Raw genomic sequence first — 57,671 nt, forward strand, 5'->3', positions numbered from 1 at the left:
CGCTGAACCACCCACGCGCGGTGCGTTCGACCCGGGTGACGGGATGACCGGAGCGCCGTCTCCACGCCCACCGCCGCAACCGGGCCGACTGCACGACGCGTTGAGCAGTCCCGCCGTGCGGCAGGGCCCGGAACTCAGGCGTCGCGTCCCGGCGGGTCGGCCTGCGCCTCGTCGGCCTGCCTCCGGGCGCGCCCGGCCTCGTACCGCCGTACGCGCTCGGCCAGCGGCAGTGGCGTGTCCTTGGGGCCGGTGGTGGGCCCACCGGCCATCCGGGCGCACACGCCCGCGCAGGCCAGCACGGACCCCTCGGTTCCGTGCGAGACCGACACCGCGTCCGCGCTCGGCGTGGTTCGGTAGTCGGCACCGCAGATGACGCAGGTCAGGCCGTGGAGCGTCTCTTCCGTCGGCGCCGGACGGCCGCCGCGGTGGCTGGAGATGGAGGATTGCGAATACATCGGTCCTACGTCCTCGGGAGCCGATGGGCCCCGGACTTGCCGTTCTCCGAGAGCGACACCGAAAGGGACGACGGCGTGCGGGATACGCCCGGCACTGCCACCGTACTCCGGTATGCCCGAGGTCCTGGTCCCCGCAGCCGTCAGTCGTGCGGCACGACCGCCACCGGGGCGCGGGCGTGGTGCAGCACGGCGTGGGTGACCGGCCCGAGACGTCGCACCCGCTCGCCGTGCCTGCGGCGTCCCACCACGACGAGGTCGGCGCTCCCGCTGTGCGACAGCAGTACCCCGGAGGCCGAGCCGATCTCGACCTGCTCGGCGACTTCCACCTGCGGATACTTGACCCGCCACGGCTTGAGGGTGTCCGCCAGAAGTCCCTTGTTGAGCTCCGCCAGACCGTTCGCCTCCTCGGCCAGATACAACGCGCCAGGGCTCCAGGCGAGGGCTGTCGGGACGCTCCACGCGTGCACGACGCGCAGCGTTGCTCCCCGTTCCGCCGCGACGGTGAACGCGAATCCGAGGACCGCGTCACCGTCGTTTCCGAGATCCTGGACGCCGATCACCACTTCGGGGGGCTGCGCCGCCCCGTCACCACCGGGTTCCCTGACCATGACGACCGGTCCGGAGGCCTGCCGCAGCACCTGCAGCGAGACCGATCCCACCAGATGTCCGGCGAATGCGCCGTAACCGCGTGAACCCAGTACCAGCATCTCGGCGCGTGCGACCTCGGTGACGAGGGTGGGTACCGGGTCCTGCGCCAGCAGTTCGGTGGTGACGTCCAGGTGCGGGTGCTGCTTGGCGACACGGGCCTTGGCCTCGTCGAGTACGTTGCGTACCCAGCGCTCCTCTGCCGGGCGGTCCCCGACGTACCCCACGTCGGTGGCGCGCCACACCCAGGCGTGCACCAGCCGAAGGCTCGCGCCCCGGCGCGTCGCCTCCTGTGCCGCCCAGTCCGCGGCTGCCAGGGCATGATCGGTTCCATCCAGCCCTGCGGTGATGGTGCCTGACATGTCGCCTCCCGGTGCTGCCGCTGAACCTGATGTCTCAGCGGACTTACTGACGTGGTGTGGTGAAGCCTTGCAAGCCGGGGTCCGCCGGTACCGGGGCCGACCGGTCCACCGCCCCGGGCCGATGGTCCCCCGTCGGATCAGGCCCTGTCCGGGCGGGACGCGTCGGCCGCCGCGCGGGATGTGTCACGGACCCTCGCCAGGTGGCCTTCCGTACGTGCCGCGGCGAAGGCGACAAGGCCGGCCCCTGCGGCGATACCGAGGTCCGGCCAGGACGGGGACGAGGTGCCCAGCAGGCTCGCGAGTAGGGGTACGTAGGCGGCGGCGACGCCCAGGGCGGCCGCGGTCAGCACGGCGGCCGGAAGGGAGAGGTTGCGGCGGGTGAACACCCGCTCGCGCAGCCCCAGTGCCACTCCGAGCTGGGCGGCCAGCAGTGCCAGGAACAGCACCGTCTGCCAGGGGCCGCCGGTGTGCCGCAGCCACAGGCCGGCACCGAGGCACATGGCCGTGACGAGAATCGACAGCCGCAGGACGCGCTGCCACAGGCCGTCACCGAGTACGTGCCGGCGCGGCCGGCGGGGCGGGCGGCGCATCGCGTCGGGGGATGCCGGTTCGGCTCCCATGGCCACCCCCGTCAGGCCGTGTGTGAGGAGGTTGATCCAGAGGATCTGTCCGGCGCGCAGGGGCAGCGCGAGACCGATCAGCGGGCCGAGGAGCATGATCAGGATCTCTGCCGCGCCGCCTGCCAGGGCGTAGAGCAGGAAACGGCGGATGTTGGCGTAGACCCGGCGCCCTTCTTCCACGGCCGCGACGACTGACGTCAGTTCGTCGTCGGCGAGGACCAGGTCGGCGGCCTGCCGGGCGACTTCGGTGCCCCTGCGGCCCATGGCGACGCCGATGTCCGCCTGGCGCAGGGCGGGGCCGTCGTTGACGCCGTCGCCGGTCATGGCGGTGACCTCGCCCCTGGCCTGCCACGCTTCGACGATGTCCAGCTTCTGCTGGGGCGTGGCGCGGGCGAAGACCCGGACCCGGGTGAGGTCGGAGACCTTCCCCGCCGCCAGTTCCTGCCCGGTGACCACCAGGCCCTGCCGCTCTGCCTCGGCGGCGTCCAGGATGCCGACGCGTACCGCGATCGCGCGGGCGGTCGCCGGGTGGTCCCCGGTGATGAGAACGGAGGTGATGCCCGCGCCGCGGCAGGCTCGCACCGTCGCCCCGGCCGCTTCCTTGGGCGGGTCGCTGATGGCCGCGAGTCCCAGCAGCCGCAAGCCGCTCTCGCTCGTCGCCACGGGGTCCGGCACGGCGGCGCGGGTCCCCGCCGCGACCGCCAGGACGCGGTACCCCTCGGCGGACAGGGAGGCCGCCTCCTCACGCGCGGTGCGCACCACGCCGGGTTCCTCGTCGAGGACGGACGGCTCCAGCACCGCCTCCGGGGCGCCCTTGAGGTAGACGCCAATCGTCCCTTCCGGTGTGCCGTGCAGCGTGGTCATGCGCTTGCGGAGGCTGTCGAAGGGAATCTCGCCGACCCGGGGCCGGGTGGGGACGAGGTCCTCCCGGGCGCAGCCGGCCTTTGCGGCGCCGGCCAGCAGGGCGGCTTCGGTCGGGTCGCCGAGTGCGGCCCACGGGACGGCGGGCCCGGTGGGCGGGACGAGCGAGGCGTCGTTGCACAACGCGCCTGCGACCAGGACTTCCCGTACTGCGTCGGACAGAGCGGGGGCGGGCGGAAGGCCGGCCTCCAGGAAGTGACCCACCGGCTCGTACCCGGCTCCGGAGACGGTGACGGAGCCGTGCGGGGTCCAGACCCTTTCGAGGAGCATGCGGCCCTCGGTGAGGGTTCCGGTCTTGTCGGTGGCGAGGACGGTGACCGAACCGAGGGTCTCGACGGCCGAGAGGCGGCGCACCACCGCATTGCGGGAGGCCATCCGCCGTGCGCCCAGGGCCAGCCCGAGCGTCACCACGGCCGGCAGAGACTCGGGGACGGCCGCGACGACAAGGCTGATCGCGGTGACGGCCATGAGTTCCAGCGCCTGGCCGCGCAGCAGCCCCAGGGCCAGCACCAGGAGGCACAGCCCGACGGTGACAAGGGCGAGTACCCTGCCGAGTCCGGCCAGGCGCTTCTGCAGGGGGGTCAGTTGCTGCCTGGGGTGCAGCGAGGCGGCGATGACGCCCAGGGCGCTGTGCGCCCCGGTCGCGGTGACGGTGGCCACGGCCCGGCCGCGCACCACCACGGTCCCGGCCCGCAGCTGCGCGGATTCCGGGTCCTCGCTCCGGGCGTCCTTGTCCACCGGTACGGATTCGCCAGTCAGGGTCGATTCGTCGACCAGGAGTGCGGCGGCCTGCACAAGGATGGCGTCGGCCGGCACGATGTCGCCCTCGCCGAGCGTCAGGGCGTCGCCCGGCACGACCTCGGCGGATGCGACTTCCTGCTCCGCGCCGTCCCGAAGGACCCGCGCGGTCGGCGCCGTCATGGCGGAGAGTGCCGCGACCGCGTTGTCGGCCCGGACCTCCTGCACCACCCCGACGGTGGTGTTGAACAGGACGACCACACCGATGATGACCGCGTCGGCGTAGTCCGCGGTGACGATGGTCAGTGCGACCGCGACGAGCAGGACGATGATCAGCGGGTCCCGGAGCTGTGCGAGCACCCGGGACCGCAGGGAGACGGCGGGTGGCGGGGCGAGTGCGTTGCGCCCGTACGCGGACAGCAGGTGGGCGGCCTGTTCGCTGCTCAGGCCCTTCTCACGGGTGGGGTCGGGACGAGGGTCGGACGTCAGCGGCATGAGAGCTCCGGCTGTTCGGGTCCGGCGTCACGGGTTCGGCTTTCGTGACACGGGCAGGTGGCGGGCTCCGTGACGTGAGGCGGTGTGCGCCGAGTGACCCGGTCGCGGCGCGCAGCCCACGCCGCGACCGGTCGCCCGCACGACGCCGTCCTCCCGCTCCGGGGGTCAGTTGGTCCAGGTCCAGTCGCCGACCTCGGGGAGATCGGTGCCGTGTGCGCGGATCCAGGCGTGGTGGCGCAGTCGTACGTCCGCCATTTCCTGGCGCACCGCAGCGGCCCGGACGGCGAGGCCGGGGACACGGTCGATGACGTCCATGACCAGCCGGTAGCGGTCGAGGTCGTTGCGCACCACCATGTCGAAGGGCGTGGTCGTGGTGCCCTCCTCCTTGTACCCGCGCACGTGCAGATTCGCGTGTCCGGTGCGTCGGTAGGTGAGGCGGTGGATCAGCCACGGGTAGCCGTGGTAGGCGAAGACGACGGGCCTGTCCGGGGTGAACAGGGCGTCGTATTCCGCGCCGGACATGCCGTGCGGGTGCTCCTCGTCCGGCAGCAGACGTGCCAGGTCGACCACGTTGACGACCCGGACGGCGAGCTCGGGAAGACGGCGCCGCAGGAGCTGGGCGGCGGCCATGACTTCCAGGGTGGGCACGTCCCCGGCGCACCCGAGGACGACGTCGGGTTCCCCCCGGGGGTTCTCGCTGCCGGCCCAGTCCCAGATCCCCGCGCCGCGGGCGCAGTGGCCACGGGCCTCTTCGAGTGTCAGCCAGTCGAAGCACGGTTGCTTGCCCGCCACCACCACGTTGACGCGGTCACGGGAGCGCAGCACGTGGTCCGCCACGGCCAGCAGGGTGTTGGCGTCCGGCGGCAGGTAGACCCGTACGACCTCGGGCGACTTGTTGAGGACGTGGTCGATGAAACCGGGGTCCTGGTGGGAGAAGCCGTTGCTGTCCTGGCGCCAGACGTGCGACGTGAGCAGATAGTTGAGGGAGGCGATGGGTCGCCGCCAGGGCAGCCGGCGGGAGGTGCGCAGCCACTTGATGTGCTGGTTGACCATGGAGTCGATGATGTGGACGAACGCTTCGTAACAGGAGAAGAGTCCGTGCCTGCCGGTGAGGAGGTAGCCCTCCAGCCAGCCCTGGCAGGTGTGTTCGGAGAGGATCTCCATCACCCGGCCGTGCGGGTCCAGGTGTTCGTCGGTGTTCCGGGTCTGCGCCTGCCAGGCCTTGCCGGTCGCCCCGTACACTGCCTGCAGCCGGTTGGAGGCGGTCTCGTCAGGTCCCACGAGCCGGAAGTCGCGGCGCTGCGCGGTGTTCTCCATGACCCCTTCGACGAGGTCGCCCAGGACGCGGGTGGGCTCGTGCAGGGTGGCGCCGGGCTTGTCGACGGCGACGGCGTACCGCTCCAGCGGCGGAATCGGCAGGTCGCGGACGAGCAGGCCGCCGTTGGCGTGCGGGCTGGCGCCGAGCCGGCGCGTTCCGTCGGGTACGCATTCCAGTACGGCCCGGCACGGCCGTCCGGCTTCGTCGAAGAGTTCCTCGGGCCGGTAGGAACGTAGCCACCGCTCCAACTGGCGCAGGTGGTCCGGGTTCTCGCGTACGGCGGTCAGGGGAACCTGATGGGCGCGCCACGTTCCCTCGACGGGCACTCCGTCAACCTCGGCGGGCCCCGTCCAGCCCTTGGGCGTACGGAGCACGATCATCGGCCAGCGCACGCGCCCGGTCACGCCCTCGTCGCGGGCCCGCCGCTGCGCCGTCCCGATCCGGTCGAGTGCGGTGTCCATCGCGTGCGCCATGGCGCTGTGCACCCGCAGCGGGTTGTCGCCCTCGACGTGCAGGGGCTCATGGCCCACCCCTCGCAGGAAGGCGTCGAGTTCCTCCCTGGGCAGACGGGCGAGCACGGTCGGGTTGGCGATCTTGTAACCGTTGAGGTGCAGGATCGGCAGGACGGCCCCGTCGTGGACCGGGTCGAGGAACTTGTTGGAGTGCCACGACGCCGCCAGAGGGCCGGTCTCGGCCTCCCCGTCGCCGATCACGCACCCGACCAGCAGGTCCGGGTTGTCCAGGGCCGCGCCGTAGGCGTGGGACAGGGAGTAACCCAGCTCACCCCCCTCGTGGATCGAACCGGGCGTCTCCGGTGCCACGTGGCTGGGGACGCCACCCGGGAAGGAGAACTGCCGGAAGAGCCGGGCCATGCCGTCCTCGTCCCGGGGCACGTCCGGATAGGTCTCGGAGTACGTGCCTTCCAGCCAGGAGTTCGCCAGGACGGCAGGTCCGCCGTGGCCCGGCCCCCAGACACAGACGGTGTCCTGCCCGCGCTCACGGGCCACCCGGTTGAGGTGGGTGTGGACCAGGTTCAGGCCGGGCGAGGTTCCCCAGTGCCCCAGCAGCCGGGGTTTGATGTGCTCGGGCAGCAGCGGCTCCTTGAGGAGCGGGTTGGACATCAGGTAGATCTGGCCGACCGCCAGGTAGTTCGCGGCGCGCCAGTGCGCGTCCAGTGACGCGAGGGCGGCGCCGTCGAGGTAGTGGTCGTGCTCCCGGACAAGAGTGGACATGTCTCGCTCCTTGTCTGATGCCGGGCCGGCCGAATCGTCCTGCCCGCCGAGCCGGTGTCCGAAGTCGCCGGACGGCGACGGCCGCCGCTGCGCCAAAGCGGTCTTCCGGCCGCGGTGACCGCCGGGGCGGCGTCGGGGTGTTCCTCATCCTCGTCGCCACGGCGAGCACGCGGGGAGGGCCGTTCGGCCCCACGCAGGTGCCGGGCGGCCTCTCTTACGTCACTGCTGCCGGTGTGAGGCTCGGGTGAACGAGTCGTGGCCCCGATCCGTGAGAACCGCACCCAGCAGGAGGCGAGCACCATGCTCCGACCCGTCATCGCCGGCATCGACGGATCCCCCGAGAGCCTCGCCGCCGCCGGCTGGGCTGCGCGGGAGGCGCAGCGCCGTGGTGTGGCGCTGCGCCTCGTCCACGCCTGGGCGCGGCCCCCAGCACTCTCCGCCGCCCTCCCCTCGACGGCAGGCCAACGCCACTGGGCACAGCGCATCCTGCGCGAGGCCCATGACCATCTCGGCGCGCTGTATCCGCAGTTACCCGTCGAGGAGGCACAGAGCGAGGGGCCCGCGCCGGCCGTACTGCTCGGGGCGTCCCGCGACGCGGGGCTCCTCGTCCTCGGATCGCGCGGTCTCAGCGGTTCCACCGGCTATCTGGCGGGATCGGCGGCACTGCATCTCACCGTGCGGTCGACCACACCGGTCGTCCTGGTGCGTGCGGGTGAACACGCCGATGACGCACATCTGTTGAACGCCGAGGGGCGCAGCTCGACGGCTACGCCGTACCGCGACATAGTCCTCGGGGTCGACCTGGCACACCCCTGCGACGAGGCTGTCGAGTTCGCTTTCGCGTCGGCCTGGTCGCGAGGGGCCGCCCTGCGGGTCCTCCACGGATACCGTCGACCGCCGATCTCGGCGACGGGGCCAGGTGCCGCGGACGGCACCGAGGTGATGGCGCAGCACGAGTCGGCTCTCGACGCCCTGGTGCAACCATGGCGCAGGAAGTATCCGCAGACAACGGTGACGACGGCGGTTCGCCGGGGCCGTGCCCAGAGCCTGTTGCTGCACGCCGCGTCGGGGGCGGGGCTTCTGGTCCTCGGCCGGGGCGACGGGCTCGGTCCCGGCCCCCGCACCTGGCCGGTGATCCACGCGGCCGTGCACCACGCCCGCTGTCCGACGGCCGTGGTGCCGCACGCCTGAGCCCACGGTCCGCTCTCCGGCCGAACGGCCGGGGGTCGCGCGCCGGACAGGGACCTTCGGCGTGTTCCCGGGGACCGGCCGGGCCTCTCACGGCGCCAGGCACACCGGCCAGTCTGGACGGAGCACACGCATCTCGCGTGGCACGAGCAAGGGTGAGAAGACCATGACGCTGCACCAGAATCCGCGACGGCTCACGGGCCTGCGCCCCTCTGCCACCCCCCGGCCCACGGCGGGGCAGGCGGCCGCAGGCGGAACGGCCGCTCATGACGGCGCGAGCACGTCCGCCCGCGCCTTGGCACGTACCGCCGCGGTGCTCCGCCTCCTCACCGCGTTCACCTTCTTGTGGGCGTTCGTCGACAAGATCTTCGGTCTGGGGTACGCGACGGGGGCCGGCAGAGGCTGGACCGAGGGTGGCTCCCCGACGAGGGGCTTCCTCAGCGGCGTCTCGTCCGGACCGATGGAGAGCACCTTCCACACCTGGGCCGGCGCCGCGTGGGCGGACTGGGCCTTCATGCTGGGTCTGCTGGGCATCGGCGCGGCGCTGGCGAGCGGTGTCGCCCTCCGGCTCGCGGCACTCGCGGGCACAGCCATGATGACGCTGATGTGGGTGGCGGAGTGGCCGCCGGCCCGCCATCTGTCCGACGGCTCGCCCAGCATGTCGACGAACCCGTTCATCGACTATCACGTGCTGTACGCCGTCGTCCTCGTCTTGCTCGCCGTGGCACAGGCCGGGCGCACCTGGGGCCTGGGGGCCGCATGGGCACGCCTGCCCCTCGTGGACCGCAACCGCCTGCTGCGCTGAGCCCGGCGGCGCCTCGCCGACCGGGCCGGCTCAGGAAAGGGCCGCAGGACGGGTGTTGCGCCCCACGCGCCCGACCACGGGAACACGCCACACCAGAAGTGTCCCGCCGTCGTCCGGCGAGGACAGCTCCAGCGTACCGGCGCAGCGTTCGGCACGGTCCGACAGGTTTCGCAGGCCACTGCGGCGGCCGCCCCCGCCGATCCCGACCCCGTTGTCGGTGACGGTGAGGACAACCTCTCGGCCGTCGGTCTGCAGGATCACGTCCACCCGGGTCGCGTGCGCGTGGCGGGCGATGTTCGCCAGGCTCTCCCCCAGAACGGCCACGACGTGATCGGCGACGAACCGGGAAACCTGGGTGTCGAGCAGCCCCTCCTCGCGCAGGCTGGGAGAGAAACCCAATCCCGCGGCCGCCTCCGCGACGGCCCGCACCGTACGGGCACGCAGGCTCTCCCCCGTTCCGGCCGCGTGCGAACGGAGGCCGAAGATCGTGGAACGGATGATCTTGATGGTTTCGTCCAGGTCGTCGACCGCTCGCTCCACCCGTTCCGACGCCTCCGGGTGATCGATGAAGCGCCCGGCGCTCTGCAGCGTCATCCCCGTGGCGAACAGCCGCTGGATCGCCAGGTCATGGAGGTCGCGGGCGATACGGTCACGTTCCTCCAGAAGTGCGATCTGCTCGACATCGCTGCGGCGTTCCGCGAGTTCCATGGCCACGGCGGCCGTGCCGGCGAAGCCCAGCACGGGCCGGGTCTCCTCGGGGGCGAACGGCGTCCGCCCCGGGGCGCGGACGAGCAGCAGAACGCCGCGTACGCCGGCTCCGGTACCGATGGGCACTGCTACGGAGGGACCCAGTCCGGTCGGTCCGTCCGGCTCTCCCCCGAACGGGGGAACATCCATCTCCTCGCTGGTGACCGGGACCGCACGGGTGAACGCCGCGCCGATCAGTCCGCCGGTCATGGCCGGTCGCCGGCCCCGGCAGGTGTCGGCCTCCTGTCCACTGGCCAGTTCCACGACGAAGGAGTCCCGGTCGGCCGTGGGCAATGCCACCACGACCAGGTCGGCGCCGGCTATCTCCCGCGCACGGTCGGCGACCAGAGCCAGCACGGCGCCGCGCGGGCTGCCGGACAGAAGGCTGTGTGTGACCTCGGCCGTCGCCTGGAGCCACCATTCGCGCTGCTGGGACCTCTCGTACTGGCGGGCGTTGTCGATGGCCACCCCCGCCGCGACGGCGAGGGTGATCAGGGTCGACTCGTCCTCGGCGTCGAAGTCGGCACCGCCCAGCTTCTCGGTGAGGTAGAGATTGCCGTACACCTGGCCCCGTATCCGGATCGGTACGCCGAGGAAGCTGTTCATCGGGGGGTGGCCGGCGGGAAATCCGCGCGAGGACGCGTGCTCCGAGAGTTTCGCCAGCCGCAGAGGCTCGGGGTGCGCGATCAGCTCGCCGAGGATGCCGTGGCCGGACGGCAACGAGCCGATCACTGCGGCGTCCGCGTCGTCCGTGCCGACGGTAAGGAACTGGACCAGCTTCTCGCGGTCGGGTCCGATGACGCCGAGGGCCCCGTACCGGGCGTGCACCAGCGTCGTCGCCGCCTTCACCACGTGCCGCAGGACGTGTTCCAGGTCCAGGTCCCTGCCGACGGACATCACCACTTCCATCAAGTCCTGGATCCGTCCCCGGGTGCTCTGCGACGCGTCCAGCCGATGCTGGAGGAGCGCAAGCCGCTCTGCGTCCTGACTCTGCTCGCCCTGCGGGCCGCCGTCCTGGGTACGCGTCACCGGTAGTTCTCCTCGGGCCACGACGGAAGACGCACCGTCAGGAGTACGAATGCCCCGGCGCCGTGCGGCGATGCCCCGCCCTCAGGACGGGGAGGCTGACAGGTCCACCGGCTCGCGATCCCGCCGCGGCTACCGCTGTCCGGGCCGGCGCTCGCCGTGGCGCACCTCGCCGTCCGCCGCACGGGGCACCTGTGCGGCGATGACCGCTGCCTGCACCCGCCGTTCCACGCCGAGCTTGGCCAGCAGGCGGGAGATGTGGTTCTTGATCGTCTTCTCGGCGAGGTAGAGCCGGCTGCCGATCTCACGGTTGGTCAGTCCTTCACCTATCAGGGCGAGTACGTCACGCTCGCGGTCCGTCAGACCGTGCAGAGCGTCCGTTTCCGGCTCCTCGCGGTCTCCCCACCGTAGGCGTGACATCAGGCGCGCGGCAGCGGTGGGATCGAGCATGGAACGGCCGGAGCCCACCGTGCGCACCGCGGCGACGAGGTCGCCGCCCTGGATGAGCTTGAGCACGTATCCGGATGCGCCGGCCATGACCGCGTCGAGCAGGGCTTCCTCCTCGTCGAAGGACGTCAGCATCAGACAGGCGATCTCGGGCATGCGCGAGCGCAGTTCCCGGCACACGTCCACGCCGTTGCCGTCGGGAAGCCGTACGTCGAGCACGGCGACGTCCGGGCGCAGGGCCGCAACCCGCGTCAGTGCCTGCTCCGCCGTCCCCGCCTCGCCGACGACGGTGATGTCGGGTTCGTCCCCGAGAAGATCGCGTACACCGCGTCGGACCACTTCGTGATCGTCGAGGAGGAAGACCCGGATCGGATTCTCAGGGCCGCGTGGAACGCTGTCCGGCATGGACCGCTCCTCAGAGCTGCTGTCGGTCGCGCAGGCGGCGAGGACAGTGGCCCCCGCCCACCCAAGGATGCCGCATCGCCCGTGCTGCCGACGACCGGTCTGCGCCGCACAACCGGCCGGGGCAGGCCCGTCCGGCCCATGACCTCCGCGCTCACCGTCGGCCGACGGGCGGGCCCCGGCCCTCAGCGACCGGAGGCAGGCCTCCACGGCGCGGCGGAACACCGTGGTACCGGGGCCCTGTCTGCTTCTCCAGAGACGGGGCCCCGGCCGCGCCCTCTACTCCTGGCGGGTGGGGACCTCGGTCTGGGCACCCTGGAGCACCGAGTGCGCACCGGGCACGGCGGGCCAGTACGAGACGGGGCCGCCCTGCGGCGGAACCACAATCAGGGGGCAGGCGGCCTGATGCACGAGAACGTGACTCACCGAGCCGACGAACATGCCGCGAAAGCCTCCGAGGCCGCGTGAACCGACCACCAGGCACCGGGCGTGCGCGGCAGTGCGTGCGAGAGCCCGGGCCACGTGTCCGTACTCCACCTGGTAGTCGACCTCCACCTGGGGGTACTTCTCGGCGCAGCCCGCTGTCGCGTCCGAGAGCTCGGCCCGGGTCCGGTTCTCCACGTCGTCCCCCTCGACGCCCGCCAGCCGTCCGGAGGGTTGGTGGCGTACCGCAACTGCCTTCAGGCGTGCACCGGACAGCGCCGCCTCCTCGAAGGCGAACATCATCGCCTCCTGCGCGTTGGCCGAACCGTCGACGCCGACCACGACCACCGGCGAAGCGGCAGCCGAGAGCTGGGGCTGACGTGCCACCACCACCGGACACCCCGCGTGCGCGGTCAGGGTGACTCCCAGCGGGGAGACCACCAGCAACTGCTCGACCATGTTCAGCGGCTTCGCCCCGACGACCAGCAGAGCGGCCTCCGCCCCCTGCTGGACCAGCACGCGAGCCCGCGGACCGTCCGCGGTACGCGCCACGATCTCCAGGCCCGGATACTGCCGGTGCACGTGGTCCGCCACTTCGCGCAGCAACAACTCGCCGCTGGTACGGAAATGACCGCTCCAGGAGTGCTCGCAGTGCGCGTCCCGTGCTCGGGGCTCTGCTCCCGGAGGCCATTCCAGTGCGTGCACCAGGCGCAGGGGCAGACCTCTCAGTACCGCCTCCTGTGCGGCCCAGGCAACACCGATGACGCTCGCCTCGGAGCGGCTCACACCGACGACAACGGGCTTGGGGCCGAGGCCACCGGACACGGAAACGCTCGACATGGTGGGACTCGCCTTCAGTTGGCCGCGCCTTCCTACCGGTCACGCCCAGCCTGCGCACCCCGCACTTTGCGGCGTAGGGCCGACCGGGGCACCGCGAGGGGGCCACAGGTCCCTCGCCGCGGCCGGGTTCCCTCCCACGCGGGCGAGTTCCGCCCCGGGACGGGACGGTGGAAGGCCGGGATGAGCATGTCGAGGACCACTCGTGGCCGCAGTTCCCCCTCGCCGCCGAGGTCGAACCTGCGGTGCACAACGGTCGGTGCGGCGCGGCCGGTGCGGTCGCAGAAGTGCAGGCCGTGCGCGGCCGTCGAGGGGGCGTGCTGCGCGAGCCGGCGGCTGAGCAGCGTGCGGCGCGGCCCGGCCGCCCGGCAGTCATCGGGTCAAGGGCGGCCAGGAACGCGTCCCTGGACCATGCCGAGCAGTGTTCCGCCGCCCGGATCACGCGGCGACCTCCTTCGACCACGGGTGGCAGGCGGCATCGCACTGCGGGCCCCGCACCGCGTCGGCCCGCCGCTGGGCAGGCGGGTCCTGATCACGGGGGCCACGGGCTGCACCGGTCACTTCGCCGTACAGCCGGCCGGGCAGGGCGGCGCGCACGTGATCGCCTCCACCGGCAGCCCGGTGGCGTTCGGGGACATCTACATCTACATCTACATCGGCACCGACATCGCCAGGGGCGTCGGCATCTGCATCGGCGTGAACCGGCCATGAACGTCCGCGCGCTGGATACAGTGAGGGAGTGAGCGGCGAACGGGAGTACCGCGTCGACGAGTTGGCCCGGGAGGCCGGCGTCAAGGTGCGCAATCTGCGCTACTACCAGGAACGCGGCCTGCTCCCCCCGCCCCGGCGCGAGGGGCGGATCGGCTGGTACTCCGGGGAGCACCTCGCCCGGCTCCGTCTGATCGCCGACCTGCTGGCCCGCGGCTACGTCGTCAACACCATCGCCGAACTGCTGGAGGCCCAGGACAGCGGCGTCGGGGTGCCGGGCCTGCTGGGCCTGGAGGCCGTGATGACGCAAGGGTGGCCGCAGGAGGAGCCGGTCACCCTCACCGCCGCCGAACTGGTCTCCCTGTACGGCGACGAGGCGACCGGGGAGAACATCGCGCGGGCCGTGGAACTCGGCTACCTGACCGTCGAGGGCGACTCCTTCGTCCATGTCAGCCGCCGTCTGCTGGACGCGTCCGAGGCGCTGGTCCGGGTGGGTGTGCCGCTGGCCAAGGTGCTGGAGGAGGGGGCCGCGGTGCAGCGCCGCACCGCGGAACTCGCGGACCGGTTCGTCACCCTGGTGCAGGACCACGTCATCGGGCATCCCTCGCCCCGGCCGCTCTCCGCGGCCGAGGCCCAGCGCATCGCGGATGCCATCGAGGTACTGCGCCCGATGGCTGGCGACGTGGTGGCCGCGGAGTTCGCGCGGGTGATGGCGCGCCGGGTGCGCGAGGAGTTCGGCGAGCTGCTGCACCGTACGCAGAGCTGACGAACCTCAGGACCCGGTTCCGCCACCCGCCGCCCCGCGGAAAGCTGTCCAAAACACGTCGCCCCCCACGACCTTGCCAACGCCCATTGGCACGCTTAATCTCCTGTCAACTCGCCGGTAACAAAGGGGAGTTGATCGTGCTCCGACTCGACCGCGCACCCGCGGCACCGTTGTTGCGCCCGTGCCGACGACGTGCTCCCACCGCAGCGAGGTGACTCGCTCCCCCGAGAGGACATGGCAGATGAAGGACTTGGGCGAGAGACCCGAAGGAACCGGCGGACCCGTCAGGGGCCGGGTGAGCTGGCGGCGGTTCGCCGCGCTGGCGCTCCCCGGCTGTGCTGCCACCGCCGCGCTCGGACTGGCACTCGCGGACGGCGCCCTCGCCGCCTCGTTCGCGGTCTCCGGCCAGCAGTTCAAGGTGTCGGCGGACAGTCTCAAGGGCGAGGGCTTCGCCCAGTACGGCAGCGTGGACACCAACGCCCGCGGTGAACTGCTGCCGGTCGCCGTGACCGCGATCAAGACCGCCGAGCTGAAGAACCTCTGCCAGTCCGTGGTCACCACACTCCCGATCGTCGGCGACATCTCGCTGAACCTCACGGCGGGCGGGAAGGGCACCCCGGTCCAGGCCAAGGACCTCTTCGTGGACGCCACCCAGCTCTCCGGCAACGCCGAGTTCGACAACATCGAGATCGGCCGGGACGCCTCCACCCTCGACAAGGGCCCCGAGAGCGCCCAGGGGATGCAGGACCTGTTCGCCCAGCAGGCCGACACCGTGGCGATCACCAACCTCCAGCAGACCGCGTGGGCGACCAACGCGGCCACCTTCAAGCTCTCCGGACTGTCCATGAAGATCTCGAAGGGCAAGAAGGAATGCTTCTGAGGTGGCGGGAGTGGCGCCGGGCCCGCCCCTTCTGGGGCGGCCTGCTGACCGTTCTCGCCGGGGCCGAGATCTGCGTCATCCCGCTGGCACCGCTCAAGGTGATGCTCCAGCAGGGCATCGCCGGCATCCCGTCCGTCCTCATGGGCCTGCTGATGATCGTCCTCGGTCTCTCCGCCTGGTTCGCACCGCACTACCGGAGCCTGGCCGGCTTCGTGACCGTCATGATCGCGGTCGCGGCGCTGGTCATGTCCAACCTGGGCGGCTTCCTGATCGGCACGCTCCTCGGTGTCGTCGGCGGCTCGGCGATCTTCGCCTGGAAGCCGGTACGCGCACCGCGGACGGCCGGACCTGACGACGACCCCGCCCCGGGCCCCGGTCCCGACCCGTCGGCGGACCGCGGCCCGGAGGCCGGGGCCCCGCCGGGACCGATCCCCGACGGCCCCCGTACGACTCTCCTCACCGCACCAGCGAACGCACCGGAATCCGCACCCGCCCGTACCACCCCCACCGAAGGGAAACGGCAATGAGGTTCCAGTTCACCGCACGTGCCCGCAGCACCCGTACCGTGCTCGCGGCGGCCACCGCACTGGCCGCCACGACGGGGCTCGCCCTCACCGGCTCCGGCGCCCAGGCAGCCGTCGGCCCGACCGCCGGGCCGACGACCGTCTCCCCCGCCGGGGCCGCCTACCGGGCCGCCCTGACGGGGAAGGCCACCTTCAAGGCCGGCTCCGTGACCGTCACCTGTACGGTCTCCACCGCGACCGGAAGCGTCCCGGCCGCCCCCGGGAACCACAACGCCGCCGGCCCGGTGTCCTCACCCATGGGGGCGCCGTCGTTCTCCTCGTGCACCTCCAGCATGCCGGGGGTGACCCCGACCGTCACGACCAGCGGCGCCTGGGCCATCTCCATGCAGAACGGCGCCCCCGTCACGGCGTCCCTCACCGTGCCGACCGCGGGCTTCGTCCTCACCACGAGCGGCCTGGCGTCCTGCACGATCACATCGGCGCCGACCGGTCCCGCGAGCATCAACGGCACCTGGACCAACGGAGCGACCCCGAAACTGTCCGTGGTCAACGCCTCGGTCCCGATCAGCTCCACGGGGAGCTTCGGCTGCCCCACCAGTGCCACCAGCTCCACCGTCAACATGGCCTACAACGTCACGAACACGACCACCCCGAGCTCACCGATCACCGTCGGTCCGTGACCCACCGGGTGCGGGCGGACATCCGAGGATGCACCCCGCGCCCAAGTACGGCAGGACAGCAGCAATACGCGCCGGCCGGAGCCCGACGGCTGTCCTGCGGGAGCGCTCCCGCAGGACAGCCGTCGGGCCGCTGCCACGCCCCACGGCCGACGCCGCGGCCCGTCGGCCGCTACGGCGCGGACGGGGCCGTGCCCACCCACGCGGCGCGCAGCGCCTTCTTGTCCACCTTGCCGACCTTCGTCGTCGGCAGCCGGTCGAGGAGGACCGTACGCCGGGGCGTGTACAGCTCGCCGAGCTCGGCGGTCACCGAGGCGCCCACCTCCTCCGGGTCCACCTCGGTGCCCTCGGCGGTCGCCAGGAAGATCTGCACGGCCTCCCCGTACTCCTCGTCCGGGACGCCCAGCGCCGCCGCGTTGCGCACACCGGGCAACGTGAGCAGGAAGTCCTCCAGCACCCGGGAGTAAACGTTGTCACTGGTGCTGCCGGTGACGATGATGTCCTTGGCCCGGTCGACGAGATAGAGGTACCCCTCAGCGTCGAGGTAGCCCATGTCGCCGGTGCGCAGCCAGCCGTCGTGCAGCGCGTCGGCGGTGCGCTCCGGGTCCTGGTAGTAGCCGAGCATCACCGTGTTGCCCCGGACGCACACCTCGCCGACCTGCCTCGCGGGCAGTGCCTGCGTGCTGCCCTCGCTGCGGATCTCGATCTCGGTGTCCGCTATCACGCGGCCGCAGCTGCGCCAGACTTCGGGGCGCCTGGCCCCCGCCGTGGCAAGGTCCTCCGCACCGAAGACGGTGATGCCGAGCGCCTCCGACTGGCCGTAGCCCTGGCTGACCACGGGCCCGAACACCTCGACCGCCTGCTGCAGCCGGGTGGGCGAGGAGGCAGCGCCGCCGACCGCGATCCGCCGCAGCGCGGGAAGGGCGCCCGGCTCGCATTGCGGGTGGTCGAGCAGCGCGTACAGCATCGGCGGGACGAACATGGTGGCGGTGATCCGCTCCTCGCGCAGCACCTCCAGCGCCGCCCCCGCCTCGAACTCGGGCAGCACGACGAGGGTGGCCCCGGTCACCAGTGCCTGGATCGTCGTGAGGTGGCCGCTGCCGTGTGTGAGGAGTGTGGAGGCGAGCACCCGCTGGGCGCCCTGGTCGGGGGCCGAGAAGATCGCCGGCCGGGAGTCCTCCGGGGACCCCTTCATCAGGCCCACCAGCGCGTCGTAGAGCCGGTGGCTGTGCGCGGCGAGCTTGGGCCGGCCCAGGGTGCCTCCGGTGTAGAGGACGGTGACGGCCTCGTCCGCCCGCGGTGCGGGCACGTCGCCGGGGCGCTCGGACGGGCACTCGTCCGCCAGCGCCAGCAGGTCCGCGCACGGCTGCTCGCAGGGCCCGAGGCTGAGCAGGACGGGGGCGTGGACGCTGCGGCTTGCCGCGTCGGCGGCCCGCTGAGCGAAGAGCGGGTCGGTGACCACGGCGCGCGCGGCGGACTGCTCGACCAGTGCGGCGAGCTCGCCGGGTCCCGGTTCGGGGGGCAGGAACACGACACGGCAGCCGATGAGGTGGACGGCGAGCTGCGCCAGGACCGATTCCACCCGGTTGGCCAGGAACAGTCCCACGCCGTCGCCGGGGGCGAGGCCCTGCGCGCGCAGTGCGTGCCCCAGCTGGAACAGCCGGCGCCTGGCCTGCCCGCGGGTCAGCCGCAGCGTGCCCTGGACGAGCGCTTCGGCGTCCTCACCCTGGTGCCAGTGCTCCAGGACGTGGTCGAGGTAGGTGCGTGGCGAGTCCGCCGTCCGGGCTGCGTCCGGTTCCGGCACCCGTGCTCGCGCCGGTACTGCCGTCGGTTCTGAATTCTGAGCGTTAGTGATCATGAACTTATGCAAACATGCCGCCGTGGGGCGACGATCGCACAGGGGGCTGATCCGGCCATCGGCGGGCGGAGTACCATACGCCTTCCGGAAAAGAGCCGGGCCGGGGTGTCCGCCGGGCCGGCCGACGGGCGAGTCGGTGGCCGCCGATCAGGTTCCCGCCCGGGAACGACCGCATGTCTTCCGGCCCGAGGGCCTTCCCGGGTTCTCTGTCAGGCCCGGCCATCGGCACGGCGACGGCCCCGACCCCGACCACTGACTGCTCCGGTGCGCGGATGCGCACGGGCAGGGGTCGGGGTCAGGGCCGAACAGCTGGTGGTGCCGGGCGAACCCGTCCTCCGTACGTCCCTCCACGAGTTCCGCGAAGGACGTGGGGCCGTGAGGATGCGCGGCCTAGAAATAGTGCTTACGTCCACCGACCTGACGCCCGGCGGCGCCGAGGATCCACAGGATCGCACCGACCACGATGAGGATTCCACCCACGGTGGTCAGCAGCGAGACACCCACCAGCAGGCCGATGATGAGGAGGATGAGGCCGAGAATAATCATGGCGATTCCGATCTTCGAGTCTTCGGTACGGATGACGTGCTGCAGAGAGCCAGCAGCACGTGATGTCCGCCGCGGGGCCCTGACCAGGTGGCTTCCGGCCCGAGCTCTCTCTTGCGAAAAGACGTGTGCCCCGCATTCCGGCGCCAATGCACCGGTAGATCGTCAGACATAAAATCTGTGTCAGGACAGACCCCGCCGCCCCTTCCGCGCCCACGATGGCACCCTTGCTGTCAGCAGCGTGCGACGAGAGGACGTCCCTGGTGACCGACCCCGAGAAGCAGACAGTGATACGGGCAGATTCCGGCGCCCCTGGTGGGGAGGAACTGCTCGCCGGACTCCAGGTGGATGTGGAGCGGCCCGAGCAGCCGGTCCTGCTGAGCGGTGAGGGTGAGCCGCTGCGGACCTGGCAGGAGAACTACCCGTACGACGAGAAGTTGCGGCGGGTCCCCTACGAGCGCCAGAAGCGGATCCTGCAGATCGAGCTGCTCAAGCTGCAACGGTGGGTGCGCGAGACGGGGCAGCGCGTCGTGGTGGTGTGCGAGGGACGGGACGCGGCGGGCAAGGGCGGCACCATCAAGCGCTTCACCGAGCGGCTCAACCCGCGTGGCGCGCGGGTCGTGGCGCTGGACAAGCCGACCGACCGGGAGTCCGGCCAGTGGTACTTCCAGCGTTATGTCCCGCACCTTCCGGCGGCCGGGGAGATCGTCTTCTTCGACAGGTCCTGGTACAACCGCGCCGGTGTGGAGCGGGTGATGGGCTTCTGCACGCCCGCGGAGTACACCCACTTCTACGCCCAGGCCCCGGAGTTCGAAAGGCTGCTCGTCGACGACGGGGTGGTGCTGGTCAAGTTCTGGTTCTCCGTGTCGCGCGGTGAGCAGCGCACCCGCTTCGCCATCCGTCAGGTCGACCCCGTACGGCAGTGGAAGCTCTCCCCGACCGACCTTGCCTCTCTCGACCTGTGGGACGCCTACACCGCGGCCAAGGTCGACATGTTCCGTGCCACCGACACCCCGCACGCCCCGTGGACGGTGGTGAAGAACAACGACAAGCGGCGGGGACGGCTCGAAGCCATGCGCCACCTGCTGCTGCGCTGCGACTACACGTCCAAGGACAAGGAGGCGGTGGGCGCGGCGGACCCGCTGGTCATCGGCGCCGCCAACACCCTCCTGGAGACGGGCGAGGAGTCCACCGCCCTCTCCCCCACCCCGCTGCTGCCGCACGGCGACGGACCTGGCCGGCATCCGCGGGACACCGACTGAACAGGCGCTGACCGCAGCCGACCGGCGCCGGTGGGGGCGCGGGCCGGCACGGAACACGGACGCGCCCCCGCACCGAGTGGTGCGGGGGCGCGTCCATGCGGACCGCGGTGCTGCTCGGCGGGCGCGTCAGGCTTCGGACTTCAGGCCCCTGCCGACGCACGCCATTCGGCGATGTAGTCGTCGAAGATGGCGCGCAGGTGGTGGCCGATCTGGAGGTAGTCGAGGTCGTCCAGGTTGGCGAGTGAGGCCCGCACCGACCACTCGGGTCCGTCGAAGCCGCCGCCGTTGAGGAGGACGACGGAGGTCTGCTCGGCGAGGCGGAACAGCGGGTCGACCGGCTCGTAGTTCTGCAGGAGGAAGTCGGCGAACTCCTTGCCCTGGACGCGCTCGGCCTCGGCGAGCAGGTCGAGTTCGATGTAGTACGCCGCCCTCTTCGGGTCCTCGGCGATCTTCATCTGGGCGCCTTCGAGGAGGAGTTGCAGGCGTCGCTGCACGATGGCGCGGATGCGCTCCTTGTACGCCTGGCCCTCCTCCAGCATGTCGAAGAGGGAGAACATCACCATCATGACCTGCTGCGGCAGGGAGAGCCCGGCGGTGTGGTTGAGGGCGACCTGGCGGGAGTCGGCGACGAGCCGGTCGATGAACCGGATCTTCTCGGGCTCCAGGGTGAGGGTCCCGTACCGCTTGTTGAGGCGGTCCTTCTGCTCCTGCGGCTGCGCGGCGATCATCGCGTCGATGACGTTGTCGTCGTGCAGCGCGATGACTCCCAGGCGCCAGCCGGTGGCGCCGTAGTGCTTGGAGTACGAGTAGACGAGCAGGGTGTTGCGGGGCAGGTCGGCGGCGACGGAGCGGAAGCCCTCGACGAAGGTGCCGTACACGTCGTCGGTGACGATGATCAGGTTCGGGTTGGGGCCCGCGACGATGTCCTTGATCTGGTCGGTGACCCGCTGGGAGAGCGCGAGGGACGGCGGGTTGCTCGGGTTGACCAGGCAGACCATCTTGACCGAGGGGTCCTCCAGCTTGGCGACCTCCTCGGTGGGGTAGCGCCACTCGCGGACCCCGTTCTCGGCGAACATGCTCGCCTCGACACGGACGACGTCGAAGTCGTAGGTGTCGAGTTCGGGGATCTCCAGGTACGGGGTGAACTCCGGGACCATCAGGGCGATCCGGTCGCCCTTCTTGAGGACGCCGTTCTTCATCAGCGAGTCGAAGGTGTAGCACATCGCGGCCGTGCCGCCCTCGGTGGCGAAGATGCTGAGGTTGTCCGCCGGGGGTTTCTTGTCGAACATCTCGTCCTGGAGGTACCCGCGGACGATCTGCTCGGTGTGCGTGAGGATGCGGTCGGGGCTGGGGTAGTTGTCCCCGATCATGGAGTCGGTCATCTCGTGGACGAACGCGTCCCGGTCGAAGCCGAAACGCTTCACCGCCAGGTCGAAGCTCGCCTGCAGCATCTCGATGCCGGGCAGGTCCGGGTGCGTACGGACGAACCTGTCGAAGCGCTCGGCCGAGCCCTGCAACTCGGGCATGCCGCCCAGGTTGTCGGCCGTCCACACCCGGCGCGACTCGGCGAGGGCGAAGTAGCCGAGCGCGTAGTACGCCTCGCGGGGTCCGGTGGCGACCCAGTTGGGGTTGCCGCGGCCCGCGTTGAGCATGGTGCGGGCGGCCTTGCCCTTCTGGCCGGGCTTGTCCGCCTGCTCGGCTTCCGCGAGCTTGATGAACTCGGCCTTCAGCTCGAAGGGGCTGAGGGAGGAGAGCCGCTTCATCTTCTCGCGGCTGTAAGTGGACTTGGGCACGGCGCAACTCCTGGGGTTCGGGTGGTGGCGTCAGTGGGGGGTGTCAGTGATGGAGGAGGACGACGACCGCGCCCCAGATCGTCAGCAGCACGTTTCCGATGGCGTACGGGACGGTGTAGCCGAGGGTCGGGATCTGGGACTTGGCGTTCTCGTTGAGGGCGCCGATCGCCGCGGTGGTGGTCTGTCCGCCGGCCAGGACGCCCATCAGGATGGGGAAGCGGATCTTCTGCACGTAGTGGCCGAAGAAGAAACCGACGAGGAGCGGGATGACGGTGATGACCGCCCCGAAGACCAGGAGTCCCCAGCCGGCGGTGGACAGCCCACTGGTGAAGCTGGGGCCCGCGTTGATGCCGACGATCGCCACGAACATGCACAGTCCGAGCGTGTCCATCAGCCACTGCGCACCCGGCGGCACATTGCCGAAGGTGGGGTACTTGCCCCGCAGATAGCCGAAGACCAGGCCCATGATGAGCCCGCCGCCCGAGGTGGACAGGGAGATCGGCACCCCGCCCAGGGTGAGCGCGGGGATGCCGATGCACCCGCCGAGGAACACCCCCAGGCCCACCCAGACCATGTCGGTGGCGAAGCTGGTGGAGACCTTCTTGCCGATCGCCCTGGCCGCCGGGTCGACGAGCCGCTTGGGTCCGGTCAGGATCAGCGTGTCGCCGCGCTCCAGCTGGGTGGAGAGCCGGTAGGGGAACTCCGTGCCGGAGCGGTAGAGCTTGTCGACGTACACCCCGACCATGAACGGCTCGCGCCGCAGGTCGGCGATGCTCTTGCCGAGCTGTGCCTTGTCCGACGCGACGACGTGCAGGTGCTCGGTCTGGTAGCCGAGGAGCTCGACGTCGTCGGCCTCCGCACCGATGTGGGTGCGCGCGTCGTAGCTGACCAGGTCGCCGCGCAGCGCGCTCACCGCGACCACGTCGCCGAGGGCCAGGACCGTCGACTGGGACTGTTCGAGGATGGTGCCGTCGCGTCTGACCCGGGTGAGGTAGATCCGGCGGCCGAGCTCCTTCTGCTGGGTCTCGAAGTCCTCGATGGTGCGGCCCACCAGGTCGGGGCGCTGCACGGTGAACGCGCGCAGGACGACCTCGTAATAACCCTCGCCCAGGTCGGGGTTGTCGTTGGGCGCGTCCATCTCCTTGGCGAGGGTCGCGCTCTCTTTGGCCAGGTCGCGGCGGTAGACGCGCGGCAGGATGTTGGCGAGGAGCATCGCGCACAGGATGGTGCCGAGCGGGTACGTCACGGCGTAGCCGACCGCGACGAGGTTCTCCTCGCTCTTGGCGTCCTGGGCGCTGATGCCGGGCAGGGTTCCGATGGCGTCCTGGGCGACGCCGATCGCGGCGGACTGGGTGAGCGAGCCGCTCATCATGCCGGCGGTGAGCCCGGGGCCGTACCCGAGCATCGCCGCGAAGCCCCACGCGACCAGCAGGCCGGTGATGCAGACGATGACCGCGTTCAGGACCTGCGGGAGGCCGTCCTTCTTCAGGCCGCGGAAGAACTGCGGGCCGACCTTGTAGCCCAGGGCGAACAGGAACAGGATGAAGAACAGGTCCTTGACCGTGCCGTTGACCGGCACCTTCAGCTGTGCCCCGAGGAGCAGGCCCATCACCAGGCAGCCGGTGACCGCGCCCAGGGCGATGGTCTTGTAGTGGATCTTGCCCACCAGGAAGCCGAGCGCGACGACCAGGAAGACCAGCAGTTCCGGGTGGGGCTGGAAGATGTTCCGGACCAGGAAATCGATCATGTCAGGCTCCCAGGACGCCGACGAGGATGGGCCCCGTCAGCGGGAGTAGGAAGTTGGAGAGGGTGTACGTGATCGTGTAGCCGAGCATCGGGACGGAGCTGTTGGCCGTCTGGGTGATGGACGTGATCGCGGGGGTGGAGCACTGCTGTCCGGCGATCGCCCCGATGAGGAGGGGTTTCTCGATCTTCAGCAGGGCCCGTCCGACGACCAGCGAGAGGGTCGCGGGGACCAGGACCATGGCGATGCCCGCGAACGGCAGCAGCGCCCCGTACTCCTTGAGCAGCGGCCAGGCCTGGGGGCCCGAGACCAGTCCGGTGCAGGCGATGAACAGGGCCAGGCCCATGTCCTTGAGGGTGCTCGCGGCCTGCGGGGGGAACGCGCCGAAGGTCTGCGAGCGGGACCGGAACCAGCCGAAGAGCAGCCCGGAGATCAGGCAGCCGCCGCCGGTGCCCAGCGACATCGGGATGTCGCCTGCCTTGACGACGATCTGGCCGATCAGCGAACCGGCCACGATGCCCAGACCGAGGTAGATGAAGTCGGTCGCGTCGTTCTTGACCACCGAGCCGATCCGGCCGACCAGCTTGGCGAGGCCGGCGCGGGCGCCGACAAGGGTCAGCACGTCACCGCGGTGCACCACGGTGTCACCGGTGGCGGGCAGGTGCTGGTCGTTGCGCAGCACCTCCGTGACGTAGACGCCGTCCTTGATGAACTCGGGGTGGCGACCCTGGAGCTGGTCGATGCTCAGACCGTCGGACACCTTGTCGGTGACCGAGACCTGACGGGAGGCCAGCGGGGTGTCCAGGCCGGGGATGCCGGGGGTCTCCGGGCCGATCAGCCGGCCCGCCTCGATCGCGTTCGCCCGCCGGCCGACGACCAGCACCAGGTCGGAGAGGGTCAGGCGCAGCTCGGGAGTCACCTGCATGGCGGTGCTGCCGCGCTGGACGGCCTCGACGGTGATGCGGCCCTGCAGGCCGCCCGTGAGGTCGCCGACGGTGCGCCCGTCCGCCTCGGTGACCAGGAAGGTGCGTCCGACCAGGCCCGGCAGCGCGGCGCGCTCGTCGTCCTCCAGGCCGTGGCCGCCGCTGCCGCGCATCTTCTCCCACAGTTCCCGGGAGGCGTCGGCCAGGTTGATGCCCAGCAGTCGCGGCATGATCTGGCTGGTGTAGAGGACGATCGTGATCAGGCCGAACAGGTAGCAGACCGTGTAGGCGGTGGCGACGTGCCCCTGGTAGGTGCTGATCTGTGTGGAGGTCAGGCCGTCCAGCTTGCCGATCGCCTCGGTCGCCGTGCCCACCACCGCGGACTCCGTGGCGGCGCCCGCCAGGATGCCCGACGCGGTGCCGACGTCCAGGTCGAAGGCCTTGGCCAGGGCGAACGCGATGCCCAGCACGCTGACCAGTTCGATCAGGCAGAGCACGAAGAACCGCAGGCTCCTGCGGTTCAGGTTGGCGAAGAACTGCGGGCCCGCCATGTAGCCCAGCGCGAAGATGAACAGGGCGAAGAAGACGGTCTTCACGTCGTCCGAGACCTGCACCTTTGCCCAGGCGCCCATCAGCAGCGACACGATCAGCGTGCCGCAGATGCCGCCGAGCGTGATCGGCCCCACCCGCAGCTTGCCGACCAGATAACCGAGTGCCAGGCAGAGGAACAGCGCCAGTTCGGGATGGTCCTTGAGTACACCCATGCCGCTCAGCCGTCGACTGGGACGAATAGGACGAATCTATACATGTGTCGAAAAGTAACAGCTTGCCCACGTTGCGGCATTCCGACGATCCGTCACCGTGCGGCATTGCGACGGCACGTCACCGCTCGGCGTTCCGAATACGCGTCACCGTGCGTCAGACCGACGCCTCGTGACCGTGTGTCGGGCCGACCCCTTGTCACCGTGCAGCGGACCGACGCCTCGTCACCGTGCGTCAGGCCGACGGTGCGTCAACCGTCGTTGCGCCGCCCGGACTTCCCCTCGTCCCGTTGTCCGGCCCCCCGGCCCCGCTTGCCGCCGCCCAGCGGGTGCCACAGCCGCAGCCACACGTCGCGTGCCTGGCGGCCCGCTTCCGACCGGCTGCGCGCCACCACCTCGCGGGCCTCGTCGGACGTCTCGACCATCGGCCCCGAGCCGCGCAGCGGGCGCCCCGCCGTCTCGTGCAGGAAGAACGCCGACAGCAGACCGATCGCCCCGGCCACCATCAGGTAGTACGCCGGGACGAGCGTGTTGCGGGTGTGCTCCACCAGGAAGGAGACGAACAGCGGGGTGGTGCCGCCGAACAGGGAGACGGAGATGTTGAACGCGATCGAGAGCGCGCCGTACCGCAGCCGGGTGGGGAAGAGCGCCGGCAGCGTCGACGCCGCCGTGCCCGCGAAGACCACGAGCAGCAGGCCGAGGACCGCGCAGCCGAAGGCGGGGAGCAGGATCCCGCCCTCCCTGATGAGCAGGAACGCCGGGATCGACAGGACGATCAGGGCCACGCTGCCGCCCATGAAGAGCGGACGCCGGCCCCATCTGTCGGAACTGCGTCCCACGGTGGTGATCGCGAGGACCACCAGGAGCATGGTGCCGAGGACCAGCAGCTGGGCAATGGTGTCGCTCTCGCCCAGCGTCACCGTCATGAAGGTCGGCAGGTAGGACGTCACCATGTAGTTCGTGACGTTGTAGACCAGCACGAGCCCCATGCAGATGAGCACTGCCTGCCAGTGACGGGTGAAGATCTCCTTCAGACGGCCCTTGCCGGACTGGCGGGCCTCCTCCACCGGGTCGCCTCCCGCGCCTTCGGCGCCAGCTCGTTCCGCGGCCTGGGCGGTCTGCTGCTTGAACGCGGGGGTCTCCTCCAGCTTCAGCCGCATGTAGAGGCCGATCAGCCCGAGGGGCCCGGCCACGAAGAACGGGATGCGCCAGCCCCAGCTCTCCAGGCCGTCGCTCCCCATGGTCAGCGTCAGCACGGTGACCAGGCCCGAGCCCAGGGAGTAACCCACGAAGGTGCCGAAGTCCAGCCAGCTGCCGAGGAAGCCACGGCGCTGGTCGGGTGCGTACTCGGCGATGTAGGTGGTGGCGCCCGCGTACTCACCACCGGTGGAGAATCCCTGCACCAGACGGCAGAGGAGAAGGAGCAGCGGGGCGGCGAACCCGATCGAGGCGTACGTGGGCAGGAAGCCCACGGCGAAGGTGCTGATCGCCATCATGATCATGGTGGCGGCGAGGACCCGTTGCCTGCCGATGCGGTCGCCGAGCGGTCCGAAGACCAGTCCGCCCAGTGGCCGGACGAGGAATGCGGCGGCGAACGTGGCGAAGGTGGAGACCACCTGGGCGCCGGGCGAGCTGGAGGGGAAGAAGACCTTGCCGATCGTGCCGGCCAGATACGCGTAGACGCCGAAGTCGAACCACTCCATGGTGTTGCCGAGCGCGGCCGCCGTCACCGCACGCCGCACCATCGGCTGGTCCGAGACGGTCACGTCGTCGGCGCTGAGCGCCTTCTTGCGCCGGCGCAGGAGCGTGCGGGCCATCCGGTCGGTCCCGGAGGAACGCGCCCTGCGCGTCCCGGCCGCCCTGGGCTCGCGCCGCTCCTGCTGGTCGCGGCGCGAAGAGCCTTTCACCATGGAGCCTTCCTCCCGTGCCCGGACCGGAACGCGTCGGTGAGCCGTCCGGCCGTACCGGCCGGAAAAGGTCTCCGGCGATCTCCGGCAAAAACGTAGGCCGCCCCGGGGCGACCGGCAAACGGTGGCGGTCAGACGGGTGTCCTGCGGGTGTTCCGCGGGAGGGTGGCGCGACAGAGGGGGTGCACACCCGTTCACCCTGGGGTGCACGGACGTTTACTCTGGGGGTGCACACGCGTTCACCCCTGAGGTACGCAGGTGTCCGCCTCTCTTTCGCCCGTCCCGTATCGGAGTCCCATGTCCGTCGCGATGCCCGCACCCCCCGGCCGGCCGCACCCCCGTCCTCTCGTCGGCGTCCTCGCCTTCTGCGGAGTGGTGGTCGCCGTCATGCAGACGCTGGTCGTGCCACTGCTGCCGCACGTCCCCGAGCTCACCGGCAGCACGACGGCCGCCGCGAGCTGGCTGGTCACCGTCACCCTGCTGACCGGTGCCGTCTGTACGCCCGTCCTCGGCCGCGTCGGTGACATGTACGGCAAGCGCCGGGTACTTCTCGCCGCCCTGGGGGTCCTGGTCGCCGGATCGGTGATGTGCGCCGTCAGCTCGCACATCGGGGTGCTCATAGCCGGCCGCGCACTGCAGGGAGCCGCGCTGGCCGTGGTGCCGCTGGGCATCAGCATCATGCGCGACGAGCTCGCGCCGGCCCGGATACTGCCCTCGGTCGCGCTGATGAGTTCCACCCTGGGCATCGGCGCGGCAGTCGGCCTGCCCGTCGCCGCACTGGTCGTCGAGCACTTCGACTGGCACACCATGTTCTGGGCGTCCGCGGGTCTCGGCGTCCTCGACATCCTGCTCGTACTGCGCTGTGTGCCCGAGTCCCCGGTGCGCTCGCGCGGGCGCTTCGACGCCGTCGGCGCGCTGGGCCTGGCGGCGGCCCTCGTCTGCCTGCTGCTGGCCGTCACCCAGGGCGCCGACTGGGGCTGGGCCGCGCCGCGCACACTGGCCCTGCTGGCCGCGGCCGTGGTCGTCGGGCTGCTCTGGGGGGCGTACGAACTGCGCGTGCCGTCCCCGATGGTCGACCTACGGGTGTCCGCCCGCCCGTCGGTACTGCTGGCCAACGTGGCGGCCCTCCTGATCGGGTTCGCCTTCTACGCCAACTCGCTGGTGACCGCGCAACTCGTGCAGGAGCCGACCGCCACCGGGTACGGGCTCGGCGCCTCCATCGTGGTCGGCGGGCTGTGTCTGCTGCCCGGCGGACTCGCGATGGTCGCGCTCTCCCCGCTCTCCGCGAAGATCTCCACGGCGTACGGACCCAGGTTCAGCCTGGTACTGGCCGCCGGGGTGATGGCCGTGGGGTACGTGGTGCGCTTCTTCACCAGCCACAGCCTCTGGCTGATCGTCCTGGGGGCCACCGTGGTCGCCTCGGGCACCGCGATCGCCTACTCCGCGCTGCCCGCCCTGGTGATGCGTGCCGTACCGGTCGGGGAGACCGCGGCGGCCAACGGGCTGAACACCCTGATGCGGTCGGTCGGGCAGGCATTCTGCAGTGCGGTGGTGGCCGCCGTCCTGGCCGGACTCACCTTCCGTACCGCCGCGGGTGGCACGGCGCCCACCCTCCACGCCTACCTGCTGGTCTTCCTCGTCGCCGCCGGGGCGGCCGTCGCCGCCCTGGTGGTCGCCCTCTTCCTGCCCGGCGCTTCGCCGTCGGCCGCCACCGGTACGGTGAAGGAGACCACGCAGGCCGCCGACGGCCGATCGCTCGCGGAGAAGGGCGCAGGATGACCGGGCACGTCACCGCCGACACAGCGGACACGGCCACGGGCGGCGATGCCGCCGGCCGGGAGACGGACACCGGTCCCGGCACCTTCGGCGCGGGCTCCGGGGCAGCCGCCGCCGGTACCGGCCGTGACGCGATCCTGCGGGCCGCGCGCAGGGCCTTCACCCTGCGGCCCTATGCCGAGGTGACCATGCGGGGCATCGCCGCGGACGCGGGGGTGAGCGCCTCGCTCATCGTCAAGCGGTTCGGGACCAAGGCGGAACTGTTCCGGCTGGTCGCGGACTTCGCCCCTGCCGCCGACGCGCTGTTCGCGGCGCCCCTCGGTGAACTCGGCCGCCATCTGGTCCTGACCCTGGTGCGCAGCAAGCGCGCACAGCAGGCAGACCCGTTGCTGCGTGTGGTGTTCTCGCTGGGCAACCGGGACGAGCGGGCGCTGCTCCAGGAACGCTTCCGTGCGCAGGTCACCACGCGTCTCGCCGAACGTCTCCCGGGCCCCGAGGCCGACCTCAGGGCAGAACTGGTCGTGGGCCAACTGCTGGGGCTGGGCGCCACGCTCAGCCTGCACCGGCCAGGCGCAGGCGTGGAGGCCACCCCGGAACACCTGGCCGACCTGTGCGCGCCCGCACTGCAGCGGCTGATCGACGACTGAGGGCTGACGGGACGCACGGCCGACGGCCTGCCGGGTGCGGCGGGCGGGTGCGGCGGGCGGGTGCGGCGTCTGTGTATCGGGTGGGTATCGGTGAGCGCTCGGGCTGCCATCGGTCCGGTGCGGCCGGACGTCCGGACCGCGGCGCGCCTGATGTCTGCCCTATCGTTCCTGTCGGACCCCCTCCCGCCCGGCCTCACCGGGGTGAGCGAAGGTCCGCCCGTAGCCGCCCGGGTGTGCGCGGGCCCTCCCCCTCGCAACCCGCCCGGGTGTGCGCGGGCCCTCCCCCTCGCAACCGTACGGAATCAGGAGTCGTCCGCCCCGTGTCCTCGTACCCTCCGGCCGCCGCCTCCCCGCAGTCCGTAAGCGTGCTGCTGGTGGAGGACGACGACCTGATGCGCCGGTCCTTCGCGGTGGCCCTGGAGCGTTACGGCTATCGGGTCACGGCTGCCGCCGACGGGCTCACGGGGCTTGAGTCCTTCCGGGACGACGTCTTCGACCTGCTGATCCTCGACGTGATGCTGCCCGGCCTCGACGGCATCGGCCTGTGCCGCAGGGTCCGGGAGACCAGCCTGGTACCGGTGCTGATGATGTCCGCCCGCGGTGACGGGCTCGACGTCGTGGCGGGGCTGGAGGCCGGGGCCGACGACTACGTGGTCAAGCCGGTGGACACGTACGTGCTCGTGGCCCGCATCCGTTCGCTGCTTCGGCGGGCCACCTACGCCCCTTCCCCCTGGTCAGGACCGCCGCCCGGCGAGAGCCCTGCGCCCGACGGCGGCCTGCTGGTCTTCGGGGACCTGACGGTGGACACCGGTGGTCTGGAGGTGTGTGTCTCCGGCAGGCCGGTGGCGCTGACCCCCACCGAACTCAAGCTGCTGCTCCAATTCGCCGCCAGCCCGGGAATCGTGCTGGAGCGGCACACCCTGCTGCGGAACGTGTGGGACTACGGCTGGGACGGCGACAGCCGGGTGGTCGACCTGTGCGTGCAGCGGCTGCGGGGCAAGCTGGGCCGGGACAGGATCGAAACGGTCCGCGGCTTCGGCTACAAGCTCAGGCGCTGAGGCGGATGCGTCTCCTGCCACGCTCCCCGGCAGCCGGTACGTCCCGGCGCCGGGTGCCCCTGCGGTGGAAGATCGCCGCGCTGGCCTCGGCCACGGCGTTCCTGGTCGTGGCGGCGGTGGGCGTGCTGGTGCACGTGTGGACCGCGCAGGACATCCGGAGCAGGGCCGAGGCACAGGCGAGCAACAGCGTCCTGACCGCGATGGACGTCTACCGGCGCACCGGCGCCCTGACGGACGGCGCGGCGCTCGATCCGGCCGATCTGCCACGCGTCCTGCGGCAGCCGTCCGACGGCGACCGGCACACGGCACACGATCCGTCCGTCGAGGGGAACGTGGGGCCGAGCGTCTGGGCCGCCCAGCGGACCGGCGGGCCGGGCAGCCCGGTCCTCGCGTACCGGATCAACACCAGCTCCGAGCTCCACACCCTGTTCCGGCTCGACGTGACCATGGCGGTGGCCTCGCTGGTCGTCCTGGCGGCGGCCACCCCGCTGACGGTCTACGGAGCCGGCCTGCTCGCCCGCCGGCTGCGGCGGGTCTCCGAGACCGCGGGCCGGATCTCCGCGGGGGACCTGGACGCCCGTACCGGGCCCACCAGGGGCGGCGACGAGGTGGCCGACATCGCCGCCACCGTCGACCTGATGGCGGACAGCCTCGCCAGACGGCTGCGCACCGAGCGCAGGTTCACCGCTGACGTGGCGCACGAACTGCGCACTCCCGTCGGCGGCCTGCTGGCCACCGCCGACCTGCTGCCGCCCGGCGAGACGGAGGATCTGCTCAGGGCCCGGGTACGTGATCTGCGCGGGCTGGTGGAAGACCTCCTGGAGATCTCCCGGCTGGACGCGGGCGCGGAACTGCCTGTCCGCGCGCGGGTCCCGCTCGGCGCCGTCGTCGCCGAGGCCGTGGCACGCACCGGGCTCGACACCGCGCTCGCCGTCGGGCAGGGCGAGCCGCCGGTGGAGACGGACCCGCGCCGGCTGGAGCGGATCGTCGGCAACCTGGTCGCCAACGCGCACCGGCACGGTGGCGCACCGGTGCGGGTCACCGTCGACGGCCGCACCGTGGTCGTGCGTGACCACGGCCCCGGCTTCCCGCCCGACCTGCTGCGGCACGGCCCGCGGCGCTTCCACACGGGGGCGGCGGAGCGCGGCTCGGGCCACGGTCTGGGGCTGACCATCGCCCTGGGCCAGGCCCGGCTACTGGGCGCCGAACTGCGCCTGGACAACGCCGCGGACGGCGGCGCGATCGCCACCCTCCGTCTGCCGGCCTGACGGCGCGATCGTCTGCCGGCCTGACGGCCCGATCGTCTGCGGACCTGATCGTCTGCCGGCCTGACGACCTGATCGATACACAGTGGCGCGGGGATCGATACCCGGCAGCGCGGGGGACCGACACGTTCCCGGGCCAGCCTTCGGAGTGCACCGTTCCGCATCCGAAGAGGAGCCCTTGTGACCGCCGTACCCCTCGAAACGTCCGTACCGCACCCCGCTCCTGGTGTCGCCGCCGCCGTCCTCGGCCTGTCCAAGGTCTACGGCAGCGGTGAGAACCGGGTCGTCGCGCTGGACCGGGTCGACCTCGCCTTCCGGGAGGGCGAGTACACCGCGATCATGGGTCCCTCCGGCTGCGGGAAGTCCACCCTGATGCACTGCGCGGCCGGGCTGGACTCGTACAGTTCGGGCTCCGTCCACATCGGCACCACCGAGCTGAGCGCGCTCGACGACCGGCAGCTCACCGCGCTGCGCAGGGACCGGATCGGTTTCATCTTCCAGTCGTTCAACCTGCTGCCGACGCTGACCGCGCTGGAGAACATCACGCTGCCGCTGACCCTCGCGGGCCGCGGGGCCGACCGGGAGTGGCTGGACCGGGTGGTCTCCATGGTCGGCCTCGCCCAGCGGCTCGGGCACCGCCCCTCGCAGCTGTCGGGCGGCCAGCAGCAGCGCGTCGCGGTGGCGAGGGCGCTGGTCTCCCGTCCCACGATCGTGTTCGGCGACGAGCCCACCGGCAATCTCGACTCGCGCGCCGGGGCGGAGGTACTCGGCTTCCTGCGCGACTCTGTGCGCGAGCTGGGGCAGACCGTGGTGATGGTCACCCACGACCCGGTCGCCGCCGGATACGCCGACCGCGTGGTCTTCCTCTCCGACGGCCGACTGGTGGACGAGATGACGCGGCCCACGCCCGACCGGGTGCTGGAGCGGATGAAGGCGTTCGACGGGCGCGCGCACACCGGCTGACCCGTCGGGTCACGCGTCCCCCCAGCCGTCCGTACGCCCGTACGTCCTCGCGCCCGTACGTCCTCGCACCCGTACGCCCGTACGCCCGTACGCCCGTACGCCCGTACGCCTCGAAACGTCCGTACGCCGGCACCGTCCCAGCCGTTCGCTCGCCATTGCCGAGCCCGCCCCCTCCAGGATCCGAACCACCATGTTCCGTACCGCGTTGCGCAACGTCCTCGCGCACAAGGCCCGCCTGCTGATGACCGCCTTCGCGGTCGTGCTCGGCATCACCTTCATCACCGGCAGCCTGGTGCACGGCGACAGCCTGCGGCAGGCCGCGGTCGACCGTGCCTCCGCCGGCTACGACCGCATCTCCCTCAACGTCGCGGCCGACACCGCTCCCGGCGCCCCGCCCGCCACGCTCGACTCCCGCACCGCGGCCTCCCTGGCCGCACTCCCCGGGGTCCGCGCAGCCGCCGGCCGGGTCAACGGCTTCGCCGCCGTCGCCGACCGCGAGGGACGGCCGCTCGGCAGCGGCGAGTCCCGCACCGGCGGCAACTTCGCACCGAACGCCCAGGGCGAGGACCCCGCCTACACGTTCACCCGGGGCTCAGGCCCGGCGGGCAGCGGCACCGTCGCCCTCGACGAGGCGAGTGCGGCCGAGGGCCGCTACCGCGTCGGGGACACGCTGCGCATCGGGACGAACAAGGGCGCGGGCTCCTACCGGCTCACCGGCATCTTCCGCACGGACGCCTCCAAGCTCTCCCCCGGCGGCAGTCTCACGCTCTTCGACAACGGCACCGCGCAGCGGCTGTTCCTGCGGGCGGGTCAGTTCACGGACATCGAGATCACAGCCGCCCCCGGCACCGACGTGACCAGGCTCGGCGCGCTCGTCGACACCGTGCTGCCCGCCCGCACCAGCGTGGTCACCGGCGCCCAACTCGCCCGGATCCAGGCGAACCTCGCCTCCGGCGAGAGCGACACCATGAGCCAGATCATGGTGGGCTTCGCCGCGGTCGCCCTGTTCGTCGCCACCTTCCTGATCTCCAACACCTTCACCATGCTGGTCTCCCGGCGCACCAGGGAGCTCGCCCTGCTGCGGGCCGTCGGCGCCACGCGCCGACAGGTGCGCCGTCTGCTGCTGACCGAGTCGTTCCTGGTGGGCGCGCTCGCCTCGGTGGTCGGCCTGGGCGCGGGGACCGGGGTCGCGGCCCTGCTCCAGACCCTCTTCGCGCCGGCCGACGCACCTCGTGCGCCCCTGGTTCTCAGCCCGGCGACCGTGATCATCTCGATGGTGGTGGGCACCGCCCTGCCCGTGGTCGCCGCCTGGCTCCCGGTCCGCCGGGCCGTGGCGGTGCCGCCCGTGGCTGCTCTCGGCGCGGCCGCGTACACGGCGCCCGCACGCGCCGGCTCCCTGCGCGTGCGGCTCAGCGCCACCGCGGCACTGCTCGGCGTCGCCGCCGTGCTGTACGGGGCGCTCGGCGCGGCGGCGGACGCCAGGACCGTCATCGGCGTCGGCGCTGTCCTCGCCGCGGTCGGCGCGATCGGTCTGATTCCGCTGCTGTCGCGCCCGTTCGTCGCGCTGTCGCGGCCGTTGCTGCTCCGGCTGAGCCCGGTGCACGGAGATCTCGCCGCCCGTAACACGGTCCGCGATCCCGGCCGTACCGGTGCGACCGCCGCCGCGCTCGCCGTCGCGCTCGCGCTCGCCTCCGGCCTGTCGGTCCTCGGCGCCTCCGCCACCGCCTACCTGGAACGGGCCACCACGGACGCCCTCACCGCCGACTACGTGGTCAAGGCTCCCGCGGGCGGCCAGCGGATGACCCCCGCGACCGCCGAGCCCCTCAAGAGGCTGCCGGGCGCCACGTACAGCCCGCTCAGCCAGTCCACCGGGTACCGGCTCGGCGGCGTTCCCGCCGTCCTGACCGGCGTCGATCCGGCTGCCATCGGCGGACTGCTCCGGTACGACGTGGTCGCGGGCTCGCTCGACAGCCTCGCCGAGGGAGAGATCGCCGTCGCCGACTTCAAGGCCGACGCGGCCGGCTGGACGGTCGGCCGGCGTCTTCAGCTGGAGCGGGACGGCAGGCGGGACACCGTCACCGTGGGCGCCGTCTACCGGGCGGACGAGCAGAGCGACCTGACACCGAGCATCACCGCGCCGGACGCCCTCGTCTCCCGCTACGACCCGGCGCCGAACACCCACGCGGTGCTCGTCGTCACGAACGGCGGCCCCGGCCCCTCCGCGCGCGCGGGCCTGGTCCGCGCACTGGGCGACAACCCCGCCCTGGCGGTGCTCGACAAGGAGGGCGTCGCCGCCGAGGACACCAGCGGCATCGGCGAGCAGCTCAACGTCTTCTACGCCCTGCTCAGCCTGGCGCTCGTGATCGCCGCGCTCGGCGTCGCCAACACCCTCGCGATGTCCGTGCTCGAACGCGGCAAGGAGATCGGCATGCTGCGTGCCGTCGGGCTTGACCGGGCCGGGGTGGCCCGCATGATCCGGCTGGAGGCGCTGCTGGTCGGCGCGCTCGGCGCGGCCGTCGGCACGGTTCTGGGCGTTTTCCTGGGCTGGGCACTGGGTCGCACCCTCCAGGAGAGCGTGGTGGGTTACGCGCTGGTGGTGCCGTGGGGCCGTCTCGCGCTCGGTGTGCTGCTCGCTCTCGGCGGCGCCCTGCTCGCCTCGCTCGGCCCGGCGCGCAAGGCCGTCCGGGTCAGCATTCCGGCCGCGACGGGCGCCTGATCCCTCACCTCGCCATGGTGGAATGTTCAACAACATCGGTGTGTTGGAGAGACCGAAGCGGCCAGAAGGGCCGGCGGAACACCCACAGCAGTCGGAACGGAGCAGCGGTGAACGCGGTGAACGTGGGGACGAATCTCAACGACGCGTACTACCAGCAGGGCAGCGAGGCCGAGCGCTGGGACCGTGCGCAGCTCTTCTTCGGGGCGAAGGAGTACGACAAGGCGGCGCGTGTCCTGCGCGGCCTGGTCGACGGGTCCCCGCAGCTGACCGCCCCGCGGCTGCTGCTGGCCCGCTCGTACTACCACTCCGCCCAGCTCGCCAAGGCCGAGACGGAGCTGCGCACGGTGCTGGAGGGCTGCCCGGTCGAGCAGTACGCACAGCTGATGCTGGGTCGCACCCTGGAGCGTCAGGGGCGGCACGCCGAGGCGGCGCCGTACCTGCGCACGGCCTCGGCCCTGTCGGGCGACTTCGCGTCGCTGGAGGACCCGCGGGACGTGCAGGGCCCGGACCAAGGGGTCCGCGGCTGAGCTCGTCCTGCGGGCGGGCGGCGCGGGACCGCGGCCGGGCTGTCGTCCTGCGCGCCGTCAGCGTTTGACGGCGCGCAGGACGACGAACTTCGGGTCTCCGGCGACGACGTCGCAGTTCCCGAAGATCCTGCGCAGCCGTACGTGGTAGCCGAGGTGACGGTTGCCGACCACCCAGAGCTCCCCGCCGGGCCGCAGTACGTCGCGCGCCCCGGCGAACATGCGCCGTGCCGTCGCGTCGGTCGTCGCCTGGTGGGAGTGGAAGGGCGGGTTGTTCAGTACGAGGTCGAAGGACTCGGCCGGGAGCCCGGCCGCGGCGTCGCCGACCGCGAACTCGGCCGTCCCGCCCGGCCTGCTCCCGGTGCGGTCCCTCCCGGCCACGGAGGAGAGTTCCGAGCTGCCCTCGGTGAGATCGGGCCCCTCCCCGGGGAGGTTCGCGCGGTAGGTGGCCCGTGCGGAGGCGACGGCCTGGAAGGACTCGTCGACGAAGCAGACGTGCGCCCCGGGGTGCGTGAGTGCGGCAGCGGTGCCGACCACGCCGTTTCCGCAGCCCAGGTCCAGGATCCGGGTCACGTCCGCGCGCTGCGGCAGGTGCTGGAGGAAGAAGCGGGTGCCGATGTCGAGACGCTCGGCGCAGAAGATCCCGGCGTGGTTGGTGACGGTCAGTCCCGCCCCCGCGCCCGCGTCGGCGTCGAGGGTGTACGTCAGCGGCCACGGGTCGCCGCCCCGGTCGGGCGGGGAGCCGGGCGTGCAGAAGATCAGCCGGGCCTTCTTCACCGCGAGGGAGGTGCGCGTCGGCCCGACGATCCGCTCGAACAGACGGAGCGTGGAGGTGTGGATCTCCTTGACCATGCCGGTGCCGATCACGACGGTGCCCTCGTGGATACCGGGGGCGAGCCGGTGCAGCTGGTCCTCCAGCAGCGCGAGGCTCTTGGGCACCCGGATCAACAGGACGTCGACGCGCTCCGGCGGGGCGTCCTGGGTGGACAGCAGGTCGAGGCTGTCGGGGTCGACGCCGTTACGGGCGAGGTTCGCCCGGGTGGCCTGGCGGCCGAGGTACGAGTCGGTGATCTGAACGGGTCGGGGCGCGACGGGGGCGGGGGGCGCGGCAGCGACGGGGCCGGGCGCGGACGCCGAGCGTGCGCCAGCGTGGCCGGCGACCGTCGTGGCGGCGTCGCCCGCGATCGCCACGGCTGCCTCCGCGGCCCCCGTCGCGGCGGTCCCGGCACGGCTCCCCGCTGTGGCCAAGGCCGTGGTCAGCGCTCCCCATCGGTCCCCGAGCACGACGACGACGCCGGACAGGTCGACCGCCGGGGTCTCCTCGTCGCCTGCGAGGCGGCTCAGCAGGTACTCGTCGGCGGCGTCCCACGCGCGCAGCGTGTCGCGTGGGTCCGGGGGAAAGCGGGCTAGGTCGGACAGGCCCCAGGGCGTCGTCAAGCGGTTCATTGGGGTTCAGGCTAACCGCTGTGTCCGGCCCCTGACCTGCTGCCCCTGAGCCGGCTCGACCGCTCGTGCGGCCCGTCGGCCCCGGATCGAGGGCGTCGGGCCCGTCCGAGGGGGGCTCGGCGCCCGGTTCCGCCGCCCGGTTCCGCCGCCCGCGCGAAGGCTGCACCACCCCGGCCGCCTTCGGCGCGCCCGGTCTCCGTCGCGCCCTTCCCGACGGCGAGGGCCACTGTCGGGCCGGGCCGGGAGGCATGGGGGCCCGGGTGCGGAAAGGCGCCCGGGGCCCGCCCGGGTAGGGGCGACCGCACCGCCGTCCGCGAACGCGCGCGCTCTGCGCGAGCGTGCGCGGTCTGCGCGAGCGTGCGCGGTCTGCGCGAGCGTGCGGTCTGCCTGAGCCGTGCCCGTGGCCCCCGGCGTCCCCCGGCACCGAATCCGCCCGGCCTCCCGGGCCGGAATCGCAGATTCGGCAGCGTCCGTCCGCGGACCGCGCGGCCCGCAATCGCGTCCCCCGGACCACGGACCCTCGATCAGCACGCCCCGCAATCGCAGCCTCCGAAACGCGGGTCCCGGCCGGCGCGATCCGGAATTGCAGCCGCCGAAACGCGGGTCCCGGCCGGCACGCCCCCCAATCGCAGCCTCCGAAACGCGGGCCCCGGCCGGCGCGATCCGGAATTGCAGCCTCCGGAAAGCGGGCCCCGGTCCGTGCGAACCAAACGTGTACCGCACACTGGTTACCGGCCCGCCCCTGTGTGCGTGCCCGACTCCCCCGGTTCCTCGTACCCCTCGAAGGCTCATGTCCAGCACCCCCACCCCTGCGCCCGTCATCGCCGTGGAGGCGCACGGCGCCGAACCCGTCCCCCGCGCGCAGCGGCACGGCAACCCCCGTCAGCTGCTGTGGACCTGGGCCTCTCCCCAGGTCGGCTTCGCGACCCTCTACATCGGGGTGCTCTCGGTCGCGGCCTTCGGGCTGAGCTTCTGGCAGGCCGTGGCCGCGCTGCTGCTCGGCGCGGGCCTCGGTTCGCTGGCGCACGGCGTGCTGTCCACCGACGGGCCCCGTTTCGGCGTCCCGCAGATGGTGATCGGCCGGCTGTCCTTCGGCCACCGCGGAAACGCCCTGCCGTCCGGGGTCAACGCCGTGGTCGCGGGCATCGGCTGGTTCGCCGTCAACAGTGTCGGCGGCGCGTTCGCGTTGAACTCCCTCACCGGTCTGCCGCCGCTGGCGAGCCTGCTGATCCTGGTGGTCCTGGAGATCGTCGTCGGATATGTGGGCCACGACCTGGTGCACCGCTTCGAGCGGTACGCCTTCCCCGTCCTCGCGGTGATCTTCCTGCTGGCCGGTGCCTGGATCTTCAGCGGCGCGCAGCTGGGTTCCCCGTCCGGCCACGGCGGCGGCTTCGGCGGCTTCCTGCTGGCCTTCAGCGCCTGCTTCGGCTTCACCGCGGGCTGGAACCCGTGCGCATCCGACTACTCGCGTTACCTGCCCGCCCACACCCCGCCCCGGCGCACGGGGCTGTACTCCGGGCTCGGCCTGTTCGGCTCGGTCGCGGTGGTCTCCGTGATCGGCGCCGCGTCGGGCACTGTCCTCGCCCCCGAAGGGGCTTCACCCACCGACGCGTTCACCGCCCAGCTGCCCGGCTGGCTGGCGAACCTCACCCTGGTCGCGATCATCCTGGGCGCCATGGCCGCGAGCACCCTGAACGTGTACTCGGCCGCCGTCTCGATCTCGTCCCTCTCGCTGCGGCTGCCGCGTTGGATGGGCCGGGCCACCCTGGTCGCCCTGGTCGGCGCGGTGGGTACCGTCGCCGGCTGGCTCGCGCTGGCCGACGCGGGCGCGGCCTTCGAGCACTTCCTGCTGGTCATCGCGTACTGGATCGCTCCATGGCTGGGCGTCGTGCTGGCCGAGCACCGGCTGCGCGGCAGTACCCCCGACAGCGAGCTGGCGCGCCGCATGACGGACCGTACGTACCGGGAGAGGGCCGGGATCGTCGCGCTCCTGGTGGGCTTCGCGGTGTCGGTGCCGCTGTTTTCGAACCAGACGGTGTTCGTCGGCTGGGTGCCCTCGCATTGGCCCGCGGCCGGCGACCTGACCTGCCTGGTCGGCTTCGTGGTGGGAGCGGCGCTCTACGCGGCGCTGCGCCGCCGGGCCGACCTGTCCCCCAACCCCGGCGCTTAGGAGAAAACCCATGGATCAGTCTCAGGCCCGTCAGTGGCTGGCGACCGCCGTCGAGGAGGCCAGGGCCGGTCTCGCCGAGGGCGGCATTCCGATCGGCGCCGCGCTCTACGGCGCGGACGGCACCCTCCTGGGCCGCGGCCACAACCTTCGGGTGCAGCAGGGCGACCCGTCCGCGCACGGCGAGACCTCCGCCTTCCGCGACGCCGGCCGCCAGCGCTCGTACCGGGGCACCACGATGGTGACGACGCTGTCGCCGTGCTGGTACTGCAGCGGCCTGGTGCGGCAGTTCGGCATCTCGCGGGTGATCGTGGGTGAGTCGCAGACCTTCCACGGCGGGCACGACTGGCTGGCCGAGCACGGCGTGGAGATCATCGAGCTGAACGACCCGGAGTGCGTCGCGATGATGAAGGACTTCATCGCGGCGAGGCCGGAGCTGTGGAACGAGGACATCGGCGAGTAGCGGCGCCGTCTGGACATGGGCGCGGCCCCGAACGGATGCTCCGGGCCGCGCCCATGTCGTCCCCCGCCCGGCGTTCACCGTACGGGGTGGGCCCCCTCCGCCCCGGGCCGCTCGAACTGGGTGCGGTAGAGCTGTTCGTACCGGCCGCCGGAGGCCAGCAGTTCGCTGTGGGTGCCGCGTTCCACGATCCGGCCGTCCTCGACGACCAGGATCTGGTCGGCGGCCCGTACGGTCGAGAGCCGGTGGGCGATGACCACGGCGGTACGTCCCTCCAGGGCCTCGGCGAGCGCCTCCTGGACGGCCGCCTCCGAGGTGGAGTCGAGGTGCGCGGTCGCCTCGTCGAGGATGACGACGCGCTGCTGGGCGAGGAGCAGCCGGGCGATGGTGAGGCGCTGGCGCTCTCCGCCGGAGAGCCGGTAGCCGCGCTCGCCCACCACGGTGTCCAGTCCGTCGGGCAGTGAGGCGACGAGCCCTTCGAGGCGGGAGCGGCGCAGCGCGTCCCAGATGTCCTCCTCGGTCGCCTCCGGGCGGGCGAGCAGCAGGTTGGCCCGTACGGATTCGTGGAAGAGGTGGCCGTCCTGGGTGACCATGCCCAGGGTCCGGCGGATCGAGTCGGCGCTCAGGTCGCGCACGTCCACCCCGCCGATGCGTACCGTGCCCGCGTCGGCGTCGTACAGCCGCGGCAGGAGCTGGGCGATGGTGGACTTTCCGGCGCCCGACGACCCGACGAGGGCGATCATGTGGCCGGGTTCGGCGCGGAAGGACACGTCGTGCAGGACGTCGGTGCCGCCGCGGTTGTCGAGGACGGCGACGTCCTCCAGGGAGGCCAGCGAGACCTTGTCGGCCGACGGGTAGCCGAAGGTGACGCCGTCGAACTCGACGGAGACCGGCCCGTCCGGGACCGTGCGGGCGTCCGGCTTCTCGTCGATCAGCGGCTTCAGGTCGAGGATCTCGAAGACCCGCTCGAAGCTGACCAGTGCGCTCATCACCTCGACGCGGGCCCCGGCGAGGGCGGTGAGCGGTGCGTAGAGGCGGGTGAGGAGCAGGGCGAGGGAGACGACGGCGCCCGCTTCGAGCTGGCCGCGCAGGGCGTAGAACCCGCCCAGTCCGTAGACGAGTGCCAGGGCGAGGGCCGAGACGAGGGTGAGCGCGGTGATGAAGGTGGACTGCACCATCGCGGTGCGCACACCGATGTCACGGACCCGGCGGGCCCTGGCGGCGAACTCGGCGGACTCGTCCGCCGGCCTGCCGAAGAGTTTGATGAGGGTGGCGCCGGGGGCGGAGAAGCGCTCCGTCATCTGGGTGCCCATGGTGGCGTTGTGCCCGGCCGCCTCCCGCTGGAGCCGCGCCATCCGGGAGCCCATCCGGCGGGCGGGCACCACGAACACCGGCAGCAGGACGAGCGAGAGCAGGGTGATCTGCCAGGAGATGCTGAGCATCACGACGAGTGTCAGCAACAGGGTGACGAGGTTGGAGACCACCCCGGAGAGGGTGTTGCTGAAGGCGCGCTGGGCGCCGATGACGTCGTTGTTGAGGCGGCTGACGAGCGCGCCGGTGCGGGTACGGGTGAAGAAGGCGACCGGCATCCGCTGCACATGGTCGAAGACCGCCGTGCGGAGGTCCAGGATCAGCCCCTCACCCAGGCTCGACGAGAGCCAGCGGGTGAGCAGTGCCAGCGCGGCCTCGGCGACGGCGATCACCGCGATCAGCAGGGCGAGCCGGGTGACCGTGCCCGAGTCGTCCCCGTGGTCGATGGCGTCGACGACGCGGCCCGCGAGGACCGGGGTGGCGACGGCGAGCACCGCCGTGACCACGCTGAGCAGCAGGAACTGGTAGATCTGACCGCGGTGCGGCCTGGCGAAGCGGGCGATCCTGCGCAGGGTGGCCCTGGAGAAGGGGCGCTTGTCGTTCTGTGCGCTCATCACGCTGTGCATCGACGTCCACGCGGTGACTTCCATGTCCACGAGAGGTGCCTCCGGAATCTGATCGGCCGACGTTCGGGGCCTGGTCGGCCTGCCCGGGTCGGGGAACACGCTGAACGCTAGAACCTCAACCGGACTTGTGGTCAAACAATTCCGTGAGGTCGCCCCAACGGGGCCGTCCCCCGGCGGAGTTGACGTCCGCGCCGCAGCCGCCTCAGTCGGTGGGAAGTCCCTTCGCGGAAGCGACGAGGGCGTCGAGAACCGGCCGGATCAGCGGGTGGTTCTCCGCGCCGCGGCGTACGGCGGCGAACACCCTGCGGGTGGCGGCGGGCCCCTCCACGGGACGTACGGCCGCGTCCTTCAGCTCCATGCCCCGCAGCGCGGAGCGCGGCACGAGTGCGACCCCCGCGCCCGCGCCCGCGAGGGCGACCACGGCACGGAAGTCGTCGGAGGAGTGCCTGAGCCGGGGCTGGAAGCCCGCGAGCTCGCAGGCGAGCAGCACCATGTCGTGGCACGGGTTTCCGGGGTAGGGCCCGATCCAGTCGCTGTCGGCGAGCCCGGAGAGCGCCACGGACGGCTCGGCGCACAGGGGGTGCCCGGCGGGGAGTACGGCGTCGAAGGGTTCGGCGTAGAGCGGTACCCGGGCGAGACGCAGGTCGTCCTCGCGGGGCGCGCCCCGGTACTCGACCGCGACCGCCACGTCCGCCTTGCCGCCGAGTACCAGCGGCAGGCTCTCGTCGCCCTCCGCGTCCCACACCCGCATCACGATGCCGGGGTGCCCGGCGGCGAGGCGGCCGACGGCGGGGGCGACGACCTCGGCGATGCCGGTGGCGAAGGAGGCGACCGTCACCTCGCCCGCGGCGCCGCCCGCGTAGTCGGCGAGTTCTGCCTCCGCGCGTTCCAGCTGGGCGAGGACGGCGTGGGTGTGGCCGAGCAGGATCTCGCCCGCCGCCGTCAGTTCCACCCCCTTGCCGGTACGGATCAGCAGGGCGTGCCCCGTCTCCTGCTCCAGCGCGTTGAGCTGCTGGGACACGGCGGAGGGGGTCAGGTACAGCGCTGAGGCCGCGGCGGTCACCGTACGGTGGTCCGCCACGGCCCTCAGGATGCGCAGCCGTCTGGGATCGATCACCCGGCCAGTGTCGCCCGCGCGTCGACAAATGCCGCAATCGCCCTCTCGACGTCCTCGGTGGAGTGCGCGGCGGACAGCTGGACGCGGATGCGCGCCTTGCCCATCGGGACGACCGGGTAGGAGAAGCCGATCACGTACACCCCGCGCTCCAGGAGCAGCTCCGCCATCCGGCCGGCCTCCGCGGCGTCACCGATCATGACCGGTGCGATGGCGTGGTCGCCGGGCAGGATGTCGAAGCCCGCCTCGGTCATCCTCGTACGGAACAGCGCGGTGTTGGCGGCGAGCTTCTCGCGCAGTTCGCCCGCCGATTCCAGCAGGTCGATGACCTTGAGGGAGGCGGCGGCGATGACCGGCGCGAGGGAGTTCGAGAAGAGGTAGGGGCGCGAGCGCTGGCGCAGCAGGGCGACGATCTCGGCGCGGGCCGCGACGTAGCCGCCGGAGGCGCCGCCGAGGGCCTTGCCGAGGGTGCCGGTGATGATGTCGACGCGGTCCGTCACGCCGTGCAGCTCGGGGGTGCCGCGACCGCCCTCACCGACGAAGCCCACCGCGTGCGAGTCGTCGACCATGACCATGGCGTCGTACCGGTCCGCGAGGTCGCAGATCTCGGCGAGCGGGGCGACGTAGCCGTCCATGGAGAAGACGCCGTCGGTGACGATGAGCCGGCGGCGGGCGTCCTGGGTGTCCTGGAGCTGCTTCTCCAGGTCGGCGAGGTCGCGGTTGGCGTAGCGGTAGCGGCGCGCCTTGGAGAGCCGGATGCCGTCGATGATGCTGGCGTGGTTGAGGGCGTCGGAGATGACCGCGTCCTCGGCGCCCAGGAGAGTCTCGAAGACGCCGCCGTTGGCGTCGAAGCAGGAGGAGTAGAGGATCGTGTCCTCCTGGCCGAGGAAGGCCGAGAGACGGGCCTCCAGCTCCTTGTGGATCTCCTGGGTGCCGCAGATGAAGCGCACGGAGGCCATGCCGTAGCCCCAGCGGTCCAGGGCGTCCTTGGCGGCGGCGACGACCTCGGGGTGGTCGGCGAGACCGAGGTAGTTGTTGGCGCAGAAGTTGAGGACCTCGGCGGGCTGCCCGTCGGCGGTGACGCCGACCGTGGCGTTCTGCGGGCTGGAGATGACGCGCTCGGGCTTGAAGAGCCCGGCCTCACGGATCTCGTCGAGGGTGGCACGGAGGTCGTCGCGGACGGACGCGTACATGGCGGTGGGCTCCTAGGTCTGCCTGGAACGGGAAGAAGGACGGACGGGCGCGGACGGGGTGCGGCTCACACGTCCCAGTTCAGGATGATCTTGCCGCTGCGGGCGGTGGCGGCCTCGTCGAAGGCGGCCTCGAAGTCCTGGTAGCCGTAACTGCCGGTGATCACGGGGCTCAGGTCGAGGCCGGCCTCGACCAGGACGGTCATCGCGTACCAGGTCTCGAACATCTCGCGGCCGTAGATCCCCTTGACGGTGATCATCGACGTGACGATCTTCGACCAGTCGACGGCGAACTCCTCGGCCGGCAGGCCCAGCATGGCGATGCGCCCGCCGTGCGTCATGTTGGCCACCATGTCGCGCATGGCCTCGGGGCGGCCGGACATCTCCAGGCCGATGTCGAAGCCCTCCTTGAGGCCGAGCTCGGCCTGCGCGTCCGCGATGGAGGTCCGCGCGACGTTGACGGTGTGGGTGGCGCCCACCTTGCGGGCCAGCTCCAGGCGGGGCTCGCTGACGTCGGTGATGACCACGCTGCGGGCACCGGCGTGCTTGGCGACGGCGGCGGCCATGATGCCGATCGGTCCCGCGCCGGTGATCAGGACGTCCTCACCGACCAGCGGGAAGGACAGCGCGGTGTGCACCGCGTTGCCGAACGGGTCGAAGATCGCCGCGACGTCGAGGTCGACCTCGGTGCGGTGCACCCACACGTTGGAGGCGGGCAGCACGACGTACTCGGCGAAGGCACCGTCGCGTCCGACGCCGAGGCCCACCGTGCTGCGGCACAGGTGTCGGCGGCCGGCCAGACAGTTGCGGCACTTGCCGCACACCAGGTGGCCCTCGCCGCTGACGACGTCACCGACCTTGATGTCCCGGACGTCGGAGCCGGTGTGCGCGACCTGGCCGACGAATTCGTGGCCCAGCACGCGAGGGGTGGTGACGGCCTGCTGCGCCCAGCCGTCCCAGTTGCGGATGTGCAGGTCGGTGCCGCAGATGCCGGTGCGCAGCACCTTGATGAGCACGTCACCCGGACCGGCCTCCGGCTCGGGGACGTCCATGAGCCACAGCCCCGGCTCGGCCCTGTGCTTGACGAGTGCTCTCATGGCTGTGGCTCCAGGCGGTAGTGCGTGACGGCGGCGCGCGGACAGCGCCGGCCCGTGGCGATCACCACGGGGTTCCATGGTGATCGCCTGTGGGCTCCAATCTGCCGATCTCCGCGGGCCGCGTCCATCGAGGATTTCTTAAGTGGCCCCCAAGAGCAGCTTCATTCGCTCACCCGCGTGAGCTGCGGCGATCCGGGCGGACGCCGGGCGCGGACGGCGGCAGCCAGGGCTACGCGCCCCGGTAGGTCTCCAGCAGCCGCAGCCACACCTCGCTGATCGTCGGGTACGAGGGAACCGCGTGCCACAGCCGTGAGACAGGCACCTCGCCCACCACGGCCACCGTCGCGGAGTGCACCAGTTCACTGACCGCCGGGCCGACGAAGGTGACCCCGACGAGGGTCTCGGTGTCCAGGTCGACGACCATGCGGGCGTGGCCCTTGTAGCCGTCGGCGTAGAGGCCGGTGCCGGCGACCGACGCCATGTCGTAGTCGACGGCGCGCACCCTGCGCCCGGCCCGCTCGGCCTCCGCGAGGGTGAGGCCAACCGAACCGGCCTCGGGGTCGGTGAAGACCACCTGGGGGACGGCGGCGTGGTCGGCGGTCGCGGCGTGGGCGCCCCAGCGGGCGTCGTCCACGGCACGCCCCTGGGCGCGGGCGGCGATCGCCTCTCCCGCGATACGCGCCTGGTACTTGCCCTGGTGGGTGAGGAGCGCCCGGTGGTTGGCGTCGCCCACCGCGTACAGCCACTCGGAGCCCGTCACCCGGCAGCTGTCGTCGACGGCGAGCCAGGAGCCCGGTTCGAGGCCGACGCTCTCCAGCCCGATGTCGTCGGTCCTGGGCGCGCGGCCGACCGCGAAGAGGATCTCGTCCGCCTCCAGCTGTTCGCCACCTTCCAGGGTGACGGCGACCGTCGCCCCCTCGCGCTCCACCGCGGAGACCGAAGCCCCGGTGCGTACGGTGGCGCCCGCCTCTTCGAGCGCCGCACGCACGTGCTCGCCCGCGAAGGGCTCCATCCTCGGCAGCAGCCCCTCCTCGCCGCGTACGAGAACGGTGACCTGCGAGCCGAGCGCCTGCCAGGCGGTGGCCATCTCGACGCCGACCACTCCCCCGCCGACCACCACCAGCCGACCGGGTACCTGCTGGGCACTGGTGGCCTCGCGGCTCGTCCACGGCTTGGCGTCCGCGATGCCGGGCAGGTCGGGGACGACCGCCCTGGTGCCCGTGCAGACGGCCACGGCGTGCCGGGCGGTGAGCGTCGTGCGACCGCCGTCCGGGGCCTCCACGGTGACCTTCCGCGGTCCCTCGATGCGGCCGTGGCCGCGGTGGATCGCCACGTCGATCGACTCCAGCCAGCCGACCTGGCCGTCGTCCTTCCAGTTCGACGTGAAGTAGTCGCGGTGGGCGAGGACGGCGGACACGTCGAGATCGCCCTGCACGGCCTGCCGCAGTCCCGGCACCCTGCGGGCGTCGGCGCGCGCGGTGACCGGCCGCAGCAGTGCCTTGCTGGGCATGCACGCCCAGTACGAGCACTCACCGCCGATCAGCTCGGACTCGACGATCGCGACGCTCAGGCCTGCCGCGCGGGCCCGGTCGGCGACGTTCTCCCCGACCGGACCCGCGCCCAGCACCACGACGTCGTACTCGGTGGCCGCGCGGGCCTCTTCTGTTGTTTCGGCAGCTGTCATGAAGCTCAGTCTGATGGGTGGTGTGCGCGGCGACCACAGGGGAAGGCGGACCGACGGAATAGGGCGGCGCCGAACATCGTTGTGCGGTGACGGTGACGCCCGGAATGACGGAAGAGGAGCACAACATGGCCACTGTCGAGCTGACCAAAGAGAACTTCGACAGCGTAGTGACCGACAACGACTTCGTCCTGATCGACTTCTGGGCGTCGTGGTGCGGCCCCTGCCGTCAGTTCGCGCCGGTCTACGAAGGGGCTTCCGACCGTCACGAGGACCTGGTCTTCGCCAAGGTCGACACCGAGGCCCAGCAGGAGCTCGCGGCCGCCTTCGAGATCCAGTCGATCCCGACCCTGATGATCGTCCGAGAGAACGTCGCGGTGTTCGCCCAGCCGGGCGCGCTGCCCGCGGAGGCTCTTGAGGACATCATCGGCCAGGCCCGCAACCTGGACATGGACGAGGTGCGCAAGTCGATCGAGACCGCGCAGAACGGTGCCCAGGAGGGCGCCGGGGAGCAGAAGGAAGCGGGCTGACCCGCTCGGTACCGTGACTCGCCCGGCATCGTGACCTGCCCGTGGGCGTCGCCTCCGTGAGGCGGCGCCCACTCGCATGTCCGGGGCCGTCCGATGCGGCCCGGCGCGGCGCTCGCGAGCACCCCGGGCAGCAGACCTCGGCAGTGGGACTCAGCGTTCCAGGACCAGTGCGAGGCCCTGGCCCACCCCGATGCAGAGTGCCGCCAGCCCGGTGCCCGATCCGGCCGCCGCGAGCTGATGGGCGACCGAGCCCGCGAGGCGCGCCCCGGAGGCGCCGAGCGGGTGGCCGACCGCCAGGGCGCCGCCGCGCGGGTTGACCACCGCGGGATCGAGGTCGGGCCAGGCGGCGAGGCAGCCGAGGGACTGGGCCGCGAAGGCCTCGTTCAGTTCGAGGACGGTCAGGTCGGCGAGCGTCAGGCCCGCCTTGCCGAGCGCCCTGCGGACCGCTTCGACGGGGCCGAGCCCGAACAGCTCGGGTTCGATGCCGGTGACGGCGGAGGTACGGATACGGGCGAGCGGCTCGCGCCCGGTGGCCCGCAGCCCCTCCTCGTCGACCAGGAGCAGGGCCGCCGCCCCGTCGTTGAGCGGCGAGGAGTTGCCCGCGGTGACCGTGCCCGTGCCGTCCGTACGGAAGACCGGCTTCAGCCGGCCCAACGCCTCGGGGGTCGAGGACTCGCGGATGCACTCGTCGCGCGGCAGGTCCACGCCCTCGTACGGCACGACCTCGCTGTCGTAGAGTCCCGCGGCCCACGCCGCCGCGGCCTTCCGGTGGCTCTCAAGGGCGAAGGCGTCCTGTTCCGCCCGGCCGATCCCGTACTTGTCGGCGACGAGTTCGGCGCCCTCGCCGAGGGAGACGGTCCACTGCGCGGGCATCCGGGGGTTGGTCATCCGCCAGCCCAGCGTCGTGGAGTGCAGTTGCTGGTGACCGGCGGGGAAGGCGCGCTCGGGCTTCTGCAGGACCCACGGGGCACGGGACATCGACTCGACACCGCCCGCGATCGCCACGCAGGCGTCGCCCAGGGCGATCGCGCGGGCCGCCTGGATCACGGCCTCAAGGCCCGAGCCGCAGAGCCGGTTGACGGTCACGCCGGGAACGCTCACGGGCAGTCCGGCGAGCAGCACCGCCATGCGGGCCACGTCGCGGTTGTCCTCGCCCGCACCGTTCGCGTCACCGAAGTACACGTCGTCGATCCTGGCCGGGTCGAGGTCCGGACACCTGTCGACCAGGGACCGCACCACGTGGGCGGCGAGGTCGTCGGGACGTACGCCCGAGAGCGCGCCCCCGAACTTGCCGATCGGTGTGCGGACGGCGTCGACGACGTAGACGTCACGGATGCTGGTGGGCATCGGAACTCTCCTCCGGGTCAAGGGCGTTCGTCCGGGTGCCCCCGCGCGACCGCCTGTGATCGTCCTTGATCACCCGGGGCCGAGTCTGTTCCGCGGCTCCTCGACTGTCAACGGCCGCCGGTCCGCCCCCGCGCCTCGGAACCGGCTCCACCACGTGCGTATCGCCGAGCCCGCGCCCTCAGGTTCGTACCGCCGCGCGCGTACTGTCGGATCCGCGCGCTGTCAGCCCGACTCGCGCGGCACCGCGTGCGCGCCCATCAGACCGCTGTCCGGCACCTGCTGCGACGGATGCTGGACCAGGCGGTCGATCAGGTCCGCGAGGTACTGGCCGGGCGGCAGCTCCAGGCGCACCGTGCTGAGGCTGGGACGCAGGAGCTTGCCCAGCAGGAGGTTGTCCGCACCCATGACCGCGGTCTCGCCCGGGACGTCGACGCCTGCGTCCTGCAGCGCCCGCATGAGGAGCTGGGCGTACTCGTCGTTGTAGGCGAACACCGCGTCCAGAGCGAGATCGCGCCAGCGCGCCGCGAGAGCCGCCGCCGACTCCTCGTCGTACCGCATGGCCAGCGGTTCGACGCTCGCCCCGGTGCCCGCGACCGCCTTGCGCAGACCCGCCAGCCGGGGCTTGGAGAAGAGTTCCAGCCCCGGTTCCTCCGGGACGACGGCTCCGATGCGGCGGTGCCCGCGCTCCAGCAGGTGTCCGGCCGCGGCGATGCCCACCTCGCGCTGGTCCATCACCAACGAGTGCGCGCCCTCGACGCGTTGCGGGCCGAGCGTGACGACCGCCTTGGCACCGGACCTCTTGAGGAGCTGCACACCGCGCGCGGTCAGGGTGATCTCGCCGAGCGACACCACGGCCACGGGCCGCAGTTCCGCCCACGCGCGGGCCGCCTCGTCGCCGGTGAGACCGAGACTGCCGTACTGCACGACGGTGTAGTCGAGGTGGCGCAGTGCCCAGTGCAGCTCGTTGAAGAATTTGCCGTAGAGCGGACCGACGGGGATGTGCGCGGTCGGCAGGAGAACCATGCGGGTGTGCCCCGCGCGCAGACTGCGCGCCGCGGCGTGCGGGACGTAGCCGAGCTCCTCGGCGGCCTCACGGACCCGGCGGCGGGTCGGCTCGCTGATCCGCACGGCCGAGGTGTTGTTCAGCACGTACGACACGGTGGCGCGCGACACGCCTGCCAGGCGTGCGACATCGGTGCTGGTGGGGACGGGTTGGTCGGCTGACTTCTTCGGTGTCTGGCTCATCGCGTTCGGCATCTTTCCAGACGGGTGCGGTACGAGGTCTAGCGGTTGGCCGGATTTGGGTGCTACAAAGCGTTTACACGGGTCACTGACACGTGTCACCTTACTTTTCGGAGCACCCGGCAGAACCCTCGGCACGGCCTTCCCGGGCAGAGCTCTCCCCTCATCCCATCCGCCGCTCATTTCCCACTGGAGTGCAGCGTGGCTCTTTCCTCCCCCGGTACCGGCGTGGACGCCGGTACCGACTCCGCACCGACGGCCGGCCCGACCCGAGGGCTGCTCCCCCTGCTGCTCGTGGGCAACACCGTCATGTACGCGCTCTACATCGGCGTGCCCGGCTTCGTCCTGGCGATGCAGGTCGCCGGGATCGACGAGGCGAACAAGGTCAGCAACATGACCGTGGTCTCCGGTGTCTCCGCGGTCTTCGCCACGATCTTCAACCCCGTCGCGGGTGCGCTGTCCGACCGCTCCGGGCGCCGCAACCCGTGGATCCTGGGCGGCGGCGTCGGCGCCCTCGCGGTGATGGCACTGCTCGGCAGCGTCAACACCGTGCTGCTGGTGACGATCGTCTGGTGCCTGGGCCAGGCGGCGATGAACTTCTACCAGGCGGCGCTCACCTCGGTGGTCCCCGACCGGGTCCCGATCGCCTCACGCGGCAAGGCGTCGGCGGCCGTCGGTCTGGGCATTCCGCTCGGCTCGACCATCGGCGCGCTGATCGGCGCGGCCTTCTCGGACAGCTACCGCACCGGGTACCTGCTGTTCGGCGCGCTGGTGGCGGCGGCAGCGGTCCTGTTCACCACCTGCGCCCGGGAGGAGCGCCGCCCCGGCAAGCCCGCGGTGCCGCTCAAGGAGCAGCTGAGGTCCTTCGCGAGCGCGCTGGCCAACCACGACTTCCGCTGGGCGTTCATCGGCCGGGCGCTGCTGGTCCTCGGCTACTTCGGGGTACTCGGCTTCCAGCTGTACATCCTCACCGACCACACCGAGCTGCCCGGGGGCATGAAACCCGCGGACGCCGCGGCGATCCTCACCATGGTCAACGCGGCCGCGTCGGTCGTCTCCACCGTCCTGGGCGGTTGGCTGTCCGACAAGTACAACCGCCGCAAGGCGTTCGTCGGAGTCTCCGCGCTGCTGGCCGCCCTCGCCATGGTCTTCCCCGCACTCTCCAGCAGCTGGACCGCGATGCTGGTCTTCGGTGCGATCAACGGTCTCGGCTTCGGCTGTTACATGGCAGTGGACACCGCACTGGTCACCATGGTGCTGCCGAAGTCCGAGGACGCCGCCCGGGACATGGGCATCCTCAACGTCGCCAACGCGGGTCCGCAGATCGCCGCCCCGTTCATCGCCGGTCTGGTCGTCCAGCTCAGCGGGGGCTACACCGCTCTCTTCCTGGTCGCGGCGGTCCTCTCGATACTGGGTGCGCTCGCCGTGTACCCGATCCGCGGCGTGCGCTGACCGCCGTCAGGCATCCACCAGAACCCGCCCGCTCCACCACCCGCTCCCGCCGGAAAGGCATCACAGTGCAGCTGAACACCCACACCTGGGGCGAGGGCGACCGCGTCGCCCTGCTGATCCACGGCATCATGGCCGACCACCGAGCCTGGCGGACCGTCGGTCCCGCGCTGGCCGGCAAGGGCTACCGGGTCGTGGCGGTGGACCTGCGGGGCCACGGCCTCAGCGGGCGCGCCGACTCCTACACCCCGGAGGACTTCGCCGACGACCTCGCCGAAACCCTCGCGGCGGACGCCGAACTGGCCGTCGGTCACTCGCTGGGCGGCCTGGCCCTGTCCCTCGCCGTGGACCGGCTGCGTCCGCGGCGCGCGGTGTACTGCGACCCGGCGTGGCACCTGGAACTGCCCGGGGGCTTCGGGCCCGAGGTGTTCGCGCAGTTCAAGTCGGCGCCGCGGGAGCAGATCGCCGCGCTGAACCCGCGCTGGGCCGACGAGGACGTCGACGTCGAGGTGGCGACCCTGGCCCTCTGGGACGAGGCGTCCGCCCTCGGCCTGGCGGGGCTCCGGGGGCGCGACCTGCTGCCCGCGAAACCGGTCGTGCCGTCCCTGGTGCAGCTGGCCGACCCGAGCATGATCATCAACGAGGAGCGGGCGGAGCTGCTGCGCGGGCGCGGCTTCGAGGTCCGTACGGTCAAGGGCGCGGGACACACCATCCAGCGCGACGACTTCGAAGGGTTCATGTCGTCGCTGGATGGCTGGATCTAGTCCCTGGTCCAACCAATCCCCCGTCCTGTCCTGTCTTGTCCTGTCCTGTCCTGTCCCTGGTGCCGGGCCCGGGCCCGGGCACGATGGCAGAGTCACCCGGCGGCTCTGCTCATCGGGCCCCCGGTCCGGTGTGCTCAGCCGCGGGCCAGCACTCCCCAGAGCGCCGGGTCCTCGAAGCCCAGCGCCCACAGGCCGGTCCGGGTGATTCCGTGTTTGCGCAGCACCGGCAGGTGCGCCGCCACGCCTCGCGCGTCCTGGTACCACACGGTGTGCCGGCGGCCGCCCGCCGAGTAGGTGAAGTGGGGCGACCCCGTGGCGGGGTCCAGTCGGTAGGGCGCGCCGGTGCGCCTGCGCAGCGCCTCCGCCTCCTTCCAGGTGACGTGCTCGGTCTCGCCGCCCGCCACCCAGTCCCAGCCGTACGCGGGCAGCGCCATCTCGATCTTCGCGCGCGGAATGAGGGTGGTGGCGTGGGTGAGGATCTGGTCGTACCACCGCGGGGTGGCGAGCGGGCCAGGGGCCCCGCCCTCCCAGTGCAGGTTGTAGGCCATGATGCGCACCCGGTCGGCGGCCCGGCCGAGCGAGCGGTAGTCCCAGATGCGACCGCTGCCGGCGGTCTGCGGGGTGACGGCGACGGCGCACGTCTTGCGGACGGCGTGCAGGGCCTCGCAGAGGTCGGTGACCAGCGCCGCGTACCCGGCGCGTACCGCTTGGTACTGCGCGTCGCCCGTGGGGGCGATGGTCTCGTAGTCGAGTTCCAGTCCGTCGTAGTCGCCCCGTGCGGCGACGGCGAGCAGGGTGCGCAGGTGGGTGGCGCGTCGGGCCGGGTCGGTGACGATCGCGCCGAGCACTCCGGCCGGAAGGGTTTCCATCACGGTGGGAACGACCTTGATGCCGGCCCGGTGGAGCCCGTCGACGATCGCGGTGTCCTCCGCGTTCTCGTGCGGGTCGACCCGGTCCGCGGCGCTCGCCCGGTACCAAAAGGGACTGACCGTGTGGAGCTGCCCGGCATGGGCGACGGCGTCCCGGTAGGCCGTCGGCTGGTCCCAGTAGGGCAGCCAGGCGGACACCGTACGGGCGGGCCCGGGTCGGACCTGCGCGGCGCTCTCCGCCGTCGCGGCGGGGGCGGCCGGGACCGTCAGCACGAGCGCGGCAAGCAGGGGAAGCAGCGTGACGTTCATGGGCCGAGCCTGCGGGTGCGGCGGGCGGCGCGCGCCGCGCGGTGGGCCGGTCGGGCGCACGACCCCCGCGACGGGCGGCGCGCGGTGGGGTGAGCCGGACGGGCGCACGCCACCGCGGTAGGCGGCGCGCCGCGGGGTGAGCCGGACGGGTGCACGCCACCCCCTACCCTGACGGCGTGACGACTTCACTGCACAACTCCGCGGACCCCCACCCCCGGCCCGAACTGCCCGGCAGCAGCGGCCCGAGCGCGACGACGGAGGCCGAGCCGCACGAGATCGGCCCGGTGCGCATGGAGTATGCCCCCGAGCGCGACGGCGATCCCGACCCCGGCGAGATCGTCTGGACCTTCGTGCCCTACGAGGAGAACGACGGCCGCGGCAAGGACCGCCCGGTGCTCGTCGTGGCGCGCGAGGCGGCGGGCACGCTGCTGGCGGTGCGGCTGTCGAGCAAGCGGCACGACCACGACCGCGAGTGGCTGGCGATCGGCGCGGGCCCGTGGGACGGCGCGGGCCGTGAGTCCTGGGTGGACCTCGACCGGGTGCTGCGGGTGCACGAGGACGGGATGCGGCGCGAGGCCTGTGCGCTGGACCGGCCGATGTTCGACCAGGTGGCACGGCGGCTCACCGAACGGTACGGCTGGCGCGGCTGACCGGACCCGCCCGGACCCGCCCGGTGCCGACGGAAGCCGGTCGTCCGTGCGGCTTCAGGCGCCGAACGCCGAGCGGAACGCCTGGAGCGCGGGCCCCCTGCCGCTCCGGTCCAGGACCGCGAAGGTCACCCGGTCGAAGTGGCCTGCGAAACGGCCCGATCCGGTCAGCAGCTCCTTGAACACCCCCGCGACGACGGGGGGTTCGTTCATGAAGACTCCACAGCCCCATGCCCCGAGGACGATCCGCCGGTAGCCGCCTGCCACCGCCACCTCCAGGACGCGTTCCGCGCGCGAGGCGAGCACGGCGGCGATGCGCCCCGCCTGCTCGGGCTCGCGCTGTCTGATCACTCCGGCGTTGGGGGCGGGCGAGGTGAGGAAGCCCACCTGGTAGGGGTTGCTGAGCAGCTGTCCGCGATCGTCGCGGAAGACCGGGACGCCGGGCGAGTGGATCACCCGGTCGGTGTAGAACACGTCGCGTTCGGCGCGGTGGTGGGCGTAGAACTCCGGCGCGCGCAGCAGGCACGTGTACAGCGCCGAGGCACGGCAGAGCGCCTCCTCCTGGGCCTGCGCCCCGTTGAGGTAGCCGCCCCCGGGGTTGCGCGCCGAGGCGAAGCAGAGCACCGCCACCGGGTCCGGGGCGTCCCCGGTGAGGCGGCGGGCCGCCTCGGTGCTGCTCTCCGCGGTGACCTCGACGGAGGTCGCCCGGCCGGCGCCGGGCACTGCCGCCACCGGCTCCGGTCCGTGGCTCCGGGTGGCGGAAGAGGCGGCGGCCGTTGCCGCGGCGATGGATACGACCCGGCCGTCGGGGCAGATGTACTGCCCGGCGGCGACGATGCTTTCGGTTTCTCGCGCGATCGCGCGCAGTCGTGCACTCACCGTGTGATCATCCGGCCGCAACACCTTCGGAGCAAAGGATTTTGCAGGAGTGGCAGCGAGCGTCGGACAGCCGGGTTCTTCAGGAGTGGCAGCGAGCGCCGCACGGCCAGACTCTGCACGAGTGGCAGCGAGCGCCGCACGGCCAAAAGATGACTCTTGTGCGATGCCCGATCAGTCGGTTGGCTGGTCTGCTGTGTCCGGGCCCGCCCGGCCGGGACACCACGACGGTCGGCAGCCGCAACTCTTGGACAGGAGGAACTAACCGTGCCAGCAGCCCAGTTCAACGATGGCGGGCCGCCCATCGCCGAGACCGAGGCGGCGGACCTGCTGCGATGTATCTGCTTCAAGACGGGCCCGCCGCGAAAGCTCGGGGTGGAACTCGAATGGCTCGTCCACGACCTGCACTCCCCGCACCTGCCCGTCTCCCCCGGCCGCCTGCGCGCGGCCCATGCCGCCGCCCGCTCACTGCCCCTGCGCTCGGCCCTCACCGTCGAGCCCGGTGGCCAGTTGGAGCTCAGCTCACTGCCCGCCGCCTCGCTCACGGAAGTCGTCGACTCCGTCTCCGCCGATCTGACCGCCGTGCGCGGCGCCCTGCACGCGCAGGGCCTCGCCCTGGCCGGATTCGGCCAGGATCCCTGGCAGCCACCGCGCCGCTTCCTGCGCGAACCCCGGTACGAGGCCATGCAGCGCTGCCTCGACCGGGCGGGCCCCTCCGGTCTGGCGATGATGTGCACCTCGGCCTCGATCCAGGTGTGCGTGGACGCCGGACACGAGGAGCCGGGGCCGCTGGGGCTCGGCCGGCGCTGGCTGCTCGCCCATCTGCTGGGTGCGGTACTGGTGGCCGCCTTCGCCAACTCCCCGTACGCGCAGGGAACCCGTACGGGCTGGCGGTCGAACCGTCAGGCCCTCTGGGCGGGCATCGAGCCGGGCCGCACTCTCGCCCCGCCGTCCGGCGCCGAACCTCGTGCCGCGTGGGCGCAGCGGGTCCTGGACGCCCCGGTGATGTGTGTGCGCGCCCGGGACGGCGAGCCGTGGCAGGTTCCGGAGGGGCTGACCTTCCGGGAGTGGACGCGTGGCCGGCAGCCGCGCGCCCCCGACCGCGCCGATCTCGCCTATCACCTCACGACGCTGTTCCCGCCGGTCAGGCCGCAGGGCCATCTGGAGCTGCGGATGATCGACGCACAGCCCGGCGCGGACGGCTGGCTGGTGCCGCTCGCCGTGACGGCCGCGCTCTTCGACGACCCGCAGGCGGCCGAGATCGCCTACCGCGCCGTCAAGCCGCTGGGCGAGACGGCCGGTGCCGGGCCCGCGCCGCACAACCCGCTCTGGGAGACCGCGGCCCGAAAGGGCCTTTCAGATCCCGAACTGCACGCGGCCGCGGTGGTATGTTTCGCCGCCGCCCTCGACGCGCTGCCCCGGCTGGGCGCGGCGGAGCCGGTGCGCCAGGCGGTCGCCGCGTACGTCGAGCGCTACGTCTCCCGTGGCCGCTGCCCCGCCGACGACCTGCTCGACAGTGACCTGGACGACCTGCTGGACCAGGAGGAACCTCTTCGATGAACGACGCCGTCCAGCCCCCGGACACGGACTCCGAGGGGCTTCGCAACCGCGCCGTCCAGGCGCTGACCGCCGCCCGCGACCGGACCGAACTCCTCACCTCCTGCGTCGACGACGCCGAACTCACCGCCCAGCACTCTCCGTTGATGTCACCTCTGGTCTGGGACCTGGCGCACATCGGTAACCAGGAGGAGCTGTGGCTGCTGCGCAACGTCGCGGGGCGCGACGCGCTGCGCCCCGAGATCGACTCGGTGTACGACGCCTTCGAGCATCCGCGCTCGGCGCGTCCGACGCTGCCGCTGCTCGCCCCCGCCGAGGCCAGGTCGTACGCGGCCCAGGTACGCGGCCGGGCACTGGACGTCCTGGAGCGCAGTCCGCTGCGCGGCGGACCACTGGAGGCTGACGCCTTCGCCTTCGGGATGGTCGCCCAGCACGAGCAGCAGCACGACGAGACGATGCTGATCACCCACCAGCTGCGGCGCGGGCCCACCGCCCTGACCGCCCCCGCGCCACCGCCGGCCCCCGAGGGGGCGGCGCGGCTGCCCGCCGAGGTCCTGGTGGCCGGTGGCCCGTTCGAGATGGGTACCTCTCTCGAACCGTGGGCCCTGGACAACGAGCGGCCCGCGCACGTCACCTTCGTGCCGTCCTTCCACCTCGACACGACCCCGGTCTCCTGCGGTGCGTACCTGTCCTTCGTCGAGGACGGCGGCTACGCCGACCCGCGCTGGTGGCAGCCGGCGGGCTGGGGGACGGTGCAGGAACACGGCTTGCGGGCACCCCTGTTCTGGCGTCGTGAGGGCGGTGAGTGGCTGCGGCGGCACTTCGGCACGACCGAGCCCGTTCCGCTGGACGAACCGGTCCTGCACGTGAGTTGGTACGAGGCGGACGCGTACGCCCGCTGGGCGGGGCGGCGACTGCCCTCGGAGGCCGAGTGGGAGAAGGCCGCCCGGCACGATCCGGTGTCCGGCCGTTCGACCCGCTACCCCTGGGGTGACGCGGATCCCTCCCCCGACCGCGCCAACCTCGGCCAGCG

General features: G+C 71.9%; 47 protein-coding genes (2 of these 47 running past the window's edge). 24 read left to right on the forward strand and 23 right to left on the reverse strand.

Going from position 1 to position 57,671, the window contains the following annotated elements; genetic code table 11:
- Positions 1 to 6 carry the 3' portion of a pirin family protein gene (locus ACIQM4_RS29415; RefSeq protein ID WP_401597734.1) on the forward strand. Its footprint begins 960 nt before the window's first position, so the window shows 6 of its 966 coding nt (coding positions 961-966); the start codon falls outside the window, past its left edge; the stop codon is at positions 4 to 6.
- Between the two features lie 128 nt (positions 7 to 134).
- Here ACIQM4_RS29415 and ACIQM4_RS29420 read toward each other — a convergent pair whose 3' ends face one another.
- The 4 genes from ACIQM4_RS29420 to ACIQM4_RS29435 all read right to left on the reverse strand — a co-directional run bounded on the left by ACIQM4_RS29420 (position 135) and on the right by ACIQM4_RS29435 (position 6,786).
- Complete coding sequence (locus tag ACIQM4_RS29420; protein ID WP_401597736.1) at positions 135 to 455, reverse strand: hypothetical protein; 321 nt, start codon at positions 453 to 455, stop codon at positions 135 to 137.
- Between the two features lie 140 nt (positions 456 to 595).
- Positions 596 to 1,462, reverse strand: a complete 867-nt coding sequence (locus tag ACIQM4_RS29425; protein WP_401597739.1) for a universal stress protein — start codon at positions 1,460 to 1,462, stop codon at positions 596 to 598.
- A gap of 137 nt (positions 1,463 to 1,599) precedes the next feature.
- Positions 1,600 to 4,236, reverse strand: a complete 2,637-nt coding sequence (locus ACIQM4_RS29430; RefSeq protein WP_401597742.1) for a cation-translocating P-type ATPase — start codon at positions 4,234 to 4,236, stop codon at positions 1,600 to 1,602.
- A 165-nt stretch (positions 4,237 to 4,401) separates the two neighbouring features.
- Positions 4,402 to 6,786, reverse strand: coding sequence for a phosphoketolase (locus ACIQM4_RS29435; RefSeq protein WP_401597745.1), 2,385 nt, complete (start codon positions 6,784 to 6,786; stop codon positions 4,402 to 4,404).
- Positions 6,787 to 7,041: 255 nt separating this feature from the next.
- Between ACIQM4_RS29435 and ACIQM4_RS29440 the strand changes: the two genes are divergently transcribed.
- Entirely contained in the window at positions 7,042 to 7,977 is a 936-nt protein-coding gene (locus tag ACIQM4_RS29440) for a universal stress protein (RefSeq protein WP_401597749.1), read from the forward strand.
- A gap of 163 nt (positions 7,978 to 8,140) precedes the next feature.
- Complete coding sequence (locus ACIQM4_RS29445) at positions 8,141 to 8,779, forward strand: hypothetical protein (RefSeq protein WP_401597752.1); 639 nt, start codon at positions 8,141 to 8,143, stop codon at positions 8,777 to 8,779.
- A gap of 30 nt (positions 8,780 to 8,809) precedes the next feature.
- On the opposite strand, the gene ACIQM4_RS29450 is transcribed toward ACIQM4_RS29445, so the two are convergent.
- From ACIQM4_RS29450 to ACIQM4_RS29460, 3 genes are all read right to left on the reverse strand, one after another.
- Complete coding sequence (locus ACIQM4_RS29450) at positions 8,810 to 10,555, reverse strand: GAF domain-containing protein (RefSeq protein WP_401597755.1); 1,746 nt, start codon at positions 10,553 to 10,555, stop codon at positions 8,810 to 8,812.
- A gap of 129 nt (positions 10,556 to 10,684) precedes the next feature.
- The gene (locus ACIQM4_RS29455) at positions 10,685 to 11,404 is read right to left on the reverse strand and encodes a response regulator (protein WP_401597757.1); all 720 of its coding nucleotides are present in this window, start codon (positions 11,402 to 11,404) and stop codon (positions 10,685 to 10,687) included.
- A gap of 276 nt (positions 11,405 to 11,680) precedes the next feature.
- Positions 11,681 to 12,664 (reverse strand): universal stress protein, encoded by a 984-nt coding sequence (locus tag ACIQM4_RS29460; protein WP_401597760.1) that lies wholly within the window; start codon positions 12,662 to 12,664, stop codon positions 11,681 to 11,683.
- 462 nt (positions 12,665 to 13,126) lie between these two features.
- Between ACIQM4_RS29460 and ACIQM4_RS29465 the strand changes: the two genes are divergently transcribed.
- The 5 genes from ACIQM4_RS29465 to ACIQM4_RS29485 all read left to right on the forward strand — a co-directional run bounded on the left by ACIQM4_RS29465 (position 13,127) and on the right by ACIQM4_RS29485 (position 16,219).
- Positions 13,127 to 13,372: a hypothetical protein gene (locus ACIQM4_RS29465; protein WP_401597762.1), complete on the forward strand. Its 246-nt coding sequence runs from the start codon at positions 13,127 to 13,129 to the stop codon at positions 13,370 to 13,372.
- A gap of 28 nt (positions 13,373 to 13,400) precedes the next feature.
- Complete coding sequence (locus ACIQM4_RS29470) at positions 13,401 to 14,135, forward strand: MerR family transcriptional regulator (protein WP_401597765.1); 735 nt, start codon at positions 13,401 to 13,403, stop codon at positions 14,133 to 14,135.
- Positions 14,136 to 14,376: 241 nt separating this feature from the next.
- Positions 14,377 to 15,015 carry a DUF6230 family protein gene (locus tag ACIQM4_RS29475; protein ID WP_401597767.1) on the forward strand — a complete coding sequence of 213 codons (639 nt, stop codon included), beginning with the start codon at positions 14,377 to 14,379 and terminating at the stop codon, positions 15,013 to 15,015.
- Positions 15,006 to 15,542, forward strand: a complete 537-nt coding sequence (locus tag ACIQM4_RS29480) for a DUF6114 domain-containing protein (protein ID WP_401597770.1) — start codon at positions 15,006 to 15,008, stop codon at positions 15,540 to 15,542. The genes ACIQM4_RS29475 and ACIQM4_RS29480 overlap by 10 nt, the downstream gene beginning before the upstream one ends.
- Positions 15,539 to 16,219 (forward strand): hypothetical protein, encoded by a 681-nt coding sequence (locus tag ACIQM4_RS29485; RefSeq protein WP_401597772.1) that lies wholly within the window; start codon positions 15,539 to 15,541, stop codon positions 16,217 to 16,219. The genes ACIQM4_RS29480 and ACIQM4_RS29485 overlap by 4 nt, the downstream gene beginning before the upstream one ends.
- Before the next feature lie 169 nt (positions 16,220 to 16,388).
- Here the strand turns inward: ACIQM4_RS29485 and ACIQM4_RS29490 are convergent, their stop codons facing one another.
- Both ACIQM4_RS29490 and ACIQM4_RS29495 read right to left on the reverse strand, forming a co-directional pair.
- Positions 16,389 to 18,020, reverse strand: a complete 1,632-nt coding sequence (locus ACIQM4_RS29490) for a class I adenylate-forming enzyme family protein (protein WP_401597775.1) — start codon at positions 18,018 to 18,020, stop codon at positions 16,389 to 16,391.
- 444 nt (positions 18,021 to 18,464) lie between these two features.
- The gene (locus tag ACIQM4_RS29495) at positions 18,465 to 18,620 is read right to left on the reverse strand and encodes a hypothetical protein (protein WP_401597778.1); all 156 of its coding nucleotides are present in this window, start codon (positions 18,618 to 18,620) and stop codon (positions 18,465 to 18,467) included.
- A gap of 215 nt (positions 18,621 to 18,835) precedes the next feature.
- Between ACIQM4_RS29495 and ppk2 the strand changes: the two genes are divergently transcribed.
- The gene (gene ppk2 / locus ACIQM4_RS29500; protein WP_401597781.1) at positions 18,836 to 19,879 is read left to right on the forward strand and encodes a polyphosphate kinase 2; all 1,044 of its coding nucleotides are present in this window, start codon (positions 18,836 to 18,838) and stop codon (positions 19,877 to 19,879) included.
- Positions 19,880 to 20,019: 140 nt separating this feature from the next.
- On the opposite strand, the gene ACIQM4_RS29505 is transcribed toward ppk2, so the two are convergent.
- The 4 genes from ACIQM4_RS29505 to proP form a co-directional block, all read right to left on the reverse strand.
- On the reverse strand, positions 20,020 to 21,672 hold the full coding sequence (locus ACIQM4_RS29505; RefSeq protein WP_401597784.1) for a bifunctional aspartate transaminase/aspartate 4-decarboxylase: 1,653 nt from the start codon (positions 21,670 to 21,672) through the stop codon (positions 20,020 to 20,022).
- Between the two features lie 43 nt (positions 21,673 to 21,715).
- On the reverse strand, positions 21,716 to 23,419 hold the full coding sequence (gene aspT, locus ACIQM4_RS29510) for an aspartate-alanine antiporter (RefSeq protein ID WP_401597787.1): 1,704 nt from the start codon (positions 23,417 to 23,419) through the stop codon (positions 21,716 to 21,718).
- A gap of 1 nt (position 23,420) precedes the next feature.
- Complete coding sequence (gene aspT, locus ACIQM4_RS29515; RefSeq protein ID WP_401597790.1) at positions 23,421 to 25,103, reverse strand: aspartate-alanine antiporter; 1,683 nt, start codon at positions 25,101 to 25,103, stop codon at positions 23,421 to 23,423.
- Positions 25,104 to 25,351: 248 nt separating this feature from the next.
- A complete protein-coding gene (gene proP, locus ACIQM4_RS29520; RefSeq protein WP_401597993.1) occupies positions 25,352 to 26,917 on the reverse strand; it encodes a glycine betaine/L-proline transporter ProP in 1,566 nt (521 codons plus the stop codon).
- 387 nt (positions 26,918 to 27,304) lie between these two features.
- Between proP and ACIQM4_RS29525 the strand changes: the two genes are divergently transcribed.
- From ACIQM4_RS29525 to ACIQM4_RS29555, 7 genes are all read left to right on the forward strand, one after another.
- On the forward strand, positions 27,305 to 28,786 hold the full coding sequence (locus ACIQM4_RS29525; protein WP_401597793.1) for an MFS transporter: 1,482 nt from the start codon (positions 27,305 to 27,307) through the stop codon (positions 28,784 to 28,786).
- Entirely contained in the window at positions 28,783 to 29,430 is a 648-nt protein-coding gene (locus ACIQM4_RS29530) for a TetR family transcriptional regulator (protein ID WP_401597796.1), read from the forward strand. The genes ACIQM4_RS29525 and ACIQM4_RS29530 overlap by 4 nt, the downstream gene beginning before the upstream one ends.
- 320 nt (positions 29,431 to 29,750) lie before the next feature.
- Positions 29,751 to 30,488, forward strand: coding sequence for a two-component system response regulator CseB (gene cseB / locus ACIQM4_RS29535; protein ID WP_401597800.1), 738 nt, complete (start codon positions 29,751 to 29,753; stop codon positions 30,486 to 30,488).
- A gap of 5 nt (positions 30,489 to 30,493) precedes the next feature.
- A complete protein-coding gene (locus ACIQM4_RS29540) occupies positions 30,494 to 31,756 on the forward strand; it encodes a sensor histidine kinase (protein WP_401597803.1) in 1,263 nt (420 codons plus the stop codon).
- 177 nt (positions 31,757 to 31,933) lie between these two features.
- Positions 31,934 to 32,716 (forward strand): ABC transporter ATP-binding protein, encoded by a 783-nt coding sequence (locus tag ACIQM4_RS29545; protein WP_401597805.1) that lies wholly within the window; start codon positions 31,934 to 31,936, stop codon positions 32,714 to 32,716.
- 190 nt (positions 32,717 to 32,906) lie between these two features.
- Positions 32,907 to 35,432, forward strand: coding sequence for an ABC transporter permease (locus ACIQM4_RS29550; protein WP_401597808.1), 2,526 nt, complete (start codon positions 32,907 to 32,909; stop codon positions 35,430 to 35,432).
- A gap of 107 nt (positions 35,433 to 35,539) precedes the next feature.
- A complete protein-coding gene (locus ACIQM4_RS29555) occupies positions 35,540 to 35,959 on the forward strand; it encodes a tetratricopeptide repeat protein (protein WP_401597811.1) in 420 nt (139 codons plus the stop codon).
- Positions 35,960 to 36,016: 57 nt separating this feature from the next.
- Here the strand turns inward: ACIQM4_RS29555 and ACIQM4_RS29560 are convergent, their stop codons facing one another.
- A complete protein-coding gene (locus ACIQM4_RS29560) occupies positions 36,017 to 37,402 on the reverse strand; it encodes a methyltransferase (protein ID WP_401597813.1) in 1,386 nt (461 codons plus the stop codon).
- A 790-nt stretch (positions 37,403 to 38,192) separates the two neighbouring features.
- On the opposite strand from ACIQM4_RS29560, the gene ACIQM4_RS29565 reads away from it, so the two are divergent.
- Both ACIQM4_RS29565 and ACIQM4_RS29570 read left to right on the forward strand, forming a co-directional pair.
- A complete protein-coding gene (locus ACIQM4_RS29565) occupies positions 38,193 to 39,572 on the forward strand; it encodes a purine-cytosine permease family protein (RefSeq protein ID WP_401597816.1) in 1,380 nt (459 codons plus the stop codon).
- A 10-nt stretch (positions 39,573 to 39,582) separates the two neighbouring features.
- Positions 39,583 to 40,032, forward strand: a complete 450-nt coding sequence (locus ACIQM4_RS29570) for a nucleoside deaminase (protein ID WP_401597819.1) — start codon at positions 39,583 to 39,585, stop codon at positions 40,030 to 40,032.
- A 74-nt stretch (positions 40,033 to 40,106) separates the two neighbouring features.
- Here the strand turns inward: ACIQM4_RS29570 and ACIQM4_RS29575 are convergent, their stop codons facing one another.
- The 5 genes from ACIQM4_RS29575 to ACIQM4_RS29595 form a co-directional block, all read right to left on the reverse strand.
- A complete protein-coding gene (locus ACIQM4_RS29575; protein WP_401597822.1) occupies positions 40,107 to 41,996 on the reverse strand; it encodes an ABC transporter ATP-binding protein in 1,890 nt (629 codons plus the stop codon).
- Positions 41,997 to 42,168: 172 nt separating this feature from the next.
- Entirely contained in the window at positions 42,169 to 43,083 is a 915-nt protein-coding gene (locus tag ACIQM4_RS29580) for a LysR family transcriptional regulator (RefSeq protein WP_401597825.1), read from the reverse strand.
- Complete coding sequence (locus ACIQM4_RS29585; protein ID WP_401597828.1) at positions 43,080 to 44,273, reverse strand: glycine C-acetyltransferase; 1,194 nt, start codon at positions 44,271 to 44,273, stop codon at positions 43,080 to 43,082. Before ACIQM4_RS29585 ends, ACIQM4_RS29580 begins: the two co-directional genes overlap by 4 nt.
- A gap of 65 nt (positions 44,274 to 44,338) precedes the next feature.
- On the reverse strand, positions 44,339 to 45,367 hold the full coding sequence (gene tdh / locus ACIQM4_RS29590) for an L-threonine 3-dehydrogenase (RefSeq protein ID WP_401597830.1): 1,029 nt from the start codon (positions 45,365 to 45,367) through the stop codon (positions 44,339 to 44,341).
- A 229-nt stretch (positions 45,368 to 45,596) separates the two neighbouring features.
- Positions 45,597 to 47,051: a dihydrolipoyl dehydrogenase family protein gene (locus ACIQM4_RS29595; RefSeq protein WP_401597832.1), complete on the reverse strand. Its 1,455-nt coding sequence runs from the start codon at positions 47,049 to 47,051 to the stop codon at positions 45,597 to 45,599.
- Between the two features lie 125 nt (positions 47,052 to 47,176).
- Here ACIQM4_RS29595 and trxA point away from each other — a divergent pair, with 125 nt between their 5' ends.
- Entirely contained in the window at positions 47,177 to 47,578 is a 402-nt protein-coding gene (gene trxA / locus ACIQM4_RS29600; RefSeq protein ID WP_401597835.1) for a thioredoxin, read from the forward strand.
- 150 nt (positions 47,579 to 47,728) lie between these two features.
- On the opposite strand, the gene ACIQM4_RS29605 is transcribed toward trxA, so the two are convergent.
- Complete coding sequence (locus tag ACIQM4_RS29605; protein ID WP_401597838.1) at positions 47,729 to 48,925, reverse strand: thiolase family protein; 1,197 nt, start codon at positions 48,923 to 48,925, stop codon at positions 47,729 to 47,731.
- Positions 48,926 to 49,147: 222 nt separating this feature from the next.
- A complete protein-coding gene (locus ACIQM4_RS29610; protein WP_401597841.1) occupies positions 49,148 to 50,170 on the reverse strand; it encodes a LacI family DNA-binding transcriptional regulator in 1,023 nt (340 codons plus the stop codon).
- 198 nt (positions 50,171 to 50,368) lie between these two features.
- Between ACIQM4_RS29610 and ACIQM4_RS29615 the strand changes: the two genes are divergently transcribed.
- Both ACIQM4_RS29615 and ACIQM4_RS29620 read left to right on the forward strand, forming a co-directional pair.
- The gene (locus ACIQM4_RS29615; protein ID WP_401597844.1) at positions 50,369 to 51,619 is read left to right on the forward strand and encodes an MFS transporter; all 1,251 of its coding nucleotides are present in this window, start codon (positions 50,369 to 50,371) and stop codon (positions 51,617 to 51,619) included.
- Positions 51,620 to 51,684: 65 nt separating this feature from the next.
- Positions 51,685 to 52,380: an alpha/beta fold hydrolase gene (locus ACIQM4_RS29620; RefSeq protein ID WP_401597846.1), complete on the forward strand. Its 696-nt coding sequence runs from the start codon at positions 51,685 to 51,687 to the stop codon at positions 52,378 to 52,380.
- 134 nt (positions 52,381 to 52,514) lie between these two features.
- Here the strand turns inward: ACIQM4_RS29620 and ACIQM4_RS29625 are convergent, their stop codons facing one another.
- A complete protein-coding gene (locus ACIQM4_RS29625) occupies positions 52,515 to 53,558 on the reverse strand; it encodes a glycosyl hydrolase family 18 protein (RefSeq protein WP_401597849.1) in 1,044 nt (347 codons plus the stop codon).
- 176 nt (positions 53,559 to 53,734) lie between these two features.
- Here ACIQM4_RS29625 and ACIQM4_RS29630 point away from each other — a divergent pair, with 176 nt between their 5' ends.
- Positions 53,735 to 54,208 carry a type II toxin-antitoxin system PemK/MazF family toxin gene (locus ACIQM4_RS29630; protein WP_401597852.1) on the forward strand — a complete coding sequence of 158 codons (474 nt, stop codon included), beginning with the start codon at positions 53,735 to 53,737 and terminating at the stop codon, positions 54,206 to 54,208.
- A 54-nt stretch (positions 54,209 to 54,262) separates the two neighbouring features.
- Here the strand turns inward: ACIQM4_RS29630 and ACIQM4_RS29635 are convergent, their stop codons facing one another.
- Positions 54,263 to 55,084, reverse strand: a complete 822-nt coding sequence (locus tag ACIQM4_RS29635) for a TIGR02452 family protein (RefSeq protein WP_401597855.1) — start codon at positions 55,082 to 55,084, stop codon at positions 54,263 to 54,265.
- A gap of 264 nt (positions 55,085 to 55,348) precedes the next feature.
- On the opposite strand from ACIQM4_RS29635, the gene egtA reads away from it, so the two are divergent.
- Together egtA and egtB are read left to right on the forward strand one after the other, a co-directional pair.
- Positions 55,349 to 56,641: an ergothioneine biosynthesis glutamate--cysteine ligase EgtA gene (egtA, locus tag ACIQM4_RS29640; protein ID WP_401597858.1), complete on the forward strand. Its 1,293-nt coding sequence runs from the start codon at positions 55,349 to 55,351 to the stop codon at positions 56,639 to 56,641.
- Positions 56,638 to 57,671, forward strand: partial view of an ergothioneine biosynthesis protein EgtB gene (gene egtB / locus ACIQM4_RS29645; RefSeq protein WP_401597860.1) — the 5' portion only. The gene runs 310 nt beyond the window's last position; 1,034 of the gene's 1,344 nt are visible here — the first part of the coding sequence; it begins with the start codon at positions 56,638 to 56,640; its stop codon lies off the right edge, out of view. Before egtA ends, egtB begins: the two co-directional genes overlap by 4 nt.

Origin of the sequence: Streptomyces sp. NPDC091272, assembly GCF_044757485.1 — a bacterium.
In the GTDB taxonomy this organism is placed as follows: Bacteria; Actinomycetota; Actinomycetes; order Streptomycetales; family Streptomycetaceae; genus Streptomyces.

Bases quoted from the DNA above. Each gene is read 5' to 3' on its own strand.
- ACIQM4_RS29420 (WP_401597736.1), bottom strand. From the start codon at position 455: ATGTATTCGCAATCCTCCATCTCCAGCCACCGCGGCGGCCGTCCGGCG.
- ACIQM4_RS29425 (WP_401597739.1), bottom strand. From the start codon at position 1,462: ATGTCAGGCACCATCACCGCAGGGCTGGATGGAACCGATCATGCCCTG.
- ACIQM4_RS29430 (WP_401597742.1), bottom strand. From the start codon at position 4,236: ATGCCGCTGACGTCCGACCCTCGTCCCGACCCCACCCGTGAGAAGGGC.
- ACIQM4_RS29435 (WP_401597745.1), bottom strand. From the start codon at position 6,786: ATGTCCACTCTTGTCCGGGAGCACGACCACTACCTCGACGGCGCCGCC.
- ACIQM4_RS29445 (WP_401597752.1), top strand. From the start codon at position 8,141: ATGACGCTGCACCAGAATCCGCGACGGCTCACGGGCCTGCGCCCCTCT.
- ACIQM4_RS29455 (WP_401597757.1), bottom strand. From the start codon at position 11,404: ATGCCGGACAGCGTTCCACGCGGCCCTGAGAATCCGATCCGGGTCTTC.
- ACIQM4_RS29460 (WP_401597760.1), bottom strand. From the start codon at position 12,664: ATGTCGAGCGTTTCCGTGTCCGGTGGCCTCGGCCCCAAGCCCGTTGTC.
- ACIQM4_RS29475 (WP_401597767.1), top strand. From the start codon at position 14,377: ATGAAGGACTTGGGCGAGAGACCCGAAGGAACCGGCGGACCCGTCAGG.
- ACIQM4_RS29480 (WP_401597770.1), top strand. From the start codon at position 15,006: ATGCTTCTGAGGTGGCGGGAGTGGCGCCGGGCCCGCCCCTTCTGGGGC.
- ACIQM4_RS29485 (WP_401597772.1), top strand. From the start codon at position 15,539: ATGAGGTTCCAGTTCACCGCACGTGCCCGCAGCACCCGTACCGTGCTC.
- ACIQM4_RS29495 (WP_401597778.1), bottom strand. From the start codon at position 18,620: ATGATTATTCTCGGCCTCATCCTCCTCATCATCGGCCTGCTGGTGGGT.
- ppk2 (WP_401597781.1), top strand. From the start codon at position 18,836: ATGGCACCCTTGCTGTCAGCAGCGTGCGACGAGAGGACGTCCCTGGTG.
- aspT (WP_401597787.1), bottom strand. From the start codon at position 23,419: ATGATCGATTTCCTGGTCCGGAACATCTTCCAGCCCCACCCGGAACTG.
- aspT (WP_401597790.1), bottom strand. From the start codon at position 25,103: ATGGGTGTACTCAAGGACCATCCCGAACTGGCGCTGTTCCTCTGCCTG.
- proP (WP_401597993.1), bottom strand. From the start codon at position 26,917: ATGGCCCGCACGCTCCTGCGCCGGCGCAAGAAGGCGCTCAGCGCCGAC.
- ACIQM4_RS29525 (WP_401597793.1), top strand. From the start codon at position 27,305: ATGTCCGTCGCGATGCCCGCACCCCCCGGCCGGCCGCACCCCCGTCCT.
- ACIQM4_RS29530 (WP_401597796.1), top strand. From the start codon at position 28,783: ATGACCGGGCACGTCACCGCCGACACAGCGGACACGGCCACGGGCGGC.
- ACIQM4_RS29540 (WP_401597803.1), top strand. From the start codon at position 30,494: ATGCGTCTCCTGCCACGCTCCCCGGCAGCCGGTACGTCCCGGCGCCGG.
- ACIQM4_RS29550 (WP_401597808.1), top strand. From the start codon at position 32,907: ATGTTCCGTACCGCGTTGCGCAACGTCCTCGCGCACAAGGCCCGCCTG.
- ACIQM4_RS29560 (WP_401597813.1), bottom strand. From the start codon at position 37,402: ATGAACCGCTTGACGACGCCCTGGGGCCTGTCCGACCTAGCCCGCTTT.
- ACIQM4_RS29565 (WP_401597816.1), top strand. From the start codon at position 38,193: ATGTCCAGCACCCCCACCCCTGCGCCCGTCATCGCCGTGGAGGCGCAC.
- ACIQM4_RS29570 (WP_401597819.1), top strand. From the start codon at position 39,583: ATGGATCAGTCTCAGGCCCGTCAGTGGCTGGCGACCGCCGTCGAGGAG.
- ACIQM4_RS29585 (WP_401597828.1), bottom strand. From the start codon at position 44,273: ATGTACGCGTCCGTCCGCGACGACCTCCGTGCCACCCTCGACGAGATC.
- tdh (WP_401597830.1), bottom strand. From the start codon at position 45,367: ATGAGAGCACTCGTCAAGCACAGGGCCGAGCCGGGGCTGTGGCTCATG.
- ACIQM4_RS29595 (WP_401597832.1), bottom strand. From the start codon at position 47,051: ATGACAGCTGCCGAAACAACAGAAGAGGCCCGCGCGGCCACCGAGTAC.
- trxA (WP_401597835.1), top strand. From the start codon at position 47,177: ATGGCCACTGTCGAGCTGACCAAAGAGAACTTCGACAGCGTAGTGACC.
- ACIQM4_RS29605 (WP_401597838.1), bottom strand. From the start codon at position 48,925: ATGCCCACCAGCATCCGTGACGTCTACGTCGTCGACGCCGTCCGCACA.
- ACIQM4_RS29610 (WP_401597841.1), bottom strand. From the start codon at position 50,170: ATGAGCCAGACACCGAAGAAGTCAGCCGACCAACCCGTCCCCACCAGC.
- ACIQM4_RS29625 (WP_401597849.1), bottom strand. From the start codon at position 53,558: ATGAACGTCACGCTGCTTCCCCTGCTTGCCGCGCTCGTGCTGACGGTC.